At 64.2% G+C, this 55,353-nt stretch carries 56 protein-coding genes and 1 pseudogene (1 of these 57 only partly in view); 29 read left to right on the top strand and 28 right to left on the bottom strand.

Features of this window, described 5'->3' with window-relative positions; all coding sequences use genetic code 11:
* The 3 genes from BLR66_RS00285 to BLR66_RS00275 form a co-directional block, all read left to right on the top strand.
* On the top strand, positions 1-7 hold the final stretch of the coding sequence (locus BLR66_RS00285) for a pirin family protein (RefSeq protein WP_093279660.1). Its footprint begins 857 nt before the window's first position; 7 of the gene's 864 nt are visible here — the last part of the coding sequence; the start codon falls outside the window, past its left edge; it ends in the stop codon at positions 5-7.
* A gap of 266 nt (positions 8-273) precedes the next feature.
* Positions 274-1,014, top strand: coding sequence for an aquaporin Z (gene aqpZ / locus BLR66_RS00280; RefSeq protein ID WP_093279659.1), 741 nt, complete (start codon positions 274-276; stop codon positions 1,012-1,014).
* Positions 1,015-1,245: 231 nt separating this feature from the next.
* Positions 1,246-1,713, top strand: coding sequence for a hypothetical protein (locus tag BLR66_RS00275; RefSeq protein WP_255402251.1), 468 nt, complete (start codon positions 1,246-1,248; stop codon positions 1,711-1,713).
* A 34-nt stretch (positions 1,714-1,747) separates the two neighbouring features.
* Here the strand turns inward: BLR66_RS00275 and BLR66_RS00270 are convergent, their stop codons facing one another.
* The 10 genes from BLR66_RS00270 to BLR66_RS00225 form a co-directional block, all read right to left on the bottom strand.
* Positions 1,748-2,611, bottom strand: a complete 864-nt coding sequence (locus tag BLR66_RS00270) for a pirin family protein (protein WP_093279658.1) — start codon at positions 2,609-2,611, stop codon at positions 1,748-1,750.
* Positions 2,612-2,776: 165 nt separating this feature from the next.
* Positions 2,777-4,138 carry an NAD-dependent succinate-semialdehyde dehydrogenase gene (locus tag BLR66_RS00265; RefSeq protein ID WP_093279657.1) on the bottom strand — a complete coding sequence of 454 codons (1,362 nt, stop codon included), beginning with the start codon at positions 4,136-4,138 and terminating at the stop codon, positions 2,777-2,779.
* A 227-nt stretch (positions 4,139-4,365) separates the two neighbouring features.
* A complete protein-coding gene (locus BLR66_RS00260; protein ID WP_093279656.1) occupies positions 4,366-5,208 on the bottom strand; it encodes an ABC transporter permease subunit in 843 nt (280 codons plus the stop codon).
* The gene (locus tag BLR66_RS00255) at positions 5,205-6,113 is read right to left on the bottom strand and encodes an ABC transporter permease subunit (RefSeq protein WP_093279655.1); all 909 of its coding nucleotides are present in this window, start codon (positions 6,111-6,113) and stop codon (positions 5,205-5,207) included. Before BLR66_RS00255 ends, BLR66_RS00260 begins: the two co-directional genes overlap by 4 nt.
* Complete coding sequence (gene potA / locus BLR66_RS00250) at positions 6,110-7,252, bottom strand: ABC transporter ATP-binding protein (RefSeq protein ID WP_093279654.1); 1,143 nt, start codon at positions 7,250-7,252, stop codon at positions 6,110-6,112. Before potA ends, BLR66_RS00255 begins: the two co-directional genes overlap by 4 nt.
* A 32-nt stretch (positions 7,253-7,284) precedes the next feature.
* Complete coding sequence (locus tag BLR66_RS00245) at positions 7,285-7,917, bottom strand: DJ-1/PfpI family protein (RefSeq protein WP_093279653.1); 633 nt, start codon at positions 7,915-7,917, stop codon at positions 7,285-7,287.
* Positions 7,918-7,997: 80 nt separating this feature from the next.
* Positions 7,998-9,119, bottom strand: a complete 1,122-nt coding sequence (locus BLR66_RS00240; RefSeq protein WP_093279652.1) for a polyamine ABC transporter substrate-binding protein — start codon at positions 9,117-9,119, stop codon at positions 7,998-8,000.
* Between the two features lie 107 nt (positions 9,120-9,226).
* Entirely contained in the window at positions 9,227-10,591 is a 1,365-nt protein-coding gene (locus tag BLR66_RS00235) for an aspartate aminotransferase family protein (protein WP_093279651.1), read from the bottom strand.
* Between the two features lie 100 nt (positions 10,592-10,691).
* Positions 10,692-12,074 (bottom strand): glutamine synthetase family protein, encoded by a 1,383-nt coding sequence (locus tag BLR66_RS00230; protein ID WP_093279650.1) that lies wholly within the window; start codon positions 12,072-12,074, stop codon positions 10,692-10,694.
* Between the two features lie 9 nt (positions 12,075-12,083).
* Positions 12,084-12,839 (bottom strand): gamma-glutamyl-gamma-aminobutyrate hydrolase family protein, encoded by a 756-nt coding sequence (locus BLR66_RS00225; RefSeq protein WP_093279649.1) that lies wholly within the window; start codon positions 12,837-12,839, stop codon positions 12,084-12,086.
* A 209-nt stretch (positions 12,840-13,048) separates the two neighbouring features.
* Here BLR66_RS00225 and BLR66_RS00220 point away from each other — a divergent pair, with 209 nt between their 5' ends.
* Positions 13,049-14,443: a glutamine synthetase family protein gene (locus tag BLR66_RS00220; RefSeq protein ID WP_093279648.1), complete on the top strand. Its 1,395-nt coding sequence runs from the start codon at positions 13,049-13,051 to the stop codon at positions 14,441-14,443.
* A gap of 140 nt (positions 14,444-14,583) precedes the next feature.
* Positions 14,584-15,873, top strand: a complete 1,290-nt coding sequence (locus BLR66_RS00215) for an NAD(P)/FAD-dependent oxidoreductase (protein ID WP_093279647.1) — start codon at positions 14,584-14,586, stop codon at positions 15,871-15,873.
* A gap of 79 nt (positions 15,874-15,952) precedes the next feature.
* Here the strand turns inward: BLR66_RS00215 and BLR66_RS00210 are convergent, their stop codons facing one another.
* The gene (locus BLR66_RS00210) at positions 15,953-17,221 is read right to left on the bottom strand and encodes an MFS transporter (RefSeq protein WP_093279646.1); all 1,269 of its coding nucleotides are present in this window, start codon (positions 17,219-17,221) and stop codon (positions 15,953-15,955) included.
* Between BLR66_RS00210 and BLR66_RS00205 the strand changes: the two genes are divergently transcribed.
* The gene (locus tag BLR66_RS00205; RefSeq protein WP_255402250.1) at positions 17,208-17,585 is read left to right on the top strand and encodes a hypothetical protein; all 378 of its coding nucleotides are present in this window, start codon (positions 17,208-17,210) and stop codon (positions 17,583-17,585) included. The genes BLR66_RS00210 and BLR66_RS00205 overlap by 14 nt on opposite strands.
* Positions 17,586-17,658: 73 nt before the next feature.
* Here BLR66_RS00205 and BLR66_RS00200 read toward each other — a convergent pair whose 3' ends face one another.
* The 3 genes from BLR66_RS00200 to BLR66_RS00190 all read right to left on the bottom strand — a co-directional run bounded on the left by BLR66_RS00200 (position 17,659) and on the right by BLR66_RS00190 (position 20,819).
* The gene (locus tag BLR66_RS00200; RefSeq protein ID WP_093279645.1) at positions 17,659-18,276 is read right to left on the bottom strand and encodes a trimeric intracellular cation channel family protein; all 618 of its coding nucleotides are present in this window, start codon (positions 18,274-18,276) and stop codon (positions 17,659-17,661) included.
* Positions 18,277-18,312: 36 nt separating this feature from the next.
* Positions 18,313-19,815, bottom strand: a complete 1,503-nt coding sequence (locus tag BLR66_RS00195) for an aldehyde dehydrogenase (protein ID WP_093279644.1) — start codon at positions 19,813-19,815, stop codon at positions 18,313-18,315.
* Positions 19,816-20,270: 455 nt separating this feature from the next.
* Positions 20,271-20,819: a cupin domain-containing protein gene (locus BLR66_RS00190; protein ID WP_093279643.1), complete on the bottom strand. Its 549-nt coding sequence runs from the start codon at positions 20,817-20,819 to the stop codon at positions 20,271-20,273.
* A 166-nt stretch (positions 20,820-20,985) separates the two neighbouring features.
* Here BLR66_RS00190 and BLR66_RS00185 point away from each other — a divergent pair, with 166 nt between their 5' ends.
* From BLR66_RS00185 to ald, 3 genes are all read left to right on the top strand, one after another.
* Positions 20,986-22,362, top strand: a complete 1,377-nt coding sequence (locus BLR66_RS00185) for an omega-aminotransferase AptA (protein WP_093279642.1) — start codon at positions 20,986-20,988, stop codon at positions 22,360-22,362.
* Positions 22,363-22,441: 79 nt separating this feature from the next.
* The gene (locus BLR66_RS00180) at positions 22,442-22,672 is read left to right on the top strand and encodes a hypothetical protein (RefSeq protein ID WP_093279641.1); all 231 of its coding nucleotides are present in this window, start codon (positions 22,442-22,444) and stop codon (positions 22,670-22,672) included.
* A 58-nt stretch (positions 22,673-22,730) separates the two neighbouring features.
* Positions 22,731-23,846, top strand: coding sequence for an alanine dehydrogenase (ald, locus tag BLR66_RS00175; RefSeq protein ID WP_093279640.1), 1,116 nt, complete (start codon positions 22,731-22,733; stop codon positions 23,844-23,846).
* Between the two features lie 81 nt (positions 23,847-23,927).
* On the opposite strand, the gene rlmKL is transcribed toward ald, so the two are convergent.
* The 3 genes from rlmKL to BLR66_RS00160 all read right to left on the bottom strand — a co-directional run bounded on the left by rlmKL (position 23,928) and on the right by BLR66_RS00160 (position 27,204).
* A complete protein-coding gene (rlmKL, locus tag BLR66_RS00170) occupies positions 23,928-26,063 on the bottom strand; it encodes a bifunctional 23S rRNA (guanine(2069)-N(7))-methyltransferase RlmK/23S rRNA (guanine(2445)-N(2))-methyltransferase RlmL (protein WP_093279639.1) in 2,136 nt (711 codons plus the stop codon).
* 107 nt (positions 26,064-26,170) lie between these two features.
* Entirely contained in the window at positions 26,171-26,719 is a 549-nt protein-coding gene (locus BLR66_RS00165) for an alpha/beta hydrolase (RefSeq protein ID WP_093279638.1), read from the bottom strand.
* Positions 26,716-27,204, bottom strand: a complete 489-nt coding sequence (locus BLR66_RS00160; protein ID WP_093279637.1) for an MOSC domain-containing protein — start codon at positions 27,202-27,204, stop codon at positions 26,716-26,718. The genes BLR66_RS00165 and BLR66_RS00160 overlap by 4 nt, the downstream gene beginning before the upstream one ends.
* 114 nt (positions 27,205-27,318) lie before the next feature.
* On the opposite strand from BLR66_RS00160, the gene BLR66_RS00155 reads away from it, so the two are divergent.
* The 4 genes from BLR66_RS00155 to BLR66_RS00140 all read left to right on the top strand — a co-directional run bounded on the left by BLR66_RS00155 (position 27,319) and on the right by BLR66_RS00140 (position 30,800).
* Positions 27,319-27,894: an N-acetylmuramoyl-L-alanine amidase gene (locus BLR66_RS00155; RefSeq protein WP_093279636.1), complete on the top strand. Its 576-nt coding sequence runs from the start codon at positions 27,319-27,321 to the stop codon at positions 27,892-27,894.
* Positions 27,895-28,015: 121 nt separating this feature from the next.
* The gene (tesB, locus tag BLR66_RS00150) at positions 28,016-28,933 is read left to right on the top strand and encodes an acyl-CoA thioesterase II (protein ID WP_093279635.1); all 918 of its coding nucleotides are present in this window, start codon (positions 28,016-28,018) and stop codon (positions 28,931-28,933) included.
* 2 nt (positions 28,934-28,935) lie between these two features.
* Complete coding sequence (locus BLR66_RS00145; RefSeq protein WP_093279634.1) at positions 28,936-29,460, top strand: putative signal transducing protein; 525 nt, start codon at positions 28,936-28,938, stop codon at positions 29,458-29,460.
* 152 nt (positions 29,461-29,612) lie between these two features.
* The gene (locus BLR66_RS00140; RefSeq protein ID WP_093279633.1) at positions 29,613-30,800 is read left to right on the top strand and encodes an RNA polymerase sigma factor; all 1,188 of its coding nucleotides are present in this window, start codon (positions 29,613-29,615) and stop codon (positions 30,798-30,800) included.
* 80 nt (positions 30,801-30,880) lie between these two features.
* Here BLR66_RS00140 and BLR66_RS00135 read toward each other — a convergent pair whose 3' ends face one another.
* On the bottom strand, positions 30,881-31,486 hold the full coding sequence (locus BLR66_RS00135) for an EF-hand domain-containing protein (protein ID WP_093279632.1): 606 nt from the start codon (positions 31,484-31,486) through the stop codon (positions 30,881-30,883).
* A gap of 145 nt (positions 31,487-31,631) precedes the next feature.
* Between BLR66_RS00135 and BLR66_RS00130 the strand changes: the two genes are divergently transcribed.
* The 4 genes and pseudogenes from BLR66_RS00130 to BLR66_RS00115 form a co-directional block, all read left to right on the top strand.
* Positions 31,632-32,219 (top strand): hypothetical protein, encoded by a 588-nt coding sequence (locus BLR66_RS00130; protein ID WP_093279631.1) that lies wholly within the window; start codon positions 31,632-31,634, stop codon positions 32,217-32,219.
* Positions 32,220-32,222: 3 nt separating this feature from the next.
* Positions 32,223-32,954 (top strand): arginyltransferase, encoded by a 732-nt coding sequence (locus BLR66_RS00125; RefSeq protein WP_093279630.1) that lies wholly within the window; start codon positions 32,223-32,225, stop codon positions 32,952-32,954.
* Positions 32,955-33,076: 122 nt separating this feature from the next.
* Positions 33,077-33,481, top strand: coding sequence for a hypothetical protein (locus BLR66_RS00120; protein ID WP_093279629.1), 405 nt, complete (start codon positions 33,077-33,079; stop codon positions 33,479-33,481).
* A 209-nt stretch (positions 33,482-33,690) separates the two neighbouring features.
* Positions 33,691-34,803, top strand: a pseudogene (locus tag BLR66_RS00115) (endonuclease/exonuclease/phosphatase family protein); the annotation flags it as partial.
* A gap of 105 nt (positions 34,804-34,908) precedes the next feature.
* On the opposite strand, the gene BLR66_RS00110 reads toward BLR66_RS00115, so the two are convergent.
* Together BLR66_RS00110 and purT are read right to left on the bottom strand one after the other, a co-directional pair.
* Positions 34,909-35,205, bottom strand: coding sequence for a hypothetical protein (locus tag BLR66_RS00110; protein ID WP_093279627.1), 297 nt, complete (start codon positions 35,203-35,205; stop codon positions 34,909-34,911).
* The gene (gene purT / locus BLR66_RS00105; RefSeq protein WP_093279626.1) at positions 35,202-36,419 is read right to left on the bottom strand and encodes a formate-dependent phosphoribosylglycinamide formyltransferase; all 1,218 of its coding nucleotides are present in this window, start codon (positions 36,417-36,419) and stop codon (positions 35,202-35,204) included. The genes BLR66_RS00110 and purT overlap by 4 nt, the downstream gene beginning before the upstream one ends.
* A 116-nt stretch (positions 36,420-36,535) precedes the next feature.
* On the opposite strand from purT, the gene BLR66_RS00100 reads away from it, so the two are divergent.
* The 6 genes from BLR66_RS00100 (at position 36,536) to BLR66_RS00075 (ending at position 40,453) form a co-directional block, all read left to right on the top strand.
* Complete coding sequence (locus BLR66_RS00100) at positions 36,536-37,411, top strand: SPFH domain-containing protein (protein ID WP_093284038.1); 876 nt, start codon at positions 36,536-36,538, stop codon at positions 37,409-37,411.
* Positions 37,412-37,432: 21 nt separating this feature from the next.
* On the top strand, positions 37,433-37,612 hold the full coding sequence (locus tag BLR66_RS00095; RefSeq protein ID WP_093279625.1) for a type II toxin-antitoxin system antitoxin: 180 nt from the start codon (positions 37,433-37,435) through the stop codon (positions 37,610-37,612).
* Positions 37,612-37,791 (top strand): DUF4177 domain-containing protein, encoded by a 180-nt coding sequence (locus BLR66_RS00090; RefSeq protein WP_093279624.1) that lies wholly within the window; start codon positions 37,612-37,614, stop codon positions 37,789-37,791. Before BLR66_RS00095 ends, BLR66_RS00090 begins: the two co-directional genes overlap by 1 nt.
* 158 nt (positions 37,792-37,949) lie before the next feature.
* Entirely contained in the window at positions 37,950-38,534 is a 585-nt protein-coding gene (locus BLR66_RS00085) for a PH domain-containing protein (RefSeq protein ID WP_093279623.1), read from the top strand.
* Positions 38,535-38,543: 9 nt separating this feature from the next.
* Positions 38,544-39,338, top strand: a complete 795-nt coding sequence (locus BLR66_RS00080; RefSeq protein WP_093279622.1) for a M15 family metallopeptidase — start codon at positions 38,544-38,546, stop codon at positions 39,336-39,338.
* Between the two features lie 77 nt (positions 39,339-39,415).
* A complete protein-coding gene (locus BLR66_RS00075; RefSeq protein ID WP_093279621.1) occupies positions 39,416-40,453 on the top strand; it encodes an NADP-dependent oxidoreductase in 1,038 nt (345 codons plus the stop codon).
* Between the two features lie 172 nt (positions 40,454-40,625).
* On the opposite strand, the gene BLR66_RS00070 is transcribed toward BLR66_RS00075, so the two are convergent.
* The 5 genes from BLR66_RS00070 to BLR66_RS00050 all read right to left on the bottom strand — a co-directional run bounded on the left by BLR66_RS00070 (position 40,626) and on the right by BLR66_RS00050 (position 45,085).
* The gene (locus BLR66_RS00070; protein WP_093279620.1) at positions 40,626-41,300 is read right to left on the bottom strand and encodes a DNA-3-methyladenine glycosylase family protein; all 675 of its coding nucleotides are present in this window, start codon (positions 41,298-41,300) and stop codon (positions 40,626-40,628) included.
* Between the two features lie 11 nt (positions 41,301-41,311).
* A complete protein-coding gene (locus BLR66_RS00065; RefSeq protein WP_093279619.1) occupies positions 41,312-41,683 on the bottom strand; it encodes a DUF423 domain-containing protein in 372 nt (123 codons plus the stop codon).
* Between the two features lie 170 nt (positions 41,684-41,853).
* The gene (locus BLR66_RS00060) at positions 41,854-43,014 is read right to left on the bottom strand and encodes a polyketide cyclase (RefSeq protein ID WP_093279618.1); all 1,161 of its coding nucleotides are present in this window, start codon (positions 43,012-43,014) and stop codon (positions 41,854-41,856) included.
* Positions 43,015-43,217: 203 nt separating this feature from the next.
* Positions 43,218-43,859 (bottom strand): response regulator, encoded by a 642-nt coding sequence (locus tag BLR66_RS00055; protein WP_093279617.1) that lies wholly within the window; start codon positions 43,857-43,859, stop codon positions 43,218-43,220.
* Positions 43,856-45,085: a sensor histidine kinase gene (locus BLR66_RS00050; RefSeq protein WP_093279616.1), complete on the bottom strand. Its 1,230-nt coding sequence runs from the start codon at positions 45,083-45,085 to the stop codon at positions 43,856-43,858. The genes BLR66_RS00055 and BLR66_RS00050 overlap by 4 nt, the downstream gene beginning before the upstream one ends.
* Before the next feature lie 146 nt (positions 45,086-45,231).
* Here BLR66_RS00050 and BLR66_RS00045 point away from each other — a divergent pair, with 146 nt between their 5' ends.
* The 6 genes from BLR66_RS00045 to BLR66_RS00020 all read left to right on the top strand — a co-directional run bounded on the left by BLR66_RS00045 (position 45,232) and on the right by BLR66_RS00020 (position 49,178).
* Positions 45,232-45,825 (top strand): GNAT family N-acetyltransferase, encoded by a 594-nt coding sequence (locus BLR66_RS00045; RefSeq protein WP_093279615.1) that lies wholly within the window; start codon positions 45,232-45,234, stop codon positions 45,823-45,825.
* A gap of 10 nt (positions 45,826-45,835) precedes the next feature.
* Complete coding sequence (minC, locus tag BLR66_RS00040; protein ID WP_093279614.1) at positions 45,836-46,615, top strand: septum site-determining protein MinC; 780 nt, start codon at positions 45,836-45,838, stop codon at positions 46,613-46,615.
* Positions 46,616-46,664: 49 nt separating this feature from the next.
* On the top strand, positions 46,665-47,474 hold the full coding sequence (minD, locus tag BLR66_RS00035) for a septum site-determining protein MinD (RefSeq protein WP_093279613.1): 810 nt from the start codon (positions 46,665-46,667) through the stop codon (positions 47,472-47,474).
* 2 nt (positions 47,475-47,476) lie between these two features.
* Complete coding sequence (gene minE / locus BLR66_RS00030; protein ID WP_093279612.1) at positions 47,477-47,731, top strand: cell division topological specificity factor MinE; 255 nt, start codon at positions 47,477-47,479, stop codon at positions 47,729-47,731.
* 96 nt (positions 47,732-47,827) lie between these two features.
* A complete protein-coding gene (locus BLR66_RS00025; protein ID WP_093279611.1) occupies positions 47,828-48,319 on the top strand; it encodes a hypothetical protein in 492 nt (163 codons plus the stop codon).
* A 184-nt stretch (positions 48,320-48,503) separates the two neighbouring features.
* A complete protein-coding gene (locus BLR66_RS00020) occupies positions 48,504-49,178 on the top strand; it encodes a YrbL family protein (protein ID WP_093279610.1) in 675 nt (224 codons plus the stop codon).
* Between the two features lie 52 nt (positions 49,179-49,230).
* On the opposite strand, the gene BLR66_RS00015 is transcribed toward BLR66_RS00020, so the two are convergent.
* From BLR66_RS00015 to BLR66_RS00005, 3 genes are all read right to left on the bottom strand, one after another.
* Positions 49,231-49,731, bottom strand: coding sequence for a DUF4019 domain-containing protein (locus BLR66_RS00015; protein ID WP_093279609.1), 501 nt, complete (start codon positions 49,729-49,731; stop codon positions 49,231-49,233).
* A 77-nt stretch (positions 49,732-49,808) separates the two neighbouring features.
* Positions 49,809-50,630, bottom strand: coding sequence for an OmpA family protein (locus tag BLR66_RS00010; RefSeq protein ID WP_093279608.1), 822 nt, complete (start codon positions 50,628-50,630; stop codon positions 49,809-49,811).
* Positions 50,631-50,715: 85 nt separating this feature from the next.
* The coding region (locus BLR66_RS00005) for a beta strand repeat-containing protein (RefSeq protein WP_093279607.1) at positions 50,716-55,353 on the bottom strand (4,638 nt) is incomplete at its 5' end.

Below are 55,353 nucleotides of genomic sequence, written 5' to 3'. Positions count from 1 at the left end.
ACGGTAAGACGCGACTGGCTGTGGGAGCGGCGTCCCGCCGCGAGCTCTTGAATCGACTATCGACTAGAGAAGCGAAAAGCTCGCGGCGGGACGCCGCTCCCACGACATCTACAAAGCATTGGGTCTTCGGGAACCGGAGACGGCATTGATGTGAGCCGCGGAGCTTTTGCGGCGCAACACGTTGCATCTAACGGAAAAGAAACAAACGCGATCATCGCTTCCGCTACTTTGCGCGGGCCGCCAACCGGCGGATCGACACTCTGAGGGGGCAACATGAATCTGGGCAAAAAACTCGCGGCCGAGTTCCTCGGCACGTTCTGGCTGGTATTGGGCGGCTGCGGCAGCGCGGTGCTCGCCGCCAACTTCGGCGGCGACGGCAATCCGCTGGGGATCGGATTCGTCGGTGTTTCGCTGGCTTTCGGCTTGACCGTGCTGACCGGTGCCTACGCGTTCGGCCATATTTCGGGCGGCCACTTCAATCCCGCGGTAAGCCTGGGGCTGTGGGCCGGCGGCCGTTTTCCGGCCAAGGACCTGGTGCCGTACATCCTTGCGCAGGTGCTGGGCGGCATCGCCGCCGCTTTCATCCTGCTGCAGATCGCCAAGGGCGGCGGCGGTTTCGCCATCGACCCGACCGCTGCGGGCGCCTTCGCCACCAACGGTTACGACGCGCTGTCGCCGGGCGGCTACACGGTCGCGGCCGCCTTCCTGTGCGAAGTGGTGCTGACGGCGTTCTTCCTGATCGTGATCATGGGTTCGACCCACAAGAACGCGCCCACCGGCTTCGCGCCCATCGCCATCGGTCTGGCGCTGACCTTGATCCACCTGATCAGCATCCCGGTCACCAACACCTCGGTGAACCCGGCGCGCTCGACCGCCGTGGCGGTGTTCGCCGGTTCCGGCCAGCTGAGTCAGCTATGGCTGTTCTGGGTCGCACCGATCCTGGGCGCGCTGATCGGCGGCATGCTGTACGGCTGGCTGGGGCGCGACGAGCCCAACATCGTCGGCAATTCCTGACGGTTCCGCTTTCCGTTCGACAAAAAGCCGGGCAATGCCCGGCTTTTTTGTGACGCGTGCATTATTTTGTCGCAAAAACCTGGGCTACTGTCGAAGTCCGGTGGCGGGGAGCGCCATCGGACAGGAGCATGACCATCGCAGGCCGGGTCCATCCCGGCAAGACTGCCGTGGGCCCAGGACAGTGAATCCATTATTCGTATGCCGCTACGGCCCTTCCAGGGGAAACTAGTCATGAAATCTGCTTATCTGTTTTTTTTGGTATTGCTGATGCTGCCGGGCGTAGCCCTGGCGCAACAGGCGAGTTCTCGTTGTCCGCCGCTTCCGGCAAGCTCCGGCCTGCAATGGGAGGAGCGGGTCAACACCGGTTTCCTCGCCTGCAAGGCACGCAATGAAGACGGCAGCAAGTCGATCAACCTGCTGCTGACCTCGCGCGACCCGGACCTGCGCCTGAGCAAGTCGCGTCGCGTTGAGTCGGGCGTATTCTCCGGCGAGTCCCTGCACTGGTACCTGCCCGACATCGCTGGACGCGATGAAACCTATCTCGCTTCGCGGCGCATCACCGTCGTGGAACTGGGCAAAGGCCAGTACGCCCAGATCTGGATCGATGCCCCATCGACACAGGACCTGGCCGAACTGCTGACGCTGACCGGAAAACTGGACGTGAGCGCCGGCACCGCTTACCTGGTGTCCGGCAACTGACGCTGGCCGGGGCGAGCGCAACTCGCCCCGGGATTCAGAAGCGGCCTTCCTGGTAATCCACGAAGGCCTGCATCAGTTCCTGCTTGGTGTTCATGACGAACGGGCCATGGCGCATTACCGGCTCGCGCAGCGGCCGGCCCGCGACCACGATCAGGCGCGCGCCCTTGCCGCCAGCGCGCAGTTGCAACAGATCACCGCCGCCCAGCACCGCCATCTCGTGGGTCTCCAGCGCACGCGCGTCTTCGCCTTCGCCCACCGTCGCAGCGCCTTCGAACGCATAGGCGAACGCGTTATGGCCTTCGGGCAAGAGGTATTCCCACGCCGTGCCTGCCTCCAGCGCGACATCCAGATACACCGGATCGGTCGCCGGCTGCACGATCGGGCCAACCACCTCGCCCACCTGGCCAGCGATGACTTTGACGCTGACGCCAGCGGCCGGGTTGGCCACCGGAATACGATCCGGCGCGTATTCCTGGTACTTCGGGTCGGTCATCTTGTCGCGTGCGGGCAGATTCACCCACAGCTGGAAGCCGCGCATGCGACCGGATTCCTGTTCCGGCATTTCCGAGTGCACCAGGCCGCGGCCGGCGGTCATCCACTGCACGCTGCCAGGAGTCAACAGACCTTCGTTGCCATGGTTGTCCTTGTGGCGCATGCGCCCGTCCAGCATGTAGGTGACGGTCTCGAAACCGCGATGCGGATGGCTGGGGAAACCGGCCAGGTAGTCTTCGGCACGGTCGGTGCCGAACTCGTCCAGCAACAGAAACGGGTCGAGCTCCGGCAAATCCGGACCGCCGATGACGCGGGTCAGCTTGACGCCGGCGCCGTCGGAAGTCGGGCGGCCGCGGATAACGCGGGCAACGCGGACGGGATGGGATGAAGTGGCGACAGTGTTCATAGCGGCTCCTTTTCGATGCCCACAAGATGGCACCGGCCTACCCCGTAAGGAATGTCGTAGAGCGGAACCCTTCGTTCCACCAGCAAGGTCTGTAGGAGCGGGCCCTGCCCGCGACAGGCTCTACCCGTGAACTCCGTCGCGGGCAGGGCCCGCTCCTACAAAGCATCAGGCGACGTAGACGGATTTGATGTTCATGAACTCATGGATGCCGTGCTCGGCCAGTTCGCGGCCGAAGCCGGAGCGCTTGGTTCCGCCAAACGGCAGGCGCACGTCGCTCTTCACGATCGCGTTGACGAAAGCCGCGCCGCATTGCAACTGGCGCGCGACCCGATTGCCGCGCTCGCGGTCGCCGGTCCATACGCTGCCGCCCAGGCCGAAAGTGGTGTCGTTGGCCACCTTGACCGCCTCGGCCTCGTCTTTGACCCGCAGGATACTGGCCACGGGCCCGAACAGCTCTTCGTCGTAGGCCGCCATACCGGGCGCCACGGCATCTAGGATCGACGCCGGATAGCCCGCGTGGGAACCATCCGGTTCGCAGCCCAATAGCGGTTTGGCGCCCTTGGCCACGCTCGCCTGCACCTGCTTGTGCAGCTCGTCGCGCAAGTCTTGTCTGGCCATCGGGGCCAAGGTGGTGGTTTCTTCGTTGGGATCGCCGAGCTTCAGTTTGGAGGCGGCATCGACGAAACGCTGCACGAACGCGTCGGCGATGGCATCCACCACGATGAAGCGCTTGGCCGCGATGCAGGTCTGGCCCACATTGCCGAAGCGCGAAGTCACCGCGCTGGCCACCGTCTTGTCCAGGTCGGCGTCTTCCAGCACCACGAAGGCGTCGCTGCCGCCGAGTTCCATCACGCATTTCTTCAGCTGGTCGCCAGCGTTGGCGGCGATCGAACGCCCTGCCCGTTCGCTGCCGGTCAAGGTCACCGCGGCTATGCGCTTGTCGCGCAGCACTTCGGCGGCCTGGTCGTTGTCGATATGCAGCGCTGCGAACACGCCGGGCGGAATGCCGGCATCGCGCAGCGTCTCGGCGATGATGTCCGCGCAGCGCGGTACGTTGCTGGCGTGCTTGAGCACCGCCACATTGCCCGCCATCAGGGCGGGGGCGAGAAAACGGAACACCTGCCAGATCGGGAAGTTCCACGGCATCACCGCCAGCACGCAGCCAATGGGCTCGAAACGCACGTAGCTGTTGCTGGCTTCGGTGGCGATGGGTTGATCCTGCAGGTAGCCGGCCGCATGCTCTGCGTAGTAGTCGCAGGCGTCGGCGCACTTGTCCACTTCGGCCAAGGCCTCTTTGCGCAGCTTGCCCATCTCGGCGGTCATGATCTTCTGGATATCGTCGCGACGGCTGCGCAGCTGCGCGCCCACCTTGCGTAGGAAATCACCGCGTTCGGCCAGCGGTCGCGCGGACCATTGCGGGAACGCCGAGGCGGAAGCGGCAAGGATCGCCTCGACAGCGGCGGCGTCCATGAGCTCAAGCGTGTATTCGACCTTGCCGGTCGCGGGATTGACGGTTTCTACGGTCATGATGATTTTCGTGGAGGTTACCTGGAATGGATATTGCCAGCCGAGGAGTTAGCTGGCCGTAGTGGCCTCCCCCTTTGAAAAAGGGGGATCGAGGGGGATTTGCTCTTGCTCTTTGCCCTTGGTGGCTTAGCGAAGATCAAGATCAAGATCAAGATCAAAGGCAAATCCCCCGTAGCCCCCTTTGTCAAAGGGGGCAAAGGCAAAGGCAAGCCAGAGCTGCGGAAGCCTCAGCCGTTATCCTGCAATGCTAGCTGCATGTCGCGCTGGCGCCTTTTTTCTTCGCGGCTCATCAGGTACCAGGCGATGAAGGCGGCGACCGACACCACTACGATCATGATCGTGGCCAGCGCATTGACCTGCGGGTTGAGTCCACGCCGCGCCGAAGAGAACACCACCATCGGCAAGGTGGTTGAACTCGGGCCGGATACGAAACTCGCGACCACCACGTCGTCCAGCGACAGAGTGAAGGCCAGCAGCCAGCCCGAGACGATGGCAGGAGCGATAATCGGCAGCGTGATCAGGAAGAACACCTTGACCCGATTCGCACCCAGGTCCATCGCCGCTTCCTCCAGCGACTTGTCCAGTTCGGCCATGCGCGAGGACAGCACTACGGTGACGAAGGCGAGCGTGAAGGTCACATGCGCGATCCAGATCGACAGGATGCCGCGCGGAGCGAGTCCCACCAGGTTGCCCAGCGACATGAACATCATCAGGATGGACAGGCCCAGGATCACTTCCGGCATCACCAGCGGGGCGGTGATCAGCGCGCCGAACAGGGTCTTGCCGGGAAAGCGCCGCATGCGCGTCATCACCAGCGCGGCCAGGGTGCCCAGGATCACCGCGGCGGTGGCGGTGAAGAAAGCGATCTTGATGCTGATCCAGGCCGCGCCCAGCATCTGGTCGTTCTCCATCAGCTTGCCGTACCACTTGAGCGAGAAGCCCGACCACACCGTGGCCAGTTTGTTTTCGTTGAACGAATAGAACATCAGCACCAGGATCGGCACGTACAGGAAGCCGAATCCCAGCGCCAGGATCAGCCAGGTCGGCCAGCGCTTGGCGAGGTTGCTCATGTCAGCCTCCCTTCGATCTCGCTCTGCTGCACACGGTTGAAGATCAGGATCGGGATCAGCAGCAGTCCCAGCATCACGATGGCCACGGCCGAAGCGGTGGGCCAGTCGCGGTTGTTGAAGAACTCGTTCCACAGCACGCGCCCGATCATCAAGGTGTCCGGGCCGCCCAGCAATTCCGGAATCACGAACTCGCCCACCGCCGGAATCATCACCAGCATGCAGCCGGCGATGATGCCGGCCTTGGACAGCGGTAGCGTGATCTTGAAGAAGGCCTTCCACGGCTTGGCGCCCAGGTCGTAGGCCGCCTCCAGCAGCCGATGGTCGTGCTTGACCAGATTGGTGTAGAGCGGCAGCACCATGAACGGCAGGTAGCAGTAGACGATGCCGATGTAGGCGGCGGTAGGCGTATTGGAGATCTGCAGGGGTTCGCTGATCAGGTGCAGCTTCATCAGCAGATTATTGAGCAGGCCATTGGGCTTAAGGATGCCGATCCAGGCGTAGACGCGGATCAGGAACGAAGTCCACGAAGGCAGGATCACCAGCATCATGGCGATGTTGCGCGCCGAGGGCGGCAGCCGCGCGATGACGTAGGCCATCGGGTAGCCGATCAGCAACGCCAGGAATGTGGAGATGGCGGCGATCTTGATGGAGCTCAGGTAGGCCTGCACGTATTGCGAATCGGTGAACAGGCCAATGTAGTTGCTGAGGTTCAATTTCAGCGACAGCGCGTTGTCCACGTACTCCAGCACCGGCGTGTACGGGGGCATGGCGATGGCGAGCTTGGAGAACGATATCTTCAGCACGATCAGGAACGGGATGGCGAAAAATACCAATAGCCACAGATACGGAACCGAGATCACCGCCCAGCGCGGGTGCGGGAACACTTTTTTCAGAATGGCGTTCATGAGGTCAGCACCACGCCTTCGTTATCGCCCCATGACACCCAGACTTCGTCGCCCCAGGTCATTCCTTCGCTGGCCCAGCGTTGCTGGTTGGCGAAGTTGGCCATGAATTTATAGCCGCTGGGCAGGCGCACGTGGAATACGGAATGGCTGCCGAAATACGCGATGTCCTCGATCTTGCCGCGTGCCTTGTTGTAACGCTGGTCGGGTTCTTCTTTGCTGATGTGGACCTTCTCCGGACGCACGCCGAACGAGACTTCCTGTCCCTCGAAACCGGAGATGCCGTGACCCACATAGATGGGCGTATCCAACGAGGGCGACAGGATGGTCACGTAGTCGGCCATGTCCTCGTCGACCTTGCCCTGGAACATGTTCACCGAACCGATGAACTCGGCGGCGAAGCGACTGGTGGGGGATTCGTAGATTTCGTCGGGCGTTCCGACCTGGCGGATGCGGCCCGAGTCCATCAGGGCGATGCGCGTGGCCATGGTCATGGCTTCTTCCTGGTCGTGCGTCACCATCACGCAGGTGACGCCGGAGGTCTCGATGATGTTGACCAGCTCCAACTGCATCTGCGAGCGCAGCTTCTTGTCCAGCGCACCCATCGGCTCGTCCAGCAACAGCAGTTTGGGCCCCTTGGCCAGCGAACGCGCCAACGCCACGCGCTGCTGCTGTCCGCCGGACAGCTGGTGCGGCTTGCGCTTGGCCAGCTTTCCCAACTGTACCAGCGCGAGCATTTCGTCGACGCGTTTTTTAATGGCGTCCTTCGACAACCCGTCCTGCTTCAGGCCGAAGGCGATGTTCTGCTCCACGGTCATGTGCGGAAACAGCGCGTAGGACTGGAACATCATGTTGATGGGACGTTCGTACGGCGGCAGGTCGTTCATGATCTGCCCGTCCAGGTAGATCTTGCCCGAGGTGGGTTTCTCGAAACCGCCCAGGCAGCGCAGCAAGGTGGATTTTCCGCAACCCGATCCTCCCAGCAACGCGAAGATCTCTCCCTTGCGTATGCTCAGGTCGGTATCCTCGACCGCGACGAAACCATCGAACTCCTTGCGCACATCGACGATCCGCAGGTAGTCCTCCACGACCTTGGCATTGCCGGCCGTGTTCTTGGTTCCGTTCAACTGTTCGATTGCCATCGTTGTCCCCAGAATGTTCTGCGTAAGAAAAATCAAGCCGACCGTCGAACCTGCTCCGACCTGGGCGAATTGGTCGCCGGAACGATATTTCCCATGGCGCGAGCGACGTACTCCTCTTTCTCGCCGACCGGGGCGACGTAATGAAGCGCATTTCTTGCGGCCTCCTCGCCCTCCAGACGCGCGATGATCCAACCCGCAAGGTATTGCGATGCAAGGCAGCCGCCGGCGGTCGCCACATTCCCTTGTGCGTAGAGCGGCCGATTGATGACCTCGATGCCCGCCTCCTGTACCCAAGGCTTGGTAGTGAGATCCGTACAGGCGGGAACGCCGCCAAGCAAGCCGAGCTTGGCCAGGATCAACGTGCCCGAGCATTGGGCGCCGATCAGCTGACGCGCCGGATCCAGCTTTAACCGGGCCATCAGCTCGGGGGTACCGACGATTTCCCGGGTTCGCATGCCGCTGCCGACAATGACGGCGTCTGCCGTGCAGGCCTCTTCCAGACTCGATTGCGCATGCACGGTTACGCCGTTCATCGAAGTGACCGACGCCGCCGGACATGACAGTGTCACTCGCCAGCCAGGGGTCTTGACGCGATTGAGTATGCCCAATGCGATCAGGGAATCGAGCTCATTGAATCCTTCGAAGGTGAGGATCGCTATGTGCATGGCGGCGTTCTTTCAGATGATCGCTATTGGCGCCCGAAAACGAATCGGGGCAGGCGTGACCGCCTGCCCCGTTCGTGCGTTTACTTGCCGGTCTTCAATTCCGTCCAGATCCGCGTATACAGCTTGTCGACTTCCGGCGGGATGATCGCGAAGGTGAACAGTTTCGCTTCGACCTCCGGCGGCGGATACACGGTCGGGTCGTCGGTGATGCTCTTCTCCATCAGTTCCTTGGCCTTGGGCACGGCATTGGGATAGCTGATGAAGTTGGAGTTGTTGGCCATCACCTGCGGGTCCAGCAGGTTGTTGATGTAGGCGTAGGCTTCGTCCACGTGCTTGGCGTCCTTGGGGATGGCCAGCATGTCGAACCACTGCGGCGCGCCTTCCTTCGGGATGGCGTAGGCGATGTTGACCCCGTTGCCGGCTTCGGCCGCGCGGTCGCGAGCTTGGATGATGTCGCCCGACCAGCCCACCACTAGGCAGATATCGCCGTTGGCCAGCGCGTCGATGTACTGTGAGCTGTGGAAATTGGTGATGTAGGGACGAATGGTCTTCAACAGTGCCGCGGCCTTGTTGATGACCGCCGGATCGGTGCTGTTGGGGTCTTCACCCAGGTAGTTGAGCGTGATCGGGATCAGCTCGGACGGCGTATCCAGTACGGTGACGCCACAGGCCTTGAGCTTGGATATGTTCTCCGGTTTGAAAACGATGTCCAGGCTGTTGGTCAGGTCGGTGTTGCCGAACGCGGCCTTGACCTTGTCCACGTTGTAGCCGATGCCGGTGGTGCCCCACATGTACGGGATCGCGTATTTGTTGCCCGGGTCCTGCGACTCCAGTTTTTTCATTATCGCCGGATCGAGATTGGCGTAGTTCGGGATCTTGGATTTGTCCAGCGGCAGGAACACGCCGGCCTGGATCTGGCGCCCCAGGAAATTCATCGTCGGCACCACCACGTCGTAGCCGCTGGAACCGGCCAGCAGCTTGGTCTCCAGCACTTCGTTGCTGTCGAACACGTCGTAGGTGACCTTGATGCCGGTCTTCTTTTCGAAGTTGGCGTTGGTGTCCTCGGCGATGTAATCGGACCAGTTGTAGACGTTGACGCTCTTGTCGCCTTCGGCGGCCGTGGCGGCCTTGTCGCCGCCCTTGCCTCCGCATGCGGCAAGCATGCACACGGCGATCGTTGCACCCAGCATTCGCAGTTTCATCGCACTCTCCAGATGGCCCGCAAGGGCTAGTTGTTGGCATCTGCGTTCCGCGGAATCGCGGAGCGCCCGTTGTTCCCTTCCCGTTCAAAGCATTGTTGCAAAACCCACTACAAACCCAGCTCTGCCGCGGTCTCGTTCAGCGCCTTCCAGGCCTTCTCGAACAACTCGTCGATCTGGTCCCGGCTGACGATCAGCGGCGGCGACAGCAGCATGGCATCGTAGGTGGCGCGCAGGATAAGCCCGTTGGCCAATGCTCTGTCGCGGCACAGCTGCCCCACTTTACCGCGATCATCGAAGAATGCACGCCGGCCTTTGTCCGGCACCAGCTCCAGCGCGCCGACCATGCCGGCGATGCGCGCTTCGCCGACTAGGCGGTGTTCGCCCAGTTCGGCCCAACGCTGGGCCAGGTACGGAGCGGTGTCGGTCTTGCAGGTTTCGATGATCTTTTCTTCCTGCAGGATACGGATGTTCTCCAATGCCACCGCCGTGCATACCGGGTGCCCCGAATAGGTGCAACCGTGCGCCAGTTCCCCGCCCTGGTCGGCCAGCACGCCGGCGACGCGGTCGTTGAACATGGCCGCGCCCAACGGGATATAGCCGGAGGTGATGCCCTTGGCCAGGGTCATCACGTCGGGCATGAAGCCGAAGTAGTCGGAGGCGAACCATTCGCCCGTGCGGCCGAAGCCGCAGATCACCTCGTCGGCGACCAGCAGCACGTCGTACTTGCGGCAGATGCGTTCTATCTCGGGCCAATAGGTCCTGGGCGGGATATACACACCGATGGCGCCCATGATGGGTTCGCCGATGAAGGCGGCCACGCGGTCGGGACCCAACTCAAGGATCTTGGCTTCCAGCCTGCGCGCAGCGAGCACACCGTATTCGTCGGGATCCAGCTCACCGCCATCGGCGAACCAGAACGGCGGATCGATGTGGTGGATGTCGGGAATCGGCAGCCCGCCCTGTTTATGCATGCCGGCCATGCCGCCCAGGCTGGCGCCGGCCATGGTGGTGCCGTGGTAGCCATTGTGGCGGCCGATGAAGATGCTCTTCTGCGGCTGGTCCTGCACCGCCCAGAAATGCCGCACCAGGCGCAGGATGGTGTCGTTGGCTTCGGAACCGGAGTTGGTGAAGAACGCGTGGTTGAGATCGCCCGGGGTCAGCTCGGCGAGCTTGGCCGCGAGCAGAATGGTGGGCTCGGTGGTGCACTGGAAGAAGCTGTTGTAGTAGGCCAGCTGGGTCATCTGCTTGGATGCCGCTTCTCCCAATTCCTTGCGCCCGTAACCGAGGTTGACGCACCACAGCCCGGCGAAGGCATCCAGCAGTTTGTTGCCTTCGGCATCCCATACGTAAGCGCCCTCACCGCGGGTAAGAATGCGCGTGCCTTTCTTCGCCAGCGCGGCGTTGTCGTTGAACGGATGCAGGTGGTGCGCGGCATCGAGTTGTTGCAGGGTGCGGGTGTCCAGGTGGTCCATTGAGACTCCAGAATTCAATTTTGTAGGAGCTGCGTAAGCTGCGACCCGATCAATTGTCGAAGAAGAGCGGTCGCAGCTTACGCAGCTCCTACAGCGGTGATTAGACGTTCAACAGCAAGAACTCCCGCTCCCACGAACTGATCACGCGGAAGAAGGTCTCGTATTCCTTGCGCTTCACCGACACGTAGGCGCGCACGAAGCGCGACCCCAGCAGTTCCTGCAGCGGCTTGCAGGTTTCCAGCTCGTCCAGCGACTCGCCCAGCGAACGCGGCAGCTCGAAGCCGAGCTCCTGCGCGCTGCTGGCCAGCGGCGCGGTCGCCTTCAAACCTTCGCGCATGCCCAGCAGACCGCACGCCAGCGTTGCCGCCATCGCCAGGTAGGGGTTGGCGTCGGAGCCGGCGAAACGGCTTTCCACGCGCATGTTCTCCGGCGTGTCCATCGGCACGCGCAGGCCGCAGGTGCGGTTGTCGTAGCCCCATTGCACGTTGATGGGCGCAACCTGCCCCAGCGCCAGACGGCGATAGGAATTGACGTTGGGCGCGAAGAACGCCATCGCCATCGGCACGTACTTCTGCAGACCGCCGAGATACTGGCCGAATGTCGGGCTCAGCTTGCCTTCGCTCTTGCCGGTAAAAACGTTGTTGCCCTTCTTGTCCAGCATGCTTTGGTGGATATGCATGGCGCTGCCGGGCTCGTTCTCCATCGGCTTGGCCAGGAAGGTGGCGTAGATGCCATGGCGCATCGCCGCCTCGCGCATGGTGCGCTTGAAGAAGAACACCTGGTCTGCCCGCGACAGCGCATCGGAATGGGTGAAATTGACTTCCAGCTGCGCCGCGCCCGATTCGTGGATCAGCGTGTCCACGTCCAGTTCCATCGCATCGCAGTAGTCGTACATCAGGTCCAGGATGGGATCGAACTCGTTGACCGCATCGATCGAATAGGATTGGCGCGCGGTTTCCGGGCGGCCGGAGCGGCCGGCCGGCGGCAGCAGCGGGAAATCGGGATCGGTATTCTTCTGCACCAGGAAGAATTCGAGCTCCGGCGCCACCACAGGACGCAGACCGGCCTCCTCGTACGCCGCCAGCACGCGCCTGAGCACGTTGCGCGGAGCCAGATCGTGCGGCTTGCCGTCCTTGGTGTAGCAGTCGTGGATCACCTGCGCAGTGGGATCGGTAGCCCAGGGGACCATGCGTACCGTGTCCGGGTCCGGGCGCAGGAACATGTCCGAATCCGAAGGCGAGGTCAGGTCGTAGTAGTCGTCCGGATAATCGCCGGTGACGGTGGTGGCGAAGATGCCTTCCGGCAACCGGGTGCCGTAGTCGTGGGAGAACTTGTCGGCGGGAATGATCTTGCCGCGCGCAATGCCGGTGATGTCGGGCACCAGGCATTCGACCTCGGTGATGCTGCGTTCCTTCAGCCAGCGTCGCAAGGAGCTTTCCGGTTTTTCCGGCACGGTTTTTTTCTGGGCCTGGCGTTGGGTCATAAATTCGCTTCAGTGATTGCGTTGTGCGGCGCGCGCCCGGCAGGCGTCGCCGAATGCCTTGAATATGCCTAGGTAAAACGGGTTTTCGGTGACGCGCCATTCCGGGTGCCACTGCACGCCCAGCAGGAAACCCGGGCCTTCGTGGCGGAATGCTTCGATCAGCCCATCAGGCGCCACGGCCTCCACCTTCAGCCCCTTGCCCAGGCGCGCGACGCCCTGCCCGTGCAGCGAGTTGACGCGCGCCGAGGGCGCACCGGCGATCCCGGCCAGCAAGCCGCCCGGGTTGAGAGTGACGGCATGCACGGGAGCGTATTGCCGTTCCAACGGATCGGCGGGATTCTCGCGATGATCGAGGAATCCGGGCTGCTCCTGCACCTTCTGGTAGAGACTGCCGCCGAAGGCGACGTTCACCTCCTGGAAACCGCGGCACAGCGCCAGCAGCGGGACGCCCATGCTGATCGCCAGCGGCACCAGCGAAAGGGTGGTCGCATCGCGCACGGGGTCGAGCAGATTGCCTTCGTAACTGGGTTCGTCGCTGTAATGATGCGGCTCGATGTTGCTGACCGCGCCGGTCAACAGGATGCCGTCGACCTGTTCCAGCAACTGCTCCAGCGGCAGCGCAGGCCGCAAAGTGGGAAGCAGGACAGGCAGCGCCCCCGCCCCTTCCACCACCGCGCGCACATACTTCTCGCCGACCGCGAGGAAGGGATGTGGACCGATTTCTTTACGGTCGGTGGGAAGGCCGACCAGCGGCAGGCTGGCCATTGGGGGAGGCTCGAAAAAGCTTGCCGCAACTTAACCTGCCTGTTTTATTTTTACAACACCAACTGCCGGATTACCGCTTTTATCCCGATATTGGTGCATTGCGGCACCATTTCAGGACACTTCAGGACATCAACACTATCAAACGCGTTGAGTATTCTTGACAGCGGGATCTCTCTGGTAAGCTGCCGCGAACCGCCCGTGACGCCATCATGACCCGCATCCCAGACACCTCCCTTCCCGATATTTCCCTGCTTGCCTCGGCAGATGCAGCCACCTTGCGGCAGCTGCCCGACTGCGAACTGGTCGACCTGCTGCTGCCCGACATGAACGGCCTGCTGCGCGGCAAGCGCATCACCCGCGATGCACTGGAGAAGGTGTACCAGGAGGGCGTGTGCCTGCCGATGTCGCTGATCGCCACCGACATCACCGGCAACACCGTGGAGGAAACCGGCCTGGGCTACGACATCGGCGATGAAGACCGCATCTGCCGTCCCGTGCCGGGCTCGCTGCGTGCGGTGCCCTGGTCGCCGCGGCCGATGGCGCAATTGCTGCTGTCGATGGAAGATGCCAAAGGCGGCGCTTTCGAGGCCAATCCGCGGGAAGTGCTCAAGCGCGTACTGGAACGTTACACCGCCCGCGGCCTCAAGCCGGTGGTGGCGGTGGAATTGGAGTTCTACCTGTTCGACGCGCATCTGGATGCCGACGGCAAGCCGCGTACGCCGGTCAATCCGGTAACCGGCCGCCGCAGCAACAGCACGCAGGTCTATTACATGGAAGACCTCAACGACTACCGCGGCTTCACCGATGCGGTGTCGGCCGCGTGCAAGGCGCAGGGGATTCCCGCCGATACGGCCGTGGCCGAATACGCGCCGGGCCAGTTCGAGATCAACCTCAAGCATCGTGACGATGCCCTGCTGGCCTGCGACGATGCGGTCATGCTGAAGCGTGCGATCAAAGCCGTAGCCCAGCAGCAGGGCGTGCAGGCCAGTTTCATGGCCAAACCGTTCGCCGAGCAAGCCGGCAATGGCCTGCATATCCATGTCAGCGTGCTGGACGACAAGGGCGACAACATTTTCGCCTCCACTCCGGAAGCACCAGCCGATACCTTGAAACACGCCATCGGCGGCCTGCAACGCAGCGCCAAGGACAGCCTGCTGCTGTTCGCGCCGCACGCCAACAGCTACCGCCGCTTCGTGCTCAACGCCTTCGTGCCGCTCAATGACGCCTGGGGCTACAACAACCGCACCGTGGCCATGCGCATCCCGCACAGCAACGAAGCCAACACGCGCGTCGAGCACCGCATCGCCGGCGCCGACGCCAATGTGTATCTGGTGACCGCGGCAGTGCTGGCGGGGATGCTGCATGGGCTGGAGAACGGTTTCGATCCTGGCGCGCCGGTGGTGGGCAATGCCTACGAGCAGACCGAGATACGCACGCCGTACTGGCGTCAGGCCATTGATGATTTCATGGGTAGCGATTTCATTCGAGAGCAGTTTGGTGAATCGTTCCGGCATATTTATGGGCAGCAGAAGCTGAAGGAAATGCACACGTTCTATACCCAGGTGACTACGCTGGAATACGACTGGTATCTGCGGGCAGTGTAGATAGCTCCCCTTCTCCCCTTGTGGGAGAAGGTGCCCGAAGGGCGGATGAGGGGTACGAGCGAAGCGAGTGCTCCAAGCATCACGCGAAGATCAAAATGGATCCCAGCGTTCGCTGGGATGACGATACGGGAAGTTCATTGATGCGTGCTGTTGGACAATCCTCGTATCCACCCAGCTGGTACGCCGCCAGCGCCGTTCCGCTACCCGAGCAACCGGCGTTACAGGGCGCGATCCAGGCCGACGTGTGCATCCTCGGCGCCGGCTACACGGGACTGTCCGCCGCCTTGGAACTGGCCGAGGCTGGCTACAGCGTCGTAGTGCTGGAAGCCGAACGCATCGGTTGGGGCGCCTCCGGACGCAACGGCGGCCAGGCCATCGCCGGCTTCAGCTGCGGCGAGGCCAAGCTGGAATCGCTGGTGGGTTTCGACGACGCGCGCAGAATGTTCGACCTTTCCCGCGAAGGCCTGCAATGGCTGCGCGACCGCATCCGCAAACACGGCATCGCCTGCGACTGGCGCGATGGCCACGCCACCGTGCCGATCAAGCCGCGGCAGGAGCGCGAAGTGCTGGCCGCGATCGATGAATTCCGCACCCGCTACGACTATCCGGTCGAATGGTGGAGCCGCGAACGCCTGCGCAGCCAGCTCGCCAGCGATCGTTACCTTGGCGCGCTCTACGACCCCAACAGCGGCCACCTGCATCCGCTCGAATATGCGTTGGGCCTGGCCCGCGCCACGATGGCGGCGGGCGTACGCATCTTCGAGCAATCGCGGGTCACGCAACTGGTGCGCGGAACCAGGCCAGTATTCAAGACCGCGGGCGGCGAAGTGCATTGCGACTTTGCGGTCCTGGCCGGCAATGCGCTGCTGCACGGCATCGCGCCCGAGCTGGAATCGCGGATCATGCCGGTCGGCACCTACATCGGCGCTACCGTGCCGCTTGGCGAACAACGCGCAAAGGAACTCATCCGCAACGACATGGCGGTGGCGGACACCAACTGGGCGTTGGACTATTTCAGGCTGAGCCGCGACCACCGCCTGTTGTTCGGCGGCCGTGCCAGCTATTCCACTCTGCCTCCGCCCAACCTCCGGGGCACCATGACCCGGCGCATGCGCAGGGTGTTTCCGCAGCTGGCCGACGTGCAGATCGAGTACGTGTGGGGCGGCTACATCGACATCTCGCTCAACCGCGCGCCGCATTTCGGACGGCTGACGCCCAATATCTACTTCGCGCAGGGGTTTTCCGGACACGGCGTCATCGCTACAGGGCTGGCAGGAAAGTTGATGTCCGAAGCCATACGCGGTCAATCGGAACGGCTGGACCTGTTCGCCAAGATCCCGCACCTGCCCTTCCCCGGCGGCCGCGCCCTGCGCACGCCGATGCTGGTGGCGGCGATGGCCTGGTACAAACTGCGCGACGCGCTGTGGTGATTGCCTTGTAGGGCCGAGCTTGCTCCTCTGCTTTTGGCGCGGAATCAAAAGCAGCCAAGCAAGCTCGGCTCCACAAAGATCATGCCTTCGTACGCGGAGCCAGCAACAACGCGATCAAGGTCAGTGTGGCGGCGGCGGCAAGGTAATAACCCACATGCGAGACGCCGTGCCTGGTCGCCAGATAGGTGGCGATGGAAGGCGTCAGCGACGCGCCCAGGATGCCCGCCAGATTGAAGGCCAGCGATGCACCGGTGTAACGCACCGCAGTGGGAAACATGTCGGCCAGCAGCGTCCCGCACGGTCCATAAGTAAGGCCGGTGACCGTCATGCCGATGATCAGGAACAGCAACACGCCCGCGCCGCTGCCGATGCTGAAAAGCGGCCCGTAGAACAATCCGAACACGATGATCGAGACCGTGGCCAGCACCATCGCCAAACGCCGGCCGTACCGGTCCGCCAGCAGCGCCGACACCGGAATTCCCGCACCGAAGAACAACACGGCGATCATCAGCATCAACAGGAATTGTTCGCGCGTGTAGCCCAGCTGCGCGGTTCCCCAGGACAGGTTGAAAACGGTCATCAGGTAGAACAGGACGAAGGTGGCGACCAGCGCGAACGTCCCGGCGAGCAACGCCCCCGGATGTTCGCGCAGCACGCTCAGCATCGGCAGGCGCACGCGCTCGCCTTTGTCCAGCGTCTTCTGGAAGTCGGGCGTCTCGGCGATGCGCAAACGCACCCACAGGCCCACGAAAACCAGCGCGGCGCTGGACAGGAACGGAATGCGCCAGCCCCAGGCCAGGAACTGCGTGTCGTCCATCAATTCGGTCAGCAGCAGGAAGATGCCGGTCGAGCACAGGAAGCCGAGCGGCGCGCCCAGCTGCGGAAACATGCCGTACCACGCGCGCTTGCCCGGCGGCGCGTTCTCCGTCGCCAGCAGCACCGCCCCGCCCCACTCGCCGCCCAGGCCTAGTCCCTGACCGAAGCGGCAGATCGCCAGCAGGATCGGCGCCGCCACTCCAATACTGGTGTAGGTCGGCAGCAGACCGATGGCGATGGTGGAAAGACCCATGGTCAGCAACGCCGCCACCAGCGTGGCCTTGCGCCCTACCCGGTCGCCGAAGTGGCCGAACAGCGCCGACCCCACCGGCCGCGCGAAGAACGCCAGGGCGAAGGTGATCAGGGATTTGAGGGTAGCGGTGGCCGGGTCGCTTTCGGGGAAGAACAGCTGCGGGAACACGATCACCGCGGCGGTGGCGTAGATGTAGAAATCGAAGAATTCGATGGTGGTGCCGATCAGGCTGGCGAACAGCACTCGACGCGGGGAATTGACAACAGTGGGCGCGGTCATCGTCTACGATCTGGTTAGGCTGGCCGGATTCTGGCAGATTCTCCGGCTATCGGCGCAACCGGACTTCGGGAGGCATGCCGTGGACGAAGACCTAGATCGACTGACCCAGGCGGAGCTGGTAGCGGAGGCGCGTAAATTGCGCGACGCCATCCGCAAGCACCGCGATTCCACCCTTCATGAGCTTTGCTGGCATCACCCGGATCTATGGGGCCTGCTTCCCGAGAAGACCGATCCGCTGCCGGCGGTTCCGGAATGGCCGCAGTTCATGCGCGGCTGCATCCACTACCGGCAGTCGCTTGACCGGGAGTTGCCGGATGCCGGGCGGATCGGCGTCGAGTTCAATAAATCCGGTAAAACCCGGTAGGAGCGACGTAAGTCGCGAAACATCTTGTGCCGAGATTCATTCGCGACTTACGTCGCTCCTACGACGGTCGCCCTCAATCCCAGTCGTCCTTGTAGACGAACTTCGGCATTTCCCAGTGATAGCGGATGGCCAGCATGCGCACCGCAAACCCGGTGACCATCGCGATCACCATGCCCACATCGTGATCCATCCCCACATGCGGGGCGGTCATGTAGATCGCGCCGGCCAATAGCGAGACGCTGGCGTACAGCTCCTTGCGGAACAACAGCGGCACCTGCGTGCAAAGCACATCGCGCAGCACTCCACCGAACGTTCCGGTGATCATCCCGCTGACCAGGATGATCAACCAGTGCAGATGCAGTCCCTTGGCGATATCGCAGCCGACCACGGTGAATACGACCAGCCCGAGCCCATCCAACACGAGAAAACTGGTGCGCAGGCGCTTCATCATCGGCGCCACCAATATGGTGACCAGCGCGGCGGCCAGCACTATCACCAGATAGCTGGGATGCTCGATCCAGCTCAGTGGGTGGCGCCCCAGCAGCACATCGCGCAGCGTACCGCCGCCCAGCGCGGTGACCACGGCGATCACGCATACGCCCAACCAGTCCATCTGCCGCCGGCCCGCCACCAGCGCCGCGCTCATCGCCTCGACCGCGATGCCGATCAGGAAAAGGACGTGTAAAAGCATCTTTTCTCCTTCGCCATCCCGGCGGCGATGCCTGGATCAGCTGCCCAGATTGATCCAGGTCGCCTTGATTTCAGTGTATTTGTCGAACGCATGCAGCGACTTGTCGCGGCCGTTGCCGGACTGCTTGTAGCCGCCGAATGGCGCGGTCATGTCGCCGCCGTCCCAATAGTTCACCCATACGCTGCCCGCGCGCAGTTTGCGCGCGACACGGTGCGCGCGGCTGATGTCCTTCGTCCACACGCCGGCGGCCAAGCCGTATTCGGTGTCGTTGGCCATGCGCAGCGCCTGCTCTTCGGTGTCGAAGGCGATCACCGACAGCACCGGCCCGAAGATCTCTTCGCGTGAAATGGTGTGCTCGTGGGCAACTTCGTCGAACACGGTCGGCTCGATATAGCTGCCACCGGGCACCGTATCGGCGCGCTTGCCGCCCAGCACCAGCCTGGCGCCTTCGGCCACGCCTTTTTCTATGTATCCCAGCACCCGGCTGGTCTGCGTTTCGTCGACCATCGCTCCCATCGGAGCACCCGGCTCGAAAGGATGGCGCGGCTGCATCTTGCGGCCCGCCTCGACCACGCGCGCCACGAATTCGTCCTTGATGGAACGCTCCACCAGCAAACGCGAAGCCGCGGTGCAGACCTCGCCCTGATTGTAGAAGATGCCGCTAGCCGCCGCTTCGGCCGCCTTGTCCAGATCGTGCGCGTCGGCGAACACCAGGTTGGGGCTCTTGCCGCCGCATTCCATGTAGGCGCGCTTGAGGTTGGAGCGCCCTGCGCACTGCAGCAATTGTTTGCCGACCGCGGTGGAACCGGTGAACACCAGGCCGTCGACGTCCATGTGCAGGGCCAGCGGTTCGCCCGCCTCTTTGCCGAAACCGGGCACTACGTTGAAGACGCCCGCTGGGATACCAGCCTCCATCGCGATTTCGGCCAGCCGTATCGCGCTCAATGGAGATTTCTCCGACGGCTTCAACACCACCGAATTGCCCATCGCCAGCGCCGGCGCCAGTTTCCAGGTCGCCATCAGCAGCGGAAAATTCCACGGCACGATGGCGCCGATGACGCCCAGCGGTTCGCGCGTCACCAGTCCCAATTCGTCGGGGCCGGTCGCGGCGACTTCGCCATAGACCTTGTCCAGCGCCTCGCCCGTCCAGGCCATGCAGCGGATCGTCGCCGCCACGTCGACCTGACGCGCGTCGGTGACCGGCTTGCCCATGTCCAGCGATTCCAGCAGCGCTAGCTCGTCGCCGTACTGCTCGATCAGCTGCGCGAACTTCAGCAGCACTTTCTTGCGGTAGGTGGGCTTGGCTTCGGACCATGCGCCGGAATCGAAACTGCGGCGCGCGGCGATGACTGCGCGCTCGATGTCTTCGGCGGCGCATTCGGCCACGCGTCCCAGCGCACGCCCGTCGATGGGGCTGATGCAATCGAAGGTCCTGCCGTCGGCGGCATCGACGTATTTTCCGTCGATGAAGGCCTGGGTACGGATCTTCAATCCGTCGGCGAGTGCTTGCCAGTTGTCGCGGGTGCGGGGGGCGTTCATGGGGCGTGCCTCTGATCAAGTTCAAAAGGTAAGTTACAGGGACAAGTGCGAAGACGCTGTTGCTGTTGCCAAAGATCCCGTGAGGCGCGGCAAGCAGGCCGGGGCAAACCCCGCAGGGGCGGCGCACAAGGATGTGCGCCGTTTCCGGAGGCGCAGGATACGCCTTACGGAAATTCCCCGGCCTGCTTGCGAACCCAACGGCTTTATCGTTGGGCGCGGCGCAGGGCGGCTTTCTTTTGGTTACTTTTCTTTGCCGTTCAAAGAAAAGTGACTCGCGCAACGCGCGAAACGCTTTTGCTTCGAAGGAAGAGCAAAGAACAAGATCAAGAGCACCCCTCCTGCCTCCTCCCCTGCGCTGCGCGCAAGGGAGGAGGCAGGAGCACGAACAACGGCAACAGAATCAACAGCAAGATCAAAATGGATCCCAGCTTGCGCTGGGATGACGACTGCAGGGTTCAGAAGGTGGCTGGGGTATTGGCACTGAAGATCACCGCATCCACTTCGCCGATGTTGCGGAACCGGTGCGGAATTCTGCTCTCGAAATAATAAGCCTCGCCCGCGCGCAGAATGCGCACCTGGTCGCCGACCGTCACTTCCACTTCGCCTTCCACCACCACACCGCCCTCCTCGCCCTCGTGCAACAGCATGCTGTCGCCGGTGTCGGTACCCGGCGGCATCACCTCGCGCAGGATGCACATCTGGCGTTGCGGGCGGTGCTGGCCGACCAGGAAATACTGGATGCCGTTGCTGCCCACGTCCGGCAACTCGTCGGCCGCATAGAAAGGGCTGTCCGGCAGGCCGACTTCCAGATCGAGAGTGAAGAAATCGGCCAGCGAAATGGGAATGCCGTCCAGCACCTTCTTCAACGAACTGACCGAGGGGCTGACCTTGTTCTGTTCGATCAGCGAGATGGTGCTGTTGGTCACGCCCACCCGCTTGGCCAGCTCGCGCTGGCTGAGGTCCTTGGATTTGCGAACCAGCTGCAGGCGCGCGCCGATGTCCATCCCTACCCTTGTCTGTGAATGATGATTGTGACCGCAGTGTTGCCGGATACTTTACACGGCGTGAGGATGGGGTCAATTTTCAGCCCAATTACCTTGCGGTTGTAAAGTTTTTTCAACGCGCTAAGCTGGCGGCCTCTTCTTTCCGCGACCCCACGGAGCCCGCCGAATGAGCGCAGATTCCCGCCCCGACCACGGCGCCTTGGCCGACCATTACGCCGCCCAGGCCATCGCCGCGCCAGCCTCCATGGACGCCTTCTGGATGCCCTTCACCGCCAACAAGCAGTTCAAGGCATCGCCGCGACTGCTGGCCAGCGCTTCGGGCATGTACTACAAGACCGTGGACGGGCGCGAGATCCTCGACGCCACCGCCGGCCTGTGGTGCTGCAATGCAGGACACTCGCGGCCCCGAATCGTGGAAGCGGTGAAGACGCAGATAGAGACCCTGGATTTCGCCCCCAATTTCTCCATGAGCTCGCCGCTGCCGTTCGTGCTGGCCGAGCGACTGGCCGAACTGGCGCCGGGCAACCTCAACCATGTGTTCTATGCCAACTCCGGCTCCGAAGCGGTCGACAGCGCGCTGAAGATGGCCATCGCCTATCACCGCGCACGCGGCGAAGGCCAGCGTACCCGCCTGATCGGGCGCGAGAAGGGCTACCACGGGGTCGGCTTCGGCGGCATCTCGGTCGGCGGCCTGCCAAACAACCGCAAGTGGTTCGGGCTTGGCCTGCCGGGCGTCGATCACCTGCGCCACACCCTGGATATCGGCCGCAACGCCTTCTCGAAAGGGTTGCCCGAATACGGCATCGAACTGGCCGAGGATCTGGAGCGCATGGTCGCGCTGCATGATGCGTCCACCATTGCCGCGGTGATCATCGAACCGATCTCCGGTTCGGCCGGCGTGGTGATTCCGCCGGACGGCTACCTCAAGCGCATCCGCGAGCTCTGCACCAAGCACGGCATCCTGCTGATCTTCGACGAAGTGATCACCGGTTTCGGCCGCGTCGGCAATGCCTTCGCCGCGCAACGCTTCGGTGTGCAGCCGGACATGATCACCGCCGCCAAGGGCATCACCAACGGCTGCGTGCCGATGGGCGTGGTGATGGTGTCCGACGATGTGCACGACGCCTTCACCCAGGGGCCGGACAACGCCATCGACCTGTTCCATGGCTACACCTATTCCGGGCATCCCCTCGCCTGTGCGGCCGCCATCGCAACGCTGGACACTTATGCGGAAGAAAGCCTGTTCGACAAAGCCATCGAACTGGGCGACTACTGGCAGGAAGGCATCCATTCCTTGAAGGGCCTGCCGAATGTGATCGACATCCGCAACTACGGGCTGATCGGTGCGATCGAACTGGCGCCGCGTCCAGGCGCGCCCGGTACGCGCGCCTACGACGCCTTCACCCACGCCTTCCATGAGGGCAGCCTGCTGACGCGCGTTACCGGCGACGTGATCGCCCTGTCCCCGCCCCTGATCCTGGAGAAGTCGCATATCGACGGCATCTTCAGCCGGCTGGCCGATACCCTGCGTGCCACGCAATAAGGGAGGTCCCGCTACAATAGCGGGACCGCAACGCTCTCCTGGCCTTGCGATCCGCAAAGCCAATACTCAGGTGTATCAAATGCCCGCACTCTTCCTGAAAGACAGCAACCAGTTCCTTGCCGAGCTCAGCGACGCCGATCTGGCGCACATGGTCAATTTGATGGAAGAGGAGAGTTCGAAAGACACCGACTACTTCATCGACCTGGGCACGGTAGACCTGCTCAAGTCCGCTGGCGCTTCGGAAGCGGTGACCAGCGCGCTCGAGTCGGCCATCGGCGCCTCCGAAGGCATCGACGTCGTCTGGCGCTGACGCTTCGACGTACCGGGATATCACAGCTCCAAGAATCGGCCCCGGGAGGGCAAACACAATGTTGATCGGCGTCCCCAAGGAAATCAAAAACCACGAATACCGCATCGGCCTGACGCCGGCCGGCGCCCGCGAACTGGTCGCCAACGGCCATAGCGTCATGATCCAGCGCGACGGCGGCAAGGCCATCGGCCTGACCGACGAAATGTACGTGCGCGCGGGCGCGGAGATCGTGGAAAGCGCCGAGGAAATCTTCAAGCGCGCCGACATGATCATCAAGGTCAAAGAGCCGCAGCCGGTGGAATGCGCCATGTTGCGTCCTGGCCAGGTGCTCTACACCTACCTGCATCTGGCGCCCGATCCGGAGCAGACCAAGGCATTGGTGAAATCCCGCGCCACCTGCATCGCCTACGAAACCGTCACCGACCGCAAGGGCGGCCTGCCGCTGCTGGCGCCGATGAGCGAAGTGGCCGGGCGCATGTCGATCCAGGCCGGCGCGCATGCGCTGGAAAAAGCCCAGGGCGGCTCCGGCGTGCTACTGGGCGGCGTGCCGGGCGTGAAGCCGGCCGAAGTGCTGGTGATCGGCGGCGGCGTGGTCGGCATCAACGCCGCGCGCATGGCCATGGGCATGAACGCGCACGTGACCATCCTGGACCGTTCGCTGGACCGCCTGAAGTACCTCGACGAGATTTACGGCGACCGGCTGACCACGATCTATTCCACCCACGACGCCATCGAGGAACGCCTGCCGGACACCGACCTGGTGATCGGCGCGGTGCTGATCCCCGGCGCTGCGGCTCCGAAACTGATCGCGCGCTCGCAGTTGAAGCTGATGCGTCCGGGTTCGGTGCTGGTGGATGTGGCCATCGACCAGGGCGGCTGCTTCGAAACCAGCAAGGCCACCACGCACCAGAACCCGACCTACGAAGTGGACGGCATCGTTCACTACTGCGTGGCCAACATGCCCGGCGGCGTGGCCCGCACTTCGACCTTCGCCCTGACCAACGCCACCCTGCCCTTCGCCGTGCAGCTGGCCAACAAGGGCGCGCGCCAGGCGATGCTGGACGACGAGCATCTGCTCAACGGCCTCAACGTCCACGACGGCAAGATCACCTACAAGGCGGTCGCCGACGATCTTGGTTACGAGTACGTGCCTTCGACCAAGGCGCTGGGCTGATCCACTGTAGGAGCGGGCCCTGCCCGCGACGGGCTTTACAGGTAAAGCTTCGTCGCGGGCAGGGCCCGCTCCTACAGGATGTCAAAGGCGCATCAGGCGCCAGCAACGGTGAATCCGCGCATTCCGCTCGAAATCCGGCGGAATCGTCTGCGCGGTGATGTCCTCGCATTGCGCGAACTCGGCCACCGCTTCGGCGTCCAGCTTGAAGCGCCGGAAGTTGTTGGAAAAGTACAGCACGCCCTCGGTGGTCAGCCGGTCCACGCAGGCGCGCAGCAGGCGCACGTGTTCGCGCTGGATGTCGAAATCGTCAGCGCGCGCGGAGTTGGAGAACGTGGGCGGGTCGCAGAAGATCACGTCGTAGCGGTTCTTTTCCGCTTCCAGCCAGCGTAACGCGTCGGCCTGCACCAGGCGATGCTGGGCGCCGGCAAAACCATTCAACGACAGATTGGTTGCGCACCATTCCAGATAGGTGCCTGACAGATCCACGCTGGTGGTGGAATCCGCGCCGGCCACCGCCGCCTGCACCGAAGCGACACCGGTGTAACAGAACAGGTTGAGGAAACGCTTGCCGCGCGCTTCCGCCGCCATGTGCCGGCGCAGCGGGCGATGATCCAGGAACAGCCCGGTGTCCAGGTAATCGAACAGATTCACTTGCAGCAGCGCGCCGCTCTCGCGCACCTGCAGCAGCTCGCCACGTTGCTCCAATCTTCCGTACTTGCTGCCGCCCTTGCCGCGCTCGCGCGATTTCATCGCCACCTGCTCGGCCGGCACAGCGAACACCTCGCGCGCCGCAGCCAGCAGTTCGTTGCGGCGGCGGCGCACGTCGGCCTCGGGAATCTCTTCCGGCGCCGCGTATTCCTGCACGTGCAGGAAGGTACGCATATCGCCTTGCGCTTCCCTGTACACATCGATGGCTGCCGCATATTCGGGCAGGTCCGCATCGTAGACGCGGAAACAGCTCACTTCTTCGCGCGAAGCCCAGGACTTCAGCTTGCGCAGATTCTTGCGCAGGCGGTTGGCGACCATCAACGCACCTTCGGAAAGTTCTCGCGGCGCGCTGCTTTCTTGCTTCGGCGGGCCGACCGGATCGCAGACGATCAATGCGCATTCGATGGCGCCGTTGAAGATCTGGTATTTCTTGCTGGCGCGCAGGCCGGTTGCGTACGCCAGTTCGGCATTGCCGCACAGCAGGCTGGCGCGCCATTGCGGCACGGTGCGCCTGAGCGCGTCGCCGAGCTTGCGGTACAGCGCGCTGTCGGCCGCCAGGCGCTCGTCGTACGGCGGATTGCAGACCACGGTGCCGCGTTCGAACGGCGGCGCCTGCAGATCGCCCACCTCGCGCGTGCCGAACCAGATGTCGTCGGCCACTCCCGCCACTTCGGCGTTCTCGCGCGCGGCGCGGATCGCATGCGGATCGATATCGCTGCCGAACATCGCCTGCTTCAGCGACGACCTGCCCTTCTCTTCGCGTTGCTTCGCTTCTTCGACCAGCCGCTTCCAGCCCTCGGTATCGAATCCGAGCCAGCGGCTGGGCAGGTTGCGTCCGTGCCGCTGCAATCCAGGGGCGACATCGGCCGCCATCAGCGCGCCTTCGATCAACAAGGTGCCGCTGCCGCACATCGGATCGAGCAAGGCCCCGCCTTCGTGGTAGGTCTTCGGCCAGCCGCCGCGCATCAGCACGGCGGCGGCCAGATTCTCCTTCAAGGGAGCATCGTTCTGCACATTGCGCCAACCGCGGCGATGCATCGGCCCGCCGCCCAGATCGATGGAAATGGTGGCCCGGCCCTTGCGCAGCGACAGGTTGATGCGCACGTCAGGGTTATCCACATCCACTGACGGGCGCTCCTGGCCCTGCGCACGCAGCGTATCGACCACCGCGTCCTTGACCCTCTGCGCGGCATAGCGCGCATGGGTGATGGCATCGCCGGAGACGTGCGCATCCACCGACAACGTGTGATCGGAGCGCAGGTGCTCCTGCCAGGGAATGGCCGCAACGCCGTCGTACAGCGCCAGCTCGTTCAAGCATTCGAACTCGGCGATCGGCCAAAGCACGCGGCTGGCCAGCCGCGACCACAGCACCGCGCGCTGGGCGTCCATCAACTCGCCTTCAGTATTGGCGCCGGAGACGGTGGCGGTGGCTTTTCCCACACCCAGCGACAGTAGCTCATCGACGAGCAGGTATTCCAGGCCTTTGCCGCAGGAAACGAAGAATTTCAAATCAACCTCGGGTTAATGAATCGTCGTCCCCGCGAAGGCGGGGATCCAGTGACTTTCGCCATCGAGAGCAAAGTCTCTTGGTTCCCGCCTTCGCGGGAACGACGGCGTTAGGAATGCAAGCTCCGCAACAAAGCAGAAAACGCTTCCGCAGAAGCCTCCACATGCTCCGACAACCGATGCGTATCGTCCACCAGCAACAAGCGCGCGCGGCGCGCATGCGCCCAGTCGGTTACTTGTTGTGCGGGAATCAGTTCATCGTCCCAGCCGTGGATGATCGAAGTCGGCACGACTGCGGCGTCCAGGTTTTCCAGATGTCCCATTGTGGTCGGCGGCGCCATCAAGAATAGAGCGACGATCGGCACTTCCAACGATACCCGCGCGGAGATGTAAGCGCCCAGGCTGGAACCGGCCAATACCAGCGGCCCGCGCTGCGCTGCTTCGGTGGCCAGCGCGAGCAGATGCGTCTGCCGCGCTTCCACGTCGCCGAGTTCGCTGAGGTCGCGCCGCGCATCGAAACCGGTGTAGTCCGGACGCTCATGGGTCCAGCCCAGGCGTTCGGCGGCGATAGCCAGCGCGGCGACCTTGGTGGCGTCCGGGCCGCTTTCGAAGCCGTGCGAAAGAATGCAGTGGCCCGGACCGGCGGAGAATCGGCTCACAACGCAACCACTTCGTCGCCCACGCGGAAATTCCCACCGGACACGATGCGCGCGCAAAGTCCGCCCATGCCGCGCATGGCGTTGTAACCGCCCGCACCCAAGGCGGTTTCCATGCGCGAGCACGGGTCGCAGGATTCGGTACCTTCCAGCACTACCTCGCCGATACGGAACCGGCGATCCTTCAACGCGATCAACGGAATGCCGGACACCACCACGTTCCGCCGCAGCAAGACGGGCTCGACGCCGCGCCCGGCCAGCGCCGCGATGGCCGGCAAGTGCTCGGCCTGGATCAAAGTGATGCCGCGCTTGCCGCTGCCGCCTTTGTAACGGTCGCCGCGCAGTCCACCTTCGGCGATCGCTTCGACCGACTCGACCGGGTTCATCCGCTCGTCGCGCGCCGGGCGCAGGCCTATCCATTGCACCGTGCCGACCTGCGGCAGGGTGGCCATGAGCTTGGCGAGCTCGGAATCGGGATTGAGGGGCATCGGCGTATTCCTGCGGCGGACAGACTCCGCGCGAACCGTCAGTTTACTTGACCGCGCCTGCCCGGGCCGCGGCAGCGGATTCTGTCTCGCGGGTCGGGTGCTAGCATTCCGGGCATGCCCCCCGACCCGCCACCCGTGATCCTGTCGCCCCTGCCCTACGAACCGCTGCTGGACGAACGTCCACGCAACCGGATCGACCTGGTGGTGATCCATTGCACCGAACTGCCCGACCTGGCCACGGCGCGCAGTTTCGGCGAACAGGTGCTGTACGACTCCGGCACCGGCAACAGCGGCCACTACTACATCGACCGCGACGGCAGCGTGCACCAGTACATTGCGGTGGAACGCGTCGCCCACCATGTGCGCGGCTACAACCCGCGTGCCATCGGCATCGAACTGGTCAACACCGGCCGCTATCCGGACTGGCTGGCGGCCGGCAGCCAGTCGATGCAGGAGGCCTATACGGAGCAACAAATCATTGCGTTGGTGGTCTTGCTGGGCTACCTGCAGCAAGAACTGCCTTCGCTGAAGTTCATCGCCGGCCACGAGGAACTGGATACCACCGAAATTCCCGCCAGCGATGACGAACAGCTCCTGGTCCGTCGCAAGCTGGATCCCGGGCCGCTATTTCCATGGGATCGGGTGATGCAGGCAACCAACCTCGAGCGCCTACGGCCAGACCACCTGTAGGAACGGGCCCTGCCCGCGACGGGCTTCACAGGTAATGCTTCGTCGCGGGCAGGGCCCGCTCCTACAGGGGTTTATCGCCGCCCCGGTATAATTTACTGAAATCGCACTCACCGGAATTCCCTTGTCCCCCAGCCCCGAACCCGTCGTCAGCGAACTGATCGAGCTGCTCTCGCTGGAGCGGCTGGAAGACAACCTGTTCCGCGGCCAGAGCCGCGATATCGGCACCAAGTACGTGTTCGGCGGCCAGGTGCTGGGCCAGGCGCTGTCCGCGGCGCAAGCCACGGTGGAAGACGGCGGCGGCCGCATGGCCCATTCGCTGCATGCCTACTTCCTGCGCGCCGGCGACGTGGACCATCCCATCGTCTACGACGTGGACCGTACCCGCGACGGCGGCAGTTTTTCGGTGCGCCGGGTGACCGCGATCCAGCACGGCAAGGTGATCTTCTTCTGCGCCGCCTCCTTCCAGGGCGAAGAGCCCGAAGCCCAGCAGCACCAGCTGTCGATGCCCGAAGTGCCGCGGCCCGAAGACATCGAGCCGGCCCCGGCCGTTCCCGCCGAAGTGATGGCGACGCTGCCGCCCAAGGTGCAACGCTGGCTGTCGCGGCGCGGTCCGTTCGAATTCCGCCATGTGTACCCGCGCGACGAACTCAACCCGCCCAAGCGGCCGCCGTTCCAGCAGGTCTGGTTCCGCCTCAGCGAGCCGGTGGGCGATGCGCCGGAACTGCACCACGCGCTGCTCGCCTACGCCTCCGATTTCCAACTGCTGGGCACGGCCAACTACCCGCACGGCATCAGCTACTACCAGCCCAACGTGCAGATGGCTTCGTTGGACCACGCGCTGTGGTTCCACCGTCCGTTCCGCGCCGACGACTGGCTGCTGTATTCCATCGACAGCCCCAGCGCGCAGAACTCGCGAGGTCTGGCGCGCGGGCAGATCTTCACCCGCGACGGCAAGCTGGTGGCCAGCACCGCGCAGGAAGGGCTGATCCGCGTGGTGCCCGACCGCGGCGCCGCGGCGCTGGTCCCGGCCAAGGAATAGCCATGCGTCAGGTCTTCACCAGTCTGCGGGTCGAAACCGTCGAAGGCGTAGCCAAACTGCTGGAAGAAGCCGGCATAGAGGTCTACTTGGCCAACGGGCGTTCCTACCACAGCAAGCGCGGCGGCCAGTTCAGCTATGCCGAGCCGATGAAGCTCAAGCAGCAGCCCAGCGTCTGGGTGAAACGCGCCGAGGACCAGCCGCGTGCGCGAGAGATCCTGCGTGCGGCCGGCCTGCTGGCGACTACGCGTCCGGCCCAAGGGGAACCGCTGGTTTTTGCGGGCGCCGAGGCCGGCGACGAACCGACCAAGCGTCCGCTGGCCTGGCGTATCCGCATCGCTCTGCTCATAGCGGTGGCGATCGCAGTCCTGGTGACGCTCACGCGCCATCGCGGCGCGCAGGAAGCGTCGCAACCTGCTGCGCAAGCTCCCGCGCCAGCTCAGCCTGCCGTTGAGCCCGCGCCAGCAGTGGAAGACGAAACCATACGCGTGCAGATTCCAAATCAACCCGCTGATCCGGCCAAGAAATAGCGGGTGGGAGCGGCGTCCCGCCGCGAGCTTTTAGTGACTGCAGAGAGCAAGAGCTCGCGGCGGGACGCCGCTCCCACATCGTGTCATTTCATTTGGTCACATCGGCGCTCTGGCGGCGTCGTGGTAAAGCCGATCCTATTGCGGAAACCCGTATGAACGCCGAAGCCCTCGACCTGATGTTGCGCCGCGACCTGCCCGCCGCCGCGCGCGGCGATCAGACCGCCTATGGCCGCATCGTCGTCGCCTGCCAGAACACGGTGACCGCCATCGCCCTGGCCATCACCCGCGATGTGGCCGCCAGCGAGGACATCGCCCAGGAAGCGTTCCTGAAGGCGTGGCAGCAGTTGGACCGGCTCAACAACTCCGCCAGCTTTCTGCCCTGGTTGCGCCAGATCACCCGCAACCTGGCGCGCGACCACCTGCGTGCCAACCGCAACCGGCCGCTGTCGGGCGAAGGCGCGGAGATCGCGATCCAGATGGCCGCCGATCCGTCGCCCACTCCCAGCGAGCGACTGTTGCAGACCGAGCAGGAAATCGTCGCCGCCGACCTCATCTCCAGCCTGCCCGAGGAAAGCCGCGAAACCTTGCTTCTCTATTACCGCGAAGGCCAGAGTTCGCAGCAGGTCGCTTCCTTGCTGGGCCTGAGCGATGCGGCAGTCCGCAAACGCCTGTCGCGCGCGCGCAGCAACGTGCGCGAAGAAATGCTCAAGCGCTTCGGCGAGTTCGCGCGCACCACCGCGCCGAGCGCCGCTTTCGCCGTAGCGGTGAGCGGCGCGCTGATGGTGGCCGCCCCCGGCGCCAGCGCCGCCGCGCTCATCGGCGCCAGTGCGGTGGGTTCGGGAGCGGGAAAACTGGGAGCGGGCGGACTCGGCGCCTCGGCCGTCAACGGCGGAGTCGCGCTCGGCGCTTGGGGCACGATGTTCGGCGGGCAACTGCATGTCGTACTGGCCGCGTTGGCAGGCGGCATGCTGGGCGGCTATCTGGGAGGACTGTTCCTGTTGCGCTTTGCCGATACCGCCGACGAACGCAGACAGATCCGCGGTTTTATTTTCATGAACACCGCGACGGCCGCAGTCTTCAGTATCGGCGTCTTGATACTGGTCGGCATCACCCACCACCGGCTGCCGATACTGATTTATGCGCTGGCCGGCATGGCGGTCATCAACTACCAGTGCCTGGTGCCACTGCAGCGGATCATGAAGCCGCTGCTGGCACGCGATAACGCCCGGCGTGGCCGCACCGGCACCAACTGGGCTTACGAAAGCATGTACGGCCGCACCGGTGTGCTCATCGCCAACATGAGCGTGGCCCTGGCGATAGGCTGGGCGCTGCTGAATTAGACAAGAAGACGACAGGAAAGAAACTCGATAAAAAAACCCATGTCCTCTCGGGCATGGGTCTTTTGTGGAACGAAGCAGAATCAATTGGCCGGCTGTTCCGGCGGCATCGGCCCGCGCGAGCCGCGATGCTCCATCCGCTTCGACTTGGCCGCATCCAGTTCGGCTCGGGTGAGCTTGCCGTCCTTGTCGGTATCGGCCTTGGCGAACCATTCATCGCTGCGCTGCTTGGCGCGGATCTCATGGTCGGCGCGGTCGATGAAACCGTCCTTGTTGGCGTCCATCTCATCGAAACGCGAAGCCAGCTTGCCTTCGCCGGCGGCCGCCTCGGTGCGGCTGATACGGCCGTCCTTGTCGGTATCCAGTTTGGCCATCGCTTCGCGCCTGTCTTCCCCGCGCGGACCATGGCCGTCCCCGCCATGTTTGCGGTCGCCGTGGCGCGGCATTTCTTCCTTGCTCAGCTTGCCGTCCTTGTTCTTGTCCAGCTCGTCGAACTTGCCGGCCAGGCGCGGGTGCTTGGCCGCTTCAGCGCGGTCCACGCTGCCATCGCCATTGGTATCGAGCTTGGCGCGGGGCGCCGGTTGCCCATCGGCTGCGGGAGCGCTGGAGGCGGGCGTGGTGGCGGCGAAGGCGGTGCCGGCGGCCAGCGCGGTCAGGACGGCGAGCGTGAGCAGAGTCTTGCGGGTCATGTGAATCTCCGGGAAGGCGTGGCGCGGTTCCGCCACTGCCAGGGTTAACGCCCGGACCCAACCCACGTTGACCGGATTACCCGCTTATTCATTTTGCAGACATTCGCAACCCACGCGATGCGCACCCCGCAGTATCCTGCCCCCTATGAACCACGCCCTGGCCCGTGCTGTTTCCATCTCCGGACACCCGATGGTGGCGCTGCCGTTGGCGGCCCTGGCGGTGACCGCGGCGCGCGGGCAATACCGGATCGCCCTGTGGATGGCGCTCGGATTCACCGCCTTCGCCGCGGTGGTAATGGCTTATTCGAGCTGGCAGGTGCGGCGCGGGCGCTGGTCGCATGTGGACGCCAGCGGCAAAAGCGAACGCAGGTCGTTGAATCGCTTTCTGCTGGTCGCTCTGCTGGCTTCCACCGCATGCGCGGCCTGGTTCGGCTTTTCCGCGCAGCTCACGCTGGGCCTGGCCTTGTCGGCGGCGATGGTAGCCACCGCCATGCTGACCTCGCGCTGGTGCAAGCTTTCGCTGCACATGGCGTTCGTGGTGTTCGCCGTTTTCCTGCTGCTGTTCGATGCTCCCTGGTGGGCGGGCCTTGCCGGGCTATGTTTCGCGGGCGCGGTGGCCTGGTCGCGTCTGGCTTTGCAGCGCCACGTGCCGCGCGACCTCATTGCCGGGGTTGCCATCGGTGCGCTCGCCGGAACAGCGTTCGCGCTGGCCGTCGTCGCCGGGGCGGTGTGAGCGATGGGCAACGATCCGCAACAACCGGCCGACGACCTGCGCCTGTTCCATACCGGCGAGCATCCCTGCGGCTACTGGGAAGACCGGACCGCGCGCGATCTGGTCCTGGACCCACGCGATCCGCGTCTGGCGTCCTTCTATCCTGTCGCGCTGAGCTGGGGTTTCCGCCGCTCCGGCGATCTGGTCTACCGGCCGCATTGCGAAGGCTGCCGTGCCTGCGTGGCAGTGCGTATCCCGGTAATGGAATTCCTGCCCGACCGCAGCCAGCGGCGATGCGCGGCGCGCAACAAGGAAGTCGAAGCGCGCATCGTGCCCGCAGAACGCACCGACGAGCATCTGGCGCTGTATCGCCGCTACCTGGCCGCGCGCCATCGCGACGGCGGCATGGACGACCACGGCGCGGTGGAGTTCGAACAGTTCCTGGTGGGCAGCTGGTCGCAAGGGCGCTTCCTGGAACTGCGCGAACACGGCAAGCTCATCGCCGTGGCCGTCACCGACATCACTCCGGAAGCCTTTTCGGCCGTCTACACCTTCTTCGACCCCGATCTGGAAAAGCGCAGCCTGGGCACCCTGGCGATCCTGCGCCAACTGGAGTGGGCAAGACGCGAGTCGCGCCGCCATCTGTACCTGGGCTATTGGATACAGGGCCATAGGAAAATGGACTACAAGCGTCGCTTCCAGCCCCTGGAAGCGTTCGACGGCCGCAATTGGAATCGGTCGCAGTTAACCGATTAAGAACATGGCGATCGGACTCTCGTGAGAGCATGGCGCGCCCGCGGGATCGTCAGTTGCCGATCTGCGAGGCAGGCGAGGCGGTTGTCCTCGTCCATTCAACCTCAAATCAAATGGAGCTTTACATGAAATTGAATGCCCTTTTCCTGGCCGCTGCGGCCACCCTGGCGCTGGCCGCCTGTAAGCCTGCCGACAAGCCAGCCGATGCTGCGCCTGCCGCCGATACCGCTGCCGCGCCTGCTGCCGATGCTGCTGCGCCGGCTGCGGACACGACCGCCGCCGCTCCGGCGGCTGCCGATACCGTCAACGCCAGCACCGGCGTGCCGGAATGCGACACCTACCTCGAGAAAGTCTATGCCTGCATCAGCGACAAGGTGCCGGAAGCCCAGCGCGACATGATGAAGCAGGGCATCGACCAGTCGAAGGCCAGCTGGTCCTCCGTCACCGACAAGACCGCGCTGGCCGCGCAGTGCAAGACCGCGATGGAGCAGGCCAAGACCAGCTTCGGCGCGATGGGTTGCACGTTCTGAGATCGACAGCGAGGGGCTGTGCCTCGTCGTTCGGCCCCTGAAGGCGCTCCGGGAAACCGGGGCGCTTTTTTTGTCGCCTCACCGACACGGGTGCATGTCAGAATCCGGCCATGCGCCTATTCCTGACTGCCCTGCTCATGCTCCCCATCCTCGCCGCCTGCGTGCACGTCAACGTGCATGGCGACCCTTCCGCTTATGCCACGGAGAAGAAAATCCGCGTCGCCACCTACAACACCTCGTTGTACTCGGACGAAGACGGCGGCTTGATCCGCGAGCTGGAAGGCGACAGCGCGCATGCGCGCAAGATCGCGGCGGTACTGCAACGGGTGCGGCCGGACCTAGTGCTGTTGAACGAATTCGACTACGACGATGCGCACCGCGCCGCCGATCTTTTCCAGCAGCGTTACCTGCAGGTTGCGCAAGCCGGCGGCGGCGAAGCGCTGAAGTATCCCTACCGCTATCTGGCGCCGGTCAATACCGGCGTTCCCAGCGGCCTGGACCTGGACCGCAACGGGCAAGCCGGCGGCGAAGGCCGCAGTCGCGGCAACGATGCGTGGGGCTACGGGCTGCATCCAGGCCAATACGGCATGCTGGTGCTGTCGAAGTACCCCATAGACGCCGCTGCGGTGCGTACTTTCCAGAAATTGCGCTGGAGTGCGATGCCCGATGCATTGCGTCCGATCGATCCTGCCTCGCGCGGTTACTTCTATCCGGACGATATCTGGAGCCAGTTGCGGCTGTCTTCCAAATCGCATTGGGACGTGCCGGTGCGGACGCCGGGTGGCACTACCCATTTCCTGGTGTCGCACCCTACTCCGCCGGTATTCGACGGCCCGGAAGACCGCAACGGCAAGCGCAATCACGATGAAATCCGGTTGTGGTCGGAATATATCTCGCCCGGCGACAAGCCCTGGCTGTGCGACGACGCGGGGCGTTGCGGCGGCCTGGCCGGCAACGCGCGCTTCGTGATCGCCGGCGATCTGAACAACGATCCTATCGACGGCGATGGTTCGCACGAGGCGATCCTCGAACTGCTCGAACATCCGCGCGTGATGCGCCATGCCACCCCGCGAAGCGAGGGGGGCGCGGAGGTCGCGGCCGTCTACGCCGCGACAGGCATCGAGCATCGCGGATCGCCCGCGCATGTCACCGGAGATTTCGGCCCGAAAGCGGGCGCGATGCGGCTGGACTATGTCTTGCCGTCCACCGGCTTCGGTTTGATCGCAAGCGGAGTGTTCTGGCCGCCGTCAAGCAGCGAAGAGGCCAGGATCGCCGACGGCAGCGACCACCATCTGGTGTGGGTCGATCTGTCGATTGAATGAACGCGGCATCCATCCGCAACGACGTTATCCCAGCGAATGCCGGATGGCCGGTGTTTTACTTCCCGCTAGCTTGCCCCCGCTGGAATCCGAAAAGCCAGCCAGCAATCAATAGCCCATAGCAGGCGCCGCCTTGCGCGGCCCGAAGCCGAAACTGCCGTCGCTATGGGCCGAAACGATCATGCGCACCATGCTGCCGGGCACCATCAGCTCGGTGACCGACGACATGCCGTCGGCGGTCTGGGACTGCAGCGTCATTTCGATCAACGCGCCGGCGGTGTCGATTTCCTTGCACAGCACATGCACGCCGGCCGGCCCTTCGGCCAGGTACGGCTTGATGGCCTCGCCCAGCGCTTCCAGCGCCTGCGGGAAGAAAAACACCGCGTAACCTTCGCCTCCGTTCATGACTGTGTTCCTTCGGGTTCGAGTTCGATGGAAATCGCTTCGCAAGCTTGCCGCGCGATCTGCCGTGCTGCGTCCAGGGTATCGGCGCGGGCCAAGGTCACGCCGACGCGGCGATGGCCCTGCACCCGCGGTTTGCCGAACAATCGCAGCGCAGTATCCGGCGTCTGCAGGGCGGCTTCGATGTTGGAGAACACCGGCACGCCGTCGCCGTGCGCCAGCATCGCACAGGAGGCGGACGCGCCAAGCTGGCGTATCGCAGGAATCGGCAAACCCAGGATCGCCCGCGCATGCAGCGCGAATTCGCTCAGATCCTGCGAAACCAGCGTGACCAGGCCGGTATCGTGCGGGCGCGGCGACACTTCGCTGAACCACACTTCGTCGCCTTTCACAAACAGCTCCACGCCGAACAAACCCCAACCGCCCAGGTCGTCGGTGATCGTCTGCGCGATCTGCTGCGAACGCTGCAGCGCCAGCGGCGACATCGGTTGCGGCTGCCAACTTTCGCGGTAGTCACCGTCCTTCTGCCAGTGCCCGATGGGATCGCAGAACGAAGTGCCGCCGGCATGGCGCACGGTCAGCAGGGTGATCTCGTAATCGAAGTCGATGAAGCCTTCCACGATCACCCGGCCCGCGCCGGCACGGCCGCCGGTTTGCGCGTATTCCCAGGCCGCATCGATATCGGATTCAGCGCGCAAGGTGCTCTGGCCCTTGCCCGACGAGGACATCACCGGCTTGACCACGCACGGCAGGCCGATGGCGGCCACGGCCTGGCGGTAGTCGGCATGCGTGTCTACAAAACGGTACGGAGAGGTCGGCAGCCCCAGGGTTTCAGCAGCCAACCTGCGGATGCCTTCGCGGTCCATGGTCAGGCGCGCTGCGCGCGCCGTGGGGACAATACGGATGGGGGCCGCGCGCAGGCCTTCTTCGGCCTCCAGCTCCACCAGGGTCTGGGTATGGATGGCCTCGATTTCCGGCACTATCAGGTGCGGTTTCTCCAGTGCGATCAGCGCGCGGAGCGCAGCGGGATCCAGCATGTCCAGCACATGCGAACGATGCGCCACCTGCATTGCCGGGGCGTCGGCGTAACGGTCGGCGGCGATGACCTCCACCCCGAAACGCTGCAGTTCCAATGCGACCTCCTTGCCCAGCTCTCCCGATCCGAGTAGCAGAACGCGGGTGGCGTGCGGAGAAAGCGGGGTGCCGAGAGTGGTCATGCGGGGGTTCCGGACGGAGGAGCCGCCATTTTAGCGACCCCCTCTCCGGCTGTCGGCGACTTGTTGACATTTGATATCACTTTGATATCTTCACCATGAACCCCGAGGACACCGCCATGAAAGAAAATCCGCTCCGTTCGCTTCCCGGCATTCCCTTCCTGCTCGGCGTGCTGGTCGTCGCCATCCTGGCAGTCTGGCTGTTCATCAACGGCACCGGCCGTGGCGAAGCCCCGCCTAACCCGCTGCTGCTGATCGCTGGTCTGGTGACCGGTATCGTGGCGTTCTTGAGTCTGATCGGCCTGTACACCGTGCAGCCCAACCAGGCGGCGGTGGTCAGTCTGTTCGGCAAGTACATCGGCACGGTGAAGGACAATGGCCTACGCTGGAACAACCCCTTCTATGCCACCAAGAAAGTTTCCCAACGCGTGCGCAACTTCGAGAGCGGCAAGCTCAAAGTCAACGAACTGGACGGCAGCCCCATCGAAATCGCCGCAGTGATCGTCTGGCAGGTGGTGGATTCGGCCGAGGCCGTCTACAACGTCGACGACTACGAAAGCTTCGTGCACATCCAGTCCGAGTCGGCCCTGCGCACCATGGCCACCAGCTATCCCTACGACCAGCACGAGGACGGCCAGCTTGCCCTGCGCAGCCATGCCGCCGAGGTTTCCAAGCACCTGCTGGACGAGTTACAGGACCGCCTGGCCGATGCCGGCGTACAGGTGCTGGACGCACGCATCAGCCACCTGGCCTATGCGCCCGAAATCGCCCAGGCCATGTTGCAGCGCCAGCAGGCCAACGCAGTGGTCGCCGCGCGTACCCGCATCGTGTTCGGTGCGGTCAGCATGGTGGAGATGGCCCTGGACGAGCTGCAGAAGAAAGGCGTGGTCCAGCTGGACGAAGAGCGCAAGGCGCAAATGGTCAGCAACCTGCTGGTGGTGCTGTGCAGCGAGCGCGGGTCGCAGCCTATCGTCAACGCCGGCACGCTGTACTGAGCCGGCGGGCCGGACCGGATCGTGGCAGAGAAAAAAGCCTATCCCCTGCGCATCAGCGCCGACGTACTGAACGCGGCGCAGCGCTGGGCCGATGACGACCTGCGTTCGTTGAATGCGCAGATCGAATACGTGTTGCGAGACGCGCTACGCAAGGCCGGGCGGTTGCCCAAAGTCAGCGAAGACAAGAAGGAGACGAAGTAATGAGTATCCGCTGGAGCTATCACGTCGCCGAGATCAAGGTGCAGATGTTCGGACGCTCGGTGACCGAGCGCGTGCAGGAAGAGTTGACCCGGCTGGGGCAGCAGGGTTGGGAACTGGTGTCGATGTCGCATGCCGAAGCCATGGACGCCGTGCGCCTGGTGCTGAAGAAGCCCGCCTGATTGGCCGCTACCAGTAAGGAGTGCGCTGTGCTGCATGTAAGACGACTGATTGAAAGCCGCTTTCCGGGCAAGTCCCGGTCCCTGGTGCCTGTTCTGCTTGGCGCGTCGGCCGCACTGCTTGGCGCCGGCGCGATGCTGTTGCTGCGGTGAGCGCGCGCATGCTTGAGCCGCACCTGCAGCTGGTGCCGCCCGGCAAGCAGCCACGGCTTTGGATGTTCTGCCTGTGCGTGCTGCTGCCGGTGCTGGTCACCCTTGCGGCCTTGCTCGCGGTCAAGAGCGGCGACACGCATTGGGACTTCGCCGGCGGCGATCCGATCCTGGTGGGCGCGGCGATCGTCGGCGCCGAGGCGCTGTTGATGTCGGTCGTCTGGGCGCTTCTGGACAGGGCCATGCATCGGCATCGGCTGACGCTTTCTGCCGACTCTTTGGAAGTGAAGACCAGCTTCTACTCGCGGGTCGTTCCGTTGCCGGAGCTGAGGCTGGATGAGGCGCGGGTGATCGACCTGGACGAGCGCACGGAGTTCAAGCCGGGAGTGAAGACCAACGGCTATTCGGTGCCAGGCTTTCACAGCGGCCACTTCCGCCTGCGCAACCGCGAAAAAGCATTCGTCGCCATCGCCGGAGAACGCCGTGCGCTGTGGTTGCCCACCGCCCACAGCACCGGCCTGCTGCTGCAGCCGCAGCAACCCGACGCCCTGCTCAACCGATTGCGCGAACTGGCGACAAATCCGCTGCGCCGCTAAGCTGGGCCGATGCGCGGCCAGCCCCGAATCCTGATAAATACCCCGGAAGTGGAACTCTGGCCCGCCGGCCTGCTGCGCGCGCGCAGCAACGCCGATGCGCGGGCGCTGTCGCGGGCCGGGCATGTGCTGCGGCGCAAGCGCGACGGCCGCTATCTGGCGGCCGCGCTGCCGGAAGGCATGCTGTCGCTGTCGCCGCGCTGGGCGCACGAACCGGGCGTGGAAGCCGCGCTCGACGCGCTCGACGGCCTGCGCACCGATCGCGGTTTCGATATCGACGCCTCGGGCGAACTGCCGCTGGACCGGTTGATAGAGCGCTTGGACTATCTGGGCCTGGACGAAAGCTACGGCGAGCAGGTCGGGCTTGAACTGGTGCCGGAACCCGCCGCCCTTGCCTTCGCAGGATTCGACCGCTACCGGCGTCCACTATGGCTCACCGCGCGTGCGGCGCGCGCGTGGGAAGCCATGCGACACGCGGCGGGCGGCGACGGGGTCGTGCTCGAGGCCATTTCCGGCTATCGCAGCCACCATTACCAACTGGGCATCTTCGAACGCAAACTCGCGCGCGGACAGACGGTGGAACATATCCTCACTGTGAACGCCGCGCCCGGCTACAGCGAGCATCACAGCGGCAATGCGTTGGATATCGGCACTCCCGGCGAAGCTCCCGCGGAAGAATCGTTCGAGGACACGGCTGCGTTCGCTTGGCTGACAGCGAATGCAGAAACTTTCGGTTTCCTCATGAGCTATCCACGCGACAATCCCCACGGCATCATCTACGAACCCTGGCACTGGCGTTACCGGTAGGTCGGGGCTACGCCCCCGACGCGCTTTCATCCAAGACCAATCGCGTCGGGGGCGTAGCCCCGACCTACGGAATCCACATGACCAATCTCGCTTCGCTGCAAAACCACCAGATACGCCTGGCCAATCGCCCGGTCGGCATGACCACGCGCGAGAACTGGCAGTTCACCACCGAAGCGGTGGCCGAGCCGGTCGAGGGCGGCGTGCTGGTGAAGACGCTTTCGCTGTCGCTGGATCCTGCGATGCGCGGCTGGATGAACGAGGGCAAGTCGTACATCGCGCCGGTGGAAATCGGCGAGGTGATGCGCGCGGGTGGCATCGGCAAGGTGGTGGCTTCCAAGCACGAGAGCTTCGCGGCCGGCGACCTGGTGACCGGAGGCTTGGGCGTGCAGGAATACCGCCAGTTCGCGCCCGCCGAAATCAAGCGCCACGGCATCAGCAAGATCGACCTGCGCATGGGAACCATCACCCAATGGCTCAACGTGCTGGGCATGCCGGGCATGACCGGCTACTTCGGCCTGATGGACGTGGGTCAACCGAAGGAAGGCGATGTGGTGGTGGTCTCGGGCGCTTCGGGCGCAGTGGGCCAGACCGTAGGCCAACTGGCCAGGATCAAGGGATGCCGGGTGGTCGGCATCGCCGGCGGCAAGGCCAAGTGCGACTTCGTAGTGGACGAAATGGGCTTCGACGCCTGCATCGACTACAAGAACGAAGACGTGCGCGCCGGTCTGAAGACGCATTGCCCCGACGGCATCGACATCTACTTCGACAACGTGGGCGGCGAAATCCTGGATCACGTGCTGGCGCGTCTGCGCCGCAAGGCGCGCATCGTCATCTGCGGGGCGGTTTCCCAGTACAACAGCGCCACCGGCGTGCAGGGACCGAAGAACTACCTGTCGCTATTGGTCAATCGCGCGCGCATGGAGGGAATCGTGGTGTTCGATTACGCCGACCGTTATCCGGTCGCCATCGCCGAGCTTGCGGGTTACCTGAAGGACGGCCGCATGAAATCGCGCGAGGACGTGGTGGTTGGCCTTGAGACTTTCCCGGAATCGCTGGTAAAACTCTTCACTGGCGAGAACTTCGGCAAGCTGGTGCTGCAAGTCGCATCGGAATAACGCGCGAATCCAATCTCTGAATATGTAAACCCGTTCGTGGTGAGCTTGTCGAACCACGCTTTTCGAGGAAAAACGACTTCCTACCTACTGAGATACCTCGCCAAGAGCGTGGTTCGACAAGCTCACCACGAACGGTGCCAATGTTCACGCACTTGTTCGGCGATTATTTGAATCAATCCTGAGAACGCTTGGTCGGCGTCTTCGCCTCGGCGGCGAAATCGGCGATGCGCCACAGGTACTGGCTGGCGTAGGTACGGTACGGACCCCAGCGCTCTCCGCGCGCCAGCAATTCCTTCGGCGTCGGCATCGTTTCCAGTTTGTCCACGCGCTGGGCGCCCTTGCGGATGCCCAGATCGTCCACCGGCAGCACATCGGGACGGCCCAGGCGGAACATCAGCATCATTTCCACAGTCCAGCGGCCGATTCCCCGCACCGGCACCAGCGCGGCGACGATATCGTCCTGATGCATCGTGGACATCTGCCGCAGATTGGGGATTTCCCCATTGGCTTCGCGGGCCGCCAGATCGCGCAAGGCGAGGGTCTTGTTGCCGGAGACGCCACAGGCGCGCAAGGCCGCATCGTCGATGCGCCCCAGCGTGTCGGAATGCAGCCGGGCGCTGCCGATGGCAGCCTCCAGGCGGCCCACGATGGTCGAGGCCGCCTTGCCGCTGAGCTGCTGATACAGGATCGCGCGGGCCAGAGCGTCGACCGGGTCGAACGGCTTGCGCCAGCCCGGCTGCGGCTCCAGGTAGCCGACGCGCTTCATCCACGCGCCCAGCTTGCGGTCGCGCTTGCTCAGATGATCGAAGGCTTCCCGGGTATCGAACCCCCGGGCGTGACGGGGCATGCGGGCGGACCTCAGCGACGGATCGCGTCGAGCGCCCACAACAGCCAGCCCAGCATCAAACCGATGCCGCCCACCGGCGCCAGTTTGGCATTGATCTGCGTCAGCGCCGCCAAGGCCAGGCTGCCCGAAAACAGCAGTGTGCCTATCAGCAACAGATAGAGGCCCGCACGCCCCAGCGACCGGGAGGTGCCGGCGGCAAGCGCGGCAAGCGCGATGCCGTGACCGAACGCGTACAACGCGGCGGTCTGCAGATTGGATTGCGCGTGCGCGTCGGCCACGCCATGGGCGGCGTAGGCGCCTAGCGCGACGGCGAGCGCGGCGAACAGGGCGCCGGAAAAAGCGAGCAAGGAGGGTTTGCGTTGACGACGGTCGTAATGCAACAAAGCAGCGGCCTCTTCAGGAAGCGGCGTCCTGGCCGATGACAGCGGATACTCCGAAATGCAACGCGCCGCAAAAGCGGCGCGTTACCCCCAAACCGCGCGCGGACCGGAGTCCGCGACGCGTTTATCGCTTATCGCCTGGCGTCACCAGGCGTGCTCCTACGAGTTTGTTCTTACTTGATGGCCCAATAGACATCGAACGCGCCATCGGCGGTGAACGCCTGATCCACGCCGCCCTTCCAGGATTCGTAAGGACGGTCGGCGACTTCGTAGCCATTGGTCATCGCCCAGGCGCGCAGCGAATTACGCACGGCGTCCAGTTCTGCCATGTAGCCCGTGTAATTGGCCGAAGCGGCCCTGTGCGCTTCGACATGTACGTACTCGACCGGCGTACCGGAAACCGAAACCTTCAGCGGACCAGCCGAAGCAGTGGTCGCGGCCGGCGGCGTGATCGGCGGCTCCTTGGCCTTGTCGCCACTGGCCGGTTTCGAAGCGGCGCCGCTGCGCTTGCGCACCGGTTGGGCCACGTCGAAGGCGTACTTTTCGGTACCGAAATCGGTGGTGATGATGCGCACCGGACCGGCGGCCTCCAGGCCGTTGGATTCCATCACGCGCTTGATCCACTCCTGGTTGGCCTTGATCGACGCTTTGATGACTTCGTTGTTGCGGTCGATGTTGCCGGCCTTGACCACCAGCAGGTCTTCGGCGGGAAGCTCGACCACCTTGAGGCCGGTCAGCTTGGAGCCTTCGATGCGGTAGTCGAAATTGGGCACGGTGGCCAGCATGTTGGTCAGCTTGGACAAGCTGGCCTTGACCGAATCGCCGACGTGGCGGCTGACGTACATGCCGTTGAAACGGCCGAGCAGGTTCCAGCCGTAGCTGACGTCGTAAGTCTGGGTGACTTTCACGTTGCGGCCGTTCTTGCCGGCCGGCTCAAGAGTGAAGACGGTCTTCTTGTCGCCGCCGGGACTGCGGTCTTCGATGGCGTACCCCACCTTGCCGCCACCGGTGCCGGCCGGAGCCTCGCTCTCGGTGATTTCCCAATGGCCCTTGCCCCAGCGCTTGTCGGCCGAGTTGAAATCGACGCGCGCGCCGACGCCGGTATGGCCTTCGCCGCCGCCGCTGTAGGTCAGCTCGGAAACCTTGCTGGGCATCAGCAGGTTCCAGTCCTTCAGCCGGCGGACGTTGTTGATGGTGTCGAACACGATAGTCATGCGTCGGTTGGTCTCGGTGCTATCCACCAAGTGACGCTTGGAAGGCAGCACCAGGCCGACCACCAGGAATAGCGCAAGAACAAGCGCCAGTGCAATCAGGAACTCGAGCAAACGGGTCATTCAGCAGTCTCCGGGGGCCGATCCCTTGGCCAGTGAAATAGGTGCAGGGCGCATCCTAGCAGGCTTGACGGATTCGGTCAGCCCGTCGGTGCATCGGCGGGCGCTGCGTTGCAGCGCAACGGAAGCTTCACTCACGGCGGAAAACAGCGAAAACCGCAGAATCGGACAGGGGGCGACCCGCCCTGTCCTGCCGGCTTTCCGGTTCAGACCAGCTGAAGTTCGAATGCCTTGAGCACGGCCCGGGTGCGATCGCGTACGCCCAGTTTGGACAGGATATTGGAGACGTGGTTCTTGATCGTGCCCTCGGCCACGCCCAGGGAATTGGCGATCTCCTTGTTGGAGAAGCCGCTGGCCATCAGGCGCAGGATCTCGGTTTCCCGGTCGGTCAGCGGATCGGGGCGGTCCAGGCTGACGAACTCGTTGCGCATGTGCTCCAGGCCCGACAGCAGACGCTGGGTCACCGCCGGCTGCACCAGCGAACCGCCCGAAGCCACGGTGCGGATCGCGCCCACCAGCTGTTCCAGCGAGACGTCCTTCAGCAGATAGCCCTTGGCCCCCGCCTTCAGCCCCGCCAGCACCAGCTGGTCGTCGTCGAAAGTGGTGAGGATGATCGCCGGCGGCAGCTGGTGCGCGGCGGCCAGGGCCTGCAAGGCTTCCAGCCCGGACATCACCGGCATGCGCATGTCCATCAGCACCACGTCGGGTTTGATCTGGGGAATAAGCTCCACCGCCTGACGGCCGTCGGCGGCCTCGGCCACTACCTCGATGCCGTCGTCCAATCCCAACAGGGAGCGGATGCCCTCCCTCACCAGCGTTTGGTCGTCGACCAGGCAGACACGGATCATGCGGTACCTCCGGTAAGGGGCTCTGGGCGAAGCTCCAGGGCAAGGGGTTCGGTCGTCTCGACAGGAACTTGCAGGCACAGGCGGAAACCGCCGCCCGCGCGGGATTCGATGGTCATGTTGCCGCCATGCTGGCGCAGGCGTTCGCGCATGCCGCGCAGGCCATTGCCGGCGATCACCACATCCGCGCCCTGCCCGTCGTCGTGGGCGTTGATCACGATCTGGCCGCCGTCGCGCCGGCAATGGATCCAGAGATTGCGTGCGCCGGCATGGCGTACGGCATTGGTGATGATCTCCTGGGTGCAGCGCAGCAGCACATGGGCCCGTTCGGCATCGTCCAGGGTCAGCGGTTCTTCGATATTCATGTGTATGGCCAGCGCCGGCACCCGTTCGGTCAGCAGCAGCAGCGCGCCCCCCAGGTCGATGGCGTCGCCCTCGCGCAATTGGCTGACCACCTCGCGCACGTCGGTCAGCAAGAGCTTGGCCAGGGTGTGGGCCTGCTTGACGTGCTCCAGCGCGCGGCCCTCGGTCATGTGGCCGGCGACTTCCAGATTCAGGCTGAGCGCGGTCAGGTGATGGCCCAGCAAGTCGTGCAGTTCGCGGGAAATGCGGGTGCGTTCGTTCACCCGGGCGCTTTCGGCCAGCAGCATGCGGGTGGCGCGCAACTCCGCGTTGAGCCTGCGCTGCTCGTCCCGCGCCTGCGCCTGCTGCCGCGCCACATACGCGGTAACCAGCACGAATGCGGAAAATCCGACGTAGAAAGTCGACTGGAACAACGCTTCCCAGAAGCTGAAATCGTCGCGGGCCATGAACGAGGGCACCAGCGGGATATGGGCCAGCAGCAGCCACGCCACCGCCGCCCGCAGGCTGAGGATCCAGGGCAGCACCCCGGCCATGACCAGCAGCAGCATCGCGCTCAGTCCGGTCTGGGTGAAATAGCCCACCGCCACCGCCGCGGTCGTCAGCACCATCAGCAGGACGAAATTGCCACGGGTCGAGGCCAGCGTGTCCCGGGAACCCAGCGAACGGGTAGCCAGCCAGTAGCAGAGCCCGAAAGCCAAATAGGAAACGATGGTCATGGGCACGTTGATGCCCAGCCCCGTGGTCTCGTCCACACCGCGTGAAGGCGGCAGAAACCAAACGTTCAGGATGATCGGGATGCCCACCAGCGCCCACGTGTACAGACCGGCTGCACGCAGGAGACGGGTGTGGCTGAGTCGATTCAACATCCATCCATCTTAGGCCGATTGCCCGGCGCCCACCCTGACCGAAAGTCATGTATGCGGTTCCGGGGCCGCCCCGCGCCATGCCGCGCATGCGATAATCCGGCCCGGTGGCTCGCGGCCACCCGTACCATCTCCCCGGAGCGAGTTGAATGTCGATTGTCATCCGCGACGTGCGCGAGCACGAGCTGGATTCCGTCCTAGCCCTGAACAACAACGCCGGACTGGCGATCCTGCCGCTGGATTCGGCCAGGCTGCACCGTTTCCACGAGCAGGCCGAATATTTCCGCGTCGCCGAACGCGACGGCAACCTGGCCGGCTTTCTGGTCGGTTTCGGAGCCGATTCGGACCACGACAGCAGCAACTTCGCCTGGTTCCGCGAACGCTATCCGAAATTCTTCTACATCGACCGCATCGTGGTGGCCAGCCGCCGCCGCGGCGGCGGCGTGGGCCGCGCCTTCTATGCCGACGTGCAGAGCTACGCCGAATTGAGATACCCGCAGCTGGCCTGCGAAGTATTCCTGGACCACGGCGCCGACCCGGCGCTGCTGTTCCACGGCAGCTTCGGCTTCAAGGAAGTAGGCCAGAACCAGATGCCCGATGCCGGCGTACGCGCCAGCATGCTGATGAAGGAATTGTGCAGCTACCCCTGGGTGCGCGAGACCTATGGCGACGCCCTGCCCGACCTGCCCTGGGCACGCAGCCGCCTGATCGTGGCGGCGGCCGAAAGGTCCACCGGAACATGAGCCTGACTTCATGAGCGCGACCTCAGCGAACCTGGACTACGAGCAGGCCGGCGAACTCAAGATCGGCCAGGTAGGCATCGCCAATCTGCGCGTGCGCACCCTGGACGTGGCCCAGCTGTCGCGCGAAATGCGCGAACGCGTCGACCGCGCGCCGAAGTTGTTCGGCCGCGCCCCGGTCATTGTCGATTTCGGCGGGCTGGCGCAAATGCCGGACGTCGCCACCGCCCAGGCACTGATGGAAGGACTACGCGGTGCGGGCGTGCTGCCGGTCGGCCTTTCCTATGGCACGCGCGAAACCGAACAACTGGCCGAACAGCTGGGCTTGCCGCTGCTGGCCAAATTCCGTGCGCAATACGAACCCGTCGCTGCCGCCGCGCCCGCCGCTGCAGCGCCTGCGCGCCGGGAAAACGCCCCGGCCGAACCCGCCCCGGCAAAGGCCGCCAAAGCCGCTACCGCTGCCGCCAGCCCGGGACTGGTGCAGAAGACGCCCGTGCGTTCCGGCCAGCAGCTGTACGCCGAGAATCGCGACCTCACCGTGCTCAGCACGGTCGGCGCCGGCGCCGAAGTCATCGCCGACGGCTCCATCCACATCTACGGCACCTTGCGCGGCCGCGCGCTGGCCGGCGCGCAGGGCAACACCGACGCGCGCATTTTCTGCCGCGAATTCCATGCCGAACTGGTGGCCATCGCCGGCCACTACAAAGTGCTGGAAGACGTACCCAAGGAGCTGCGCGGCAAACCGGTGCAGGTGTGGCTCGAAAAAGAACAACTCATGATCGCCGCCCAGTAAGCGCCGCGGCGTTACCCATACCAAGAACAAGAAGAAAGGAGATACACCATTGGCTGAAATAATCGTAGTCACTTCCGGCAAGGGCGGCGTAGGCAAGACCACCACCAGCGCAAGCATCGCCTGCGGCCTTGCGCGCCGCGGCAAGAAAGTCGCAGTCATCGATTTCGACGTGGGCTTGCGCAACCTGGACCTGATCATGGGCTGCGAGCGCCGGGTGGTGTACGACTTCGTCAACGTCACCCAGGGCGAGGCCACGCTGAAGCAGGCGCTGATCAAGGACAAACGTTTCGACACGCTGTTCATCCTGGCCGCTTCGCAGACCCGCGACAAAGACGCGCTGACCAAGGAAGGCGTGGAAAAAGTGCTGAAGGACCTGGACGCCGACGGCTTCGACTATATCGTCTGCGATTCGCCGGCCGGCATCGAGAAAGGCGCCTACCTGGCCATGTATTTCGCCGATACCGCCGTGGTGGTGGTGAATCCGGAAGTCTCCAGCGTCCGCGACTCCGACCGCATCCTGGGCCTGCTGGATTCCAAGACCCGCAAGGCCGAGAACGGCGAGACACTGAAACCCTACCTGTTGTTGACCCGCTACAGCCCCTCGCGCGTGGAAGGCGGCGAGATGCTGAGCATCAAGGACGTCGAGGAAGTGCTGGGTCTGAAGACGATCGGCGTCATCCCCGAATCGGGCGATGTGCTCAACGCCTCCAACAAGGGCGAACCGGTCATCCTGGAACTGGAATCCCAAGCCGGCCAGGCCTACGACGACGCCGTGGGCAGGCTGCTGGGCGAAGAACGTCCGCTGCGCTTCACTACCGTGGAGAAAAAGGGTTTCTTCAATAAGCTGTTCGGAGGTTGAGCATGGGACTGTTCGATTTCCTCAAGCCGAAAAAAGAAACCGCCTCCATCGCCAGGGACCGCCTGCGCATCATCGTGGCGCAGGAACGCACCACCCGCGGCGGGCCGGACTATCTGCCCATGCTGCAGCGCGAACTGCTGGAAGTGATCAAGAAGTACGTCAACGTCGATGCCGATGCGGTCAACGTGAAGCTGATCAAGGAAGGCGAGCACGACGTGCTGGACATCTCGGTGTCGCTGCAGGAAGGCCACGCCTGAGCCTTCCGTAGGAGCGGGCCCTGCCCGCGACCGCTCTTTGTCGAAAGAATAGCGCCAAGAGCGGTCGCGGGCAGGGCCCGCTCCTACAGTCATCCTATGAGTTCCGTTCTCGCCAGCGCCGCTCCTCTTCCCGAAGTGTTGCGGGTCGCCGACCTGCCGCTCGAAGATCTTGTGGCCCTGCTCGCCCGTCACCAGCTGGAGTTTCATGCGGTTGAAGACGGGCTCTCCATCCCCGGCAGCTTCTGGGGCGACCCGGAAGCCGGCGTGATCGGCAGCAGCGTATACGCGCGTGGCGACACGCCGGTGCATTCGCTGTTGCACGAAGCCTGCCACCTGATCGTGCTGCCGCCCGAACGCCGGGCGCTGGTGCATACCGACGCCACCGATTCGGACATCGAGGAAGACGCCACCTGCTACCTGCAGATCGTGCTTGCGGACGATCTGCCCGGCGTGGGTCGCGAGCGCCTGATGGCGGACATGGATGCATGGGGCTATTCGTTCCGGCTGGGCAGCACGCGGGCGTGGTTCGAGCGCGACGCGGAAGATGCACGCGCATGGCTGATGGAACGCAACCTGCTTCCAGCTTGAGCGAAGCGCGTGGGAGCGGCGTCCCGCCGCGAGTTCTTCGCCGCTACCGTAGGTCGGGGCTACGCCCCCGACGCGTGGATCCGGCATAGCCCAACCAAGAGCTCGCGGCGAGACGCCGCTCCCACCTCACCTCTGCACATTCCATGCCGCTCCTGTACGGCCAATATCAGGCAAACTGACGAGCATGGTTCCGCAAACCCATCCAGACAATGACGCTGAAGACCGGCAAGGCCTGCAGATCATTTCCCGCGGCGCCAATCGTTTGTGCGCGCGCGATCCTGGCGACCCTTCGCATTGCCTTAAGTTCGAGCTGCCTTCCAGCGAACGAACGCGCGTCGGCGCGCGGCAACGCATGCGGCGCTGGCTGGCCGTCCGCTTCCCCCGCTTCGGCGAAAACGAAACCGAATTGCGCGCCTATCGGAAACTCCGCGCGCGACTGGGCCCCGACACCGACGTCTATCTCGCCGCTTGCCATGACCTGGTAGACACGCCCCACGGAAGAGCGTTGCGCTGCGACTGCATATTGCTTGACGACGGAACGCCAGCGCCCAGCCTGTACCACTACCTTTTCACCGAATCGCGTTATTCGGCGGAAGTACTCTGCGCCGCGGTCGATGTTTTCGAAGCATGGCTGATCCGCCACCAGATCCCGCTATTCGATCTCAACGCGGGAAATTTCGTAGTGCTTCCGCACGGCGACCAGGCCAGGCTGGTCTGCATCGACACCAAATCGATATTGAGCGGCAAGGAGATCCTGCCGTTCTCGCGCTGGTCGCCAAGCCTGATGCGCCGCAAGATCGAACGCCGCGCCCAACGGCTGCGCCAGCGCATCCGCGCCGCGCTGGGCGAAGCGCAATGAAGCAGAGCCGATCCCACCACCGTTTGTAGGAGCGGGCGGTTTGCTCTGCGGATCAGCGCAAGCTGTATCCGGATACCCGCCAGGTCTTGTCTTCGTCCAGATGGAACGAAACCAGTTCGCGCACGGCCTGCGGCGAACTGGCGAACTTGGTGGCGTAGACCACATTGACGTAATTGCCGGCAGGCACTTGCCCGCCCGCCGGATAAAGGGCGCGGGTGACCGCCACCTGTTTGCGCTCGGTAACGGCACCGAGCTTCTGCCGGTCCAGCGCGATCTGTTTGACGAACTCATCCATGCCTACTGCGCCTTTCGCAACCGGGGAAGCGCCCGCCCAGACCTCGGCGGTCTTGTTCTGGTCCACCAGCTGCACGACCTGCGCTGCGGCTTTGCTCATCTCCGCATCCTGGCGGGCGACCTGTGCCTGCTGCTCGGGCGTCAGTTTCTGCTGCGCAGCCTGCGGATTCTGGGCAGGCGCGCGCGCCGGCTGCTGTGCGGAAGCCGCCCCGGCGAAAGCCAGCAGCAGCGAAGCGAGTACGAACTTCGAAGTTTTCATATGCTGTTCCTGATATTGAGTGCCTGTGGGCGTCCGCTAGTCTAGACCAGCGGACCCTGCGCCACAGTCGAAGATGCTCAGCGAGCCGAGCTGGCGGCGACCTGGATTTCGACCCGGCGATTGGGGGCCAGGCAGGCGATCAACGCATCGCGCGCCTGATCCTCGCAATCCTTGACCGGTTCCCTTTCGCCACGGCCTTCGGCGGTGATGGCCGAAGCCGTCACGCCGCGGTCGACCAGGAACTCACGAACCGTCTGCGCGCGCCGTTGCGACAACACCTGGTTGGAAGCATCGCTGCCGATGCGGTCGGTATGGCCCACGATTCTGATCGCCGCGTCGTCGGCTTCTTTTAGCTGGGTGGCGATTGCAGCCAGCTCTTCGCGGCCCCTGGGCAGGATGTCCTCGGCGCCGTATTTGGCGAACGCGAACAAGGCATCGGCCGACAGGTTGAACGTGCGCTCCTTCGGTTCCGCTGCTACCGGCACTGGTTCGGCCAGAAGGTCGGCACAGGATGCCGGCGCCCAATGGAAGGTCTGGGCGATGTAGTCCTTGTCGTAGACGACCTTGTACTGGCAGGTGATGACTTCGTCGCCCTTGCGGAAGTGGAAAAGATAGTCCCACTCGCGCACGCCGACGTAGCCTTCATGAAAATGCGGCCGGCCCAGTAGTTGATACAGCTGGTCCTTGGTCATACCCGGTCCCACCAGGCGCAGATCGCCCAGATTGGGGAAGGTGCCGCCCTTGAGCACGATGTGCGCGGGATCCGGAAAAATCACTTCGCCGGCCACGCCTTGCGGGCTGATGTCGCGGCTGACGTGGCGGGTGCCGCAGGCGGACAGCGCGAACGCGGCGCCTACCGCCAGCAGAACCATGCTGCAGATTTTGAGTTGGTGCTTCATGTGTATTCCCCTTCGAATTTAGTGGATGGCTTTTGTCGGGCGGTATCGGTGCGTGCCCTTCCGCGAAGGAAGGGCACGCAGCCAGTCACCACTGGATGCCTGCACCGACGGAGAAGCCCCAATCGCGCGAGGTGTTGCCGCTGGCCGATGCCTTGTAGACGTAGCGGCCGTTCTCGGTGATGCCCGACAGGCCGAAGGCCATGCCGTATTCGCCCTGGTAGCCACCGAAGCCCACCGACAGCATGCTCTTGCCCGGCAGGTAGGCCTGTGGCAGGCCCGCCATGGCCATCGCCGAGGAAGTCGCGCCGCGGTAGTTGCGTTCCATCGTCCACACATCGTTGTCCAACTGGGCCAGCCGGCTGTCGGTGTAGGCGTTGGACTGCTCGATGGCGTAGTTGACGCCGCCCTGCAACTGGCTGACGTTGACCGCATCGGTAGCGGCGATGCCCGGCGCTACGCCGGTGATGGTGCGCCCGCCGATGTTCACTTCGCCAGTGGAGGTGCTGCTGCCCACATACGCGGCGTTGTAGTTGGTCTGCGCGCCCACCGTGGTGGCCGAGCCCGCGCCCAGCGCCACGCTGTTGCCGTGGGTGGCCGAAGCGTTGTTACCCAGGGCGGTGCTGTTGGTGGCCGAGGCGGTGGAACCGGTACCGATCGCCGTGCTGTTGTTGCCGCTGGCGTTGCTCTGATTGCCCACCGCCAGCGCGTTGTTGCCGCCGGCCGCCGCACCGTTGCCACCGGCCGAGGAGTTGGTCCCCGTCGGCAGCGGCTTGACGATCGGGCCTTCCTGACTGACCTGGAACATGCCATCGCCGCCGTTCTGCACGGCGGTGATGTCGCCGGTGATGTTGTTCACCGTATCGGTCAGGTTGGTGATGTCGCCCTGGATATCGACGATGTCGCCCTGGATGTCGGTGATATCGCCCTCGATGGTGGTGACACGGTTGTCCAGATTGGTGATGGCGTTGTTGATGGCGGTGTTATCGACAGTGATGCTGTTGAGGCCTGCCGTCAGCTGGTCCACGTTGACCGCATCGGTACCGGCGATACCCGGTGCCACACCGGTGATGGTGCGCCCGCCGACGTTGACTTCGCCGGTGGAGTTGCTGCTGCCCACATAGGCGGCGTTGTAACCGGTCTGCGCGCCGACCGTGGTGGCCGAACCCGAACCCAGCGCCACGCTGTTGGCGTGGGTGACCGTGGCGCCCGCGCCCAGGGCCAGGCCGTTATCGGCGGCAACGCTGGCGCCGTTGCCGATAGCCGTGCTGTCGGTTCCGTTGACTACCGCGCCATTGCCTTGGGCGATGGCGTTGTCGCCGGTGGCCGAGGCGCCGGTACCCACTGCGATGCTGTTGCTGCCGACGGCCAGTGCGCCGTCGCCCGCCGCATAACCGCCGTCGCCGCTGGCGACGGTGTTGGGACCGATGGCCACCGAGTTCAAACCGCCAGCGATGGAATCCGGATCGGTCGAGTTGGCGTGGAAGTACATGATGCCGCCGCCGCTGACGATGCTGTTGATCGCCAGGTTGGTCGCATACAGCTGCGAGCCATTGATGGCGTCGGTGCTGGTGGCGCTGATCTGACCGGCCGCCACATTGGTGATCTGGCGCTCGGCACCGGCGCTGCCCACGCTGACCACACCCACCGGGGCGATACCCTGGAAGTTGTAGGTCGTACCGCGGATAACCACGCTTGGGGTTGCGACCGCCGTGGAAGTCACGGCGCCCGCACCCAGAGCCACGCTGTTGGCGTCCGCGGCCGTGGCTCCCGAACCGATGGCCACCGAAGAATCCCCGCTCGCCGCAGCATTCACGCCAGCCGCCAGCGCGTTGATGCCGGTGGCCCCGTTGTTGTTGTAGTTGCCGCCCGTCACGCCGTTGTCGTTGACGCTGTAGTAATGCGTTGCATTGGCGGTCACCGTATCGGCCACCGCTCTCAACTGACGGACGTTGACCGCATCGGTGTCTTGCGTACCGCCCGCCACGTTGATGATCTGGCGCTCACGTCCGGCCTGTCCCACCGACACCGCACCTTCGTTCGATGCGACCGCTGCATTGGAGAACAGCTCGGTCGCACCGCCCATGCCGACACGGTCGGCAATCGCCGCGCGGCCAAGGGCTACGCCATTGAATGCGGTGGCTTGCGAGCCGAAGCCCATGGCGACGCCACCTTCCGCGCTGGCGTTCGCCTGCCGTCCGATACCCACCGCGTAATCTGCCGTCGCCTGGGCCGTTTGTCCCAAGGCGACTGTGGAGAACCCTGTCGACTGCGTGGCATCGCCAATCGCTATCGCGCCATTGCCGGCGGAATTGGATGCGCCGCCGATGGCGATACCCAGCCGAACAGAAGCGCTGCTTCCTACACCGATCGCAATGGTGTGCTGCTCCGTAGAGGAACTGCCGTTGCCGATCGCCACGGCGTTGATCCCAGCGGCTTCGGCTCCCACGCCCGCGGCGAAGCTGCTATCGCCGCTCGCAACGGCGCCCACGCCCGCCGCCAGCGCATTGATGCCGGTCGCGCCGTCGTTGTTGTAGTTTCCTCCCTGCACGCCGTTGTCGTTGACGCTGTAGTAGTGGGTTGCGTTGGCGTCGATCTCGGTGCTGAGGTTCTCGATGGACTGGTTGGTCGCATACAGCTGCGAACCGTTGATCGCGTCGGTCGAGGTATCCGAAATCCGACCGGCCGCGACATTGGTGATGGTGCGCTCCGCACCCACCGTACCGACGCTGACCGTACTGGTCGGCGTGGTGCCTGCGAAGTTGTAGGTCGTTCCGTCGATCACGGTGCTGGGCGTGGCGACAGCGACAGCCGTCACCGAGCCCGCTCCCAATGCAACATCGTTGGTGTTGGTGGCTACCGCAAGGCTGCCCAGCGCAGTCGAGTTTATGCCCGCGGCGTTGGCAGCCGCGCCGACTGCCGTGGCTGCGACATTCGTCGCCAAGGCGCCCGAACCTACTGCAGTCGAGACGCGACCCGAAGCGATAGTGCCTTCGCCAAGCGCCGCACTGCCGCCGCCGGAAGCGTTGGCGCCGGTACCGAACGCGGCATCGGAGGTGTTGGTCGCGCGCGAACCGTTACCGTACGCCGACGAGTTGACGCCCTGCGCCTGCGCATCGTTGCCCACAGCCGTTGCGCCCTGTTCGGTAGCTCTGGAACTCACGCCGATGGCGATATTGTTGTCCTGGGGACCGCCTACGCTGGCGGCTTGTGCGTCGAGACCGATGGCGATGGAACGCGTACCCGTCGCCTGGGCGCCATTGCCGGCGGCCAAACCGTCGGTATTGGTGGCAATCGAGTTCATCCCGATAGCTACCGAATTGATACCCGTGGCGCCATCGTTGTCGTAGTTGCCGCCTTGCACGCCGTTGTCGTTGACGCTGTAGTAGTGGATGGCGTTCGCATCGACCTCGTTGCTGAGGTTCTCGATCGACTGGTTGGTCGCATACAGCTGCGAACCGTTGATCGCATCGGTCGAGGTATCCGAAATCCGACCGGCCGCGACATTGGTGATGGTGCGTTCGGCACCCACCGCACCCACGCTGACCGTGCTGGTGGCGGTCGTGCCGGCGAAGTTGTAGGTCGTGCCGTCGATGGTCACGTTCGGCGTATTGACTACCGCATCGGTCACCGAGCCATTGCCCAGCGCCACATCGCCCGCGTTGTTGGCGCTGGCGTTGTAGCCCAGCGCGGTCGAACCGGCCGCACCACTGGCGCTTGCGCCCACCAGCACCGAGTTGGCGCCGCTGTCCACCGTGCCACGGCCGATGGCCACCGAATCCACGAATTGCGCCGCCGCACCCGAGCCGAGGGCAGTGCTGCCGGCGTCGCCTGCGAAGGCACCGGAGCCCACGGCAACCGAACTGGCGCCAAGGGCGTTCGACGAGAAGCCGATGGCGGTGGCAGTCGCTCCGCTGGCAATCGAGGCCGACCCTATCGCCACGGCTGCGTTGCCGGAAGCATCCGCGCTCCAGCCGATCGCATTGGACTGCAGGCCCGACGAAGTGGCGTTGTGGCCGAGCGCGGTCGAACTGTCTCCCGCAGCCGCCGCACCGATACCCGCCGCCATCGCATTGCCGCCGGTGGCGCCATCGTTGTTGTAGTTGCCGCCGGCCACGCCGTTGTCGTTGACGCTGTAGTAGTGGATGGCGTTCGCATCGACTTCGTTGCTTAGGTTCTCGATGGACTGGTTGGTCGCATACAGCTGCGAGCCGTTGATCGCGTCGGTCGAGGTGTCGGAGATCCGGCCGGCCGCCACGTTGGTGATGGTGCGCTCGGTACCGACGCCCCCCACGCTGACGGTGCTGGTCGGCGCGGTGCCGGCAAAGTTGTAGACCGTGCCGTCGATGGTCGTGTTGGTGGTCGCCACCGTCGCCGCCGTCACCGAACCCGAACCCAGCGCCACATCGCCCGCGCTCGTCGCGGCAATCGCACCGTCGCCAAGCGCGACATTGCCCGCCATACCGGCAGCGCCGGCGGTCGAGCCGTTGCCGAGTGCCACGCTGCCCTGTCCGATCGCCCGGTTGTTGTTGCCGATCGCCACCGCACCATTGGCCTGGTTGGCGGCCGTGGCCGTCGCCGTGCCATCGCTGTTGGCGATGTTGTTCGCACCGCCGACGAAAGCGCCGGTGCCGCTGGCGTAGCTGGGATCGCCTATCGCCACCGCACCATCGCCGAAGGCGGTATTGGAGCGGCCGATCGCCACTGCGCCGCCCGCGGCGGTGCC

The sequence above is a fragment of the Pseudoxanthomonas sp. CF125 genome (assembly GCF_900104085.1).
Taxonomy (GTDB): Bacteria; Pseudomonadota; Gammaproteobacteria; order Xanthomonadales; family Xanthomonadaceae; genus Pseudoxanthomonas_A.
Note: the sequence above shows the minus strand (reverse complement) of the source record. Positions and strands in the feature narration are given on the sequence as shown.

What these genes read in the sequence shown, in the direction of transcription:
- BLR66_RS00125 (WP_093279630.1), top strand. Translation starts at nt 32,223, where the DNA reads ATGGGCAACGATCCGCAACAACCGGCCGACGACCTGCGCCTGTTCCAT.
- BLR66_RS00110 (WP_093279627.1), bottom strand. Translation starts at nt 35,205, where the DNA reads ATGAACGGAGGCGAAGGTTACGCGGTGTTTTTCTTCCCGCAGGCGCTG.
- ald (WP_093279640.1), top strand. Translation starts at nt 22,731, where the DNA reads ATGTTGATCGGCGTCCCCAAGGAAATCAAAAACCACGAATACCGCATC.
- BLR66_RS00045 (WP_093279615.1), top strand. Translation starts at nt 45,232, where the DNA reads ATGTCGATTGTCATCCGCGACGTGCGCGAGCACGAGCTGGATTCCGTC.
- minC (WP_093279614.1), top strand. Translation starts at nt 45,836, where the DNA reads ATGAGCGCGACCTCAGCGAACCTGGACTACGAGCAGGCCGGCGAACTC.
- BLR66_RS00235 (WP_093279651.1), bottom strand. Translation starts at nt 10,591, where the DNA reads ATGGACCACCTGGACACCCGCACCCTGCAACAACTCGATGCCGCGCAC.
- potA (WP_093279654.1), bottom strand. Translation starts at nt 7,252, where the DNA reads ATGGCAATCGAACAGTTGAACGGAACCAAGAACACGGCCGGCAATGCC.
- BLR66_RS00135 (WP_093279632.1), bottom strand. Translation starts at nt 31,486, where the DNA reads ATGACCCGCAAGACTCTGCTCACGCTCGCCGTCCTGACCGCGCTGGCC.
- BLR66_RS00010 (WP_093279608.1), bottom strand. Translation starts at nt 50,630, where the DNA reads ATGAAGCACCAACTCAAAATCTGCAGCATGGTTCTGCTGGCGGTAGGC.
- BLR66_RS00025 (WP_093279611.1), top strand. Translation starts at nt 47,828, where the DNA reads ATGAGTTCCGTTCTCGCCAGCGCCGCTCCTCTTCCCGAAGTGTTGCGG.
- BLR66_RS00245 (WP_093279653.1), bottom strand. Translation starts at nt 7,917, where the DNA reads ATGCACATAGCGATCCTCACCTTCGAAGGATTCAATGAGCTCGATTCC.
- BLR66_RS00180 (WP_093279641.1), top strand. Translation starts at nt 22,442, where the DNA reads ATGCCCGCACTCTTCCTGAAAGACAGCAACCAGTTCCTTGCCGAGCTC.
- BLR66_RS00140 (WP_093279633.1), top strand. Translation starts at nt 29,613, where the DNA reads ATGAACGCCGAAGCCCTCGACCTGATGTTGCGCCGCGACCTGCCCGCC.
- BLR66_RS00145 (WP_093279634.1), top strand. Translation starts at nt 28,936, where the DNA reads ATGCGTCAGGTCTTCACCAGTCTGCGGGTCGAAACCGTCGAAGGCGTA.
- BLR66_RS00055 (WP_093279617.1), bottom strand. Translation starts at nt 43,859, where the DNA reads ATGATCCGTGTCTGCCTGGTCGACGACCAAACGCTGGTGAGGGAGGGC.
- BLR66_RS00230 (WP_093279650.1), bottom strand. Translation starts at nt 12,074, where the DNA reads ATGACCCAACGCCAGGCCCAGAAAAAAACCGTGCCGGAAAAACCGGAA.
- BLR66_RS00015 (WP_093279609.1), bottom strand. Translation starts at nt 49,731, where the DNA reads ATGAAAACTTCGAAGTTCGTACTCGCTTCGCTGCTGCTGGCTTTCGCC.
- BLR66_RS00100 (WP_093284038.1), top strand. Translation starts at nt 36,536, where the DNA reads ATGAAAGAAAATCCGCTCCGTTCGCTTCCCGGCATTCCCTTCCTGCTC.
- BLR66_RS00220 (WP_093279648.1), top strand. Translation starts at nt 13,049, where the DNA reads ATGACCCGCATCCCAGACACCTCCCTTCCCGATATTTCCCTGCTTGCC.
- minE (WP_093279612.1), top strand. Translation starts at nt 47,477, where the DNA reads ATGGGACTGTTCGATTTCCTCAAGCCGAAAAAAGAAACCGCCTCCATC.
- BLR66_RS00240 (WP_093279652.1), bottom strand. Translation starts at nt 9,119, where the DNA reads ATGAAACTGCGAATGCTGGGTGCAACGATCGCCGTGTGCATGCTTGCC.
- BLR66_RS00075 (WP_093279621.1), top strand. Translation starts at nt 39,416, where the DNA reads ATGACCAATCTCGCTTCGCTGCAAAACCACCAGATACGCCTGGCCAAT.
- BLR66_RS00070 (WP_093279620.1), bottom strand. Translation starts at nt 41,300, where the DNA reads ATGCCCCGTCACGCCCGGGGGTTCGATACCCGGGAAGCCTTCGATCAT.
- BLR66_RS00215 (WP_093279647.1), top strand. Translation starts at nt 14,584, where the DNA reads ATGCGTGCTGTTGGACAATCCTCGTATCCACCCAGCTGGTACGCCGCC.
- BLR66_RS00270 (WP_093279658.1), bottom strand. Translation starts at nt 2,611, where the DNA reads ATGAACACTGTCGCCACTTCATCCCATCCCGTCCGCGTTGCCCGCGTT.
- BLR66_RS00265 (WP_093279657.1), bottom strand. Translation starts at nt 4,138, where the DNA reads ATGACCGTAGAAACCGTCAATCCCGCGACCGGCAAGGTCGAATACACG.
- BLR66_RS00020 (WP_093279610.1), top strand. Translation starts at nt 48,504, where the DNA reads ATGGTTCCGCAAACCCATCCAGACAATGACGCTGAAGACCGGCAAGGC.
- aqpZ (WP_093279659.1), top strand. Translation starts at nt 274, where the DNA reads ATGAATCTGGGCAAAAAACTCGCGGCCGAGTTCCTCGGCACGTTCTGG.
- BLR66_RS00255 (WP_093279655.1), bottom strand. Translation starts at nt 6,113, where the DNA reads ATGAACGCCATTCTGAAAAAAGTGTTCCCGCACCCGCGCTGGGCGGTG.
- BLR66_RS00200 (WP_093279645.1), bottom strand. Translation starts at nt 18,276, where the DNA reads ATGCTTTTACACGTCCTTTTCCTGATCGGCATCGCGGTCGAGGCGATG.
- purT (WP_093279626.1), bottom strand. Translation starts at nt 36,419, where the DNA reads ATGACCACTCTCGGCACCCCGCTTTCTCCGCACGCCACCCGCGTTCTG.
- BLR66_RS00275 (WP_255402251.1), top strand. Translation starts at nt 1,246, where the DNA reads ATGAAATCTGCTTATCTGTTTTTTTTGGTATTGCTGATGCTGCCGGGC.
- BLR66_RS00050 (WP_093279616.1), bottom strand. Translation starts at nt 45,085, where the DNA reads ATGTTGAATCGACTCAGCCACACCCGTCTCCTGCGTGCAGCCGGTCTG.
- BLR66_RS00120 (WP_093279629.1), top strand. Translation starts at nt 33,077, where the DNA reads ATGAAATTGAATGCCCTTTTCCTGGCCGCTGCGGCCACCCTGGCGCTG.
- BLR66_RS00260 (WP_093279656.1), bottom strand. Translation starts at nt 5,208, where the DNA reads ATGAGCAACCTCGCCAAGCGCTGGCCGACCTGGCTGATCCTGGCGCTG.
- BLR66_RS00190 (WP_093279643.1), bottom strand. Translation starts at nt 20,819, where the DNA reads ATGGACATCGGCGCGCGCCTGCAGCTGGTTCGCAAATCCAAGGACCTC.
- BLR66_RS00210 (WP_093279646.1), bottom strand. Translation starts at nt 17,221, where the DNA reads ATGACCGCGCCCACTGTTGTCAATTCCCCGCGTCGAGTGCTGTTCGCC.
- BLR66_RS00080 (WP_093279622.1), top strand. Translation starts at nt 38,544, where the DNA reads ATGCGCGGCCAGCCCCGAATCCTGATAAATACCCCGGAAGTGGAACTC.
- BLR66_RS00225 (WP_093279649.1), bottom strand. Translation starts at nt 12,839, where the DNA reads ATGGCCAGCCTGCCGCTGGTCGGCCTTCCCACCGACCGTAAAGAAATC.
- BLR66_RS00185 (WP_093279642.1), top strand. Translation starts at nt 20,986, where the DNA reads ATGAGCGCAGATTCCCGCCCCGACCACGGCGCCTTGGCCGACCATTAC.
- BLR66_RS00195 (WP_093279644.1), bottom strand. Translation starts at nt 19,815, where the DNA reads ATGAACGCCCCCCGCACCCGCGACAACTGGCAAGCACTCGCCGACGGA.
- BLR66_RS00090 (WP_093279624.1), top strand. Translation starts at nt 37,612, where the DNA reads ATGAGTATCCGCTGGAGCTATCACGTCGCCGAGATCAAGGTGCAGATG.
- BLR66_RS00130 (WP_093279631.1), top strand. Translation starts at nt 31,632, where the DNA reads ATGAACCACGCCCTGGCCCGTGCTGTTTCCATCTCCGGACACCCGATG.
- BLR66_RS00060 (WP_093279618.1), bottom strand. Translation starts at nt 43,014, where the DNA reads ATGACCCGTTTGCTCGAGTTCCTGATTGCACTGGCGCTTGTTCTTGCG.
- BLR66_RS00155 (WP_093279636.1), top strand. Translation starts at nt 27,319, where the DNA reads ATGCCCCCCGACCCGCCACCCGTGATCCTGTCGCCCCTGCCCTACGAA.
- BLR66_RS00085 (WP_093279623.1), top strand. Translation starts at nt 37,950, where the DNA reads ATGCTTGAGCCGCACCTGCAGCTGGTGCCGCCCGGCAAGCAGCCACGG.
- BLR66_RS00160 (WP_093279637.1), bottom strand. Translation starts at nt 27,204, where the DNA reads ATGCCCCTCAATCCCGATTCCGAGCTCGCCAAGCTCATGGCCACCCTG.